The sequence below is a fragment of the Mesorhizobium captivum genome (assembly GCF_033977165.1).
Lineage (GTDB): Bacteria > Pseudomonadota > Alphaproteobacteria > Rhizobiales > Rhizobiaceae > Mesorhizobium > Mesorhizobium captivum.
This window is the reverse complement of record NZ_JAVIJB010000026.1, coordinates 57,672-105,325: the sequence shown is the minus strand read 5'-3', so window position 1 is coordinate 105,325 and position 47,654 is coordinate 57,672. Positions and strand designations below refer to the sequence as shown.

The following is a 47,654-nucleotide window of genomic DNA, read 5'->3' as shown; positions in this document are numbered from 1 at the left end:
GACATGCTTAAAATCAAGAACCTAAAGCAGGTCGCGTGAATCCTTTTTCACGCGACCTGCTTTAGGCTTTCTCGTCCACCTTCTTTATGAAGAGGCTGAATTCGTTCGGGTCCATATGCACGATATGCCTGTCTTCCGGATAGGCGCCGCTGTTGACGTCGGCGACGTACTCGGAAAACGCTGCAATGCGCTCCGCCTGCAGCCGGTCGTACTCGGCGGCGAAGTTGCGATAGACCTTCGAGTGGCGCGGCATGTGACCGCGATTGGTGCCGAGAATATCTTCGGCAAATAGGTATTGCGCGTCGCAGCCCGTGCCCGCTCCCATCGACAGCATGATCAGCGAGGTGCGCTCGGAGATCGCCTTCGCCACTTCGACCGGCACCACCTCGATCTCGGCGCCGATCGCGCCGGCGGCTTCCAACTGCTTCACCGCCTCGAACACCTGCATCGCGGTGTCGGCGGTCTTGCCAACGGCCTTGAAGCCGCCGGTCCAGGTCGCGCGGGAAGGAATGAGGCCAACATGGCCGATGACGGGAATAGCGTCGTCGGCCATGCGCTTGATGGTCGCGTAGCCGGCGCTGCAATAGACGGCATCGGCGCCGGCCTTGTAGAGCCTGAACGACCAACGCACAAAATCATCAGCGGTGCCGATCTCGTAGAAATTGTCGCCCGGCATGGTGAAGAGGCTGGGCGCCGCGTCGCGGTACTGCGGATTGAGCACCAGTTCCGGCGGCACCGAGACGATGTCGACACCGGCGCGCTCGGCGGCCTCCGCTTCTTCCAATGTCAGCACACGCAGCATGGTCAACTGCCGTTTGCCCTTCATGGCGCGCAGATCGGCAACGGTCGGTCTCTTTCGGCTCATCGATTTCTGTTCCTTCGTAGCTTGGCTGGTGCGGCCGATCAGTCGATTTCGATCAAGACTTTACCGGCCTCGACCTTGACCGGATAGGTCTTGAGGTTGACGCAGACCGGCGCGCCCTTGGCCTTGCCGGTCTTGTAGTTGAAGCGGCCGTTGTGCTTCGGGCATTCGATGATGTCGTCCATCACCAGCCCGTCGGCGAGATGCGTCTTCTCGTGCGTGCAGAAGCCGTCTGTAGCGAAGAACTCGTCGTCCGGCGAGCGGTAGATCGCAAAGCTGCGGCCGCCATGGTCGAAGCGGATCACGTCCTCCTCGTCCACGTCATCCACAGCGCAAGCTTCGACCCAGTCCGCCATCGTCTCTCTCCGGATTGATACGTGCCGCCTATTCGGCCGCGGCCGCCGTTATATCCAACTCGTGGAACTCGCTGCGATAAGGCTTGGCCGTCGGCGGCAGTTCGCGCTTGAGGTAGTAGTCCTCATATTTCAGCTGCCTGAGCAGCACCGGCCAGACCTCGCGATACGCGTGCCACATCGAGGGATTCGGCTCCGGCAGGTCGTGCTTGATCAGCTCGTGCAGCTTCGGCAGCGCGTGATAGGGCGCCATCGGGAACATGTGGTGCTCCACATGGTAGTTCATGTTCCAGTAGATGAACCGGCTGATCGGGTTCATGTAGACGGTGCGCGTGTTGAGCCGGTGATCGGTGACGTTGTCGGCTAGGCCGATATGCTGGAGCAAGCCGGTCATCACCATGTGCCAGGTGCCGTAGAGACGCGGCAGGCCGATCAGCACCAGCGGTATCCATGATTTAAGCGCGATCGCGGCAGCGATCGTCGCAACGTATACCGCAATGTGCCAGCGCGCGGCGATCACCGCCTTATACTGCTCCATCTCCGGGATGTAGCTCTTCTCGTCGTCCGACAATTTGCCGAAGGCCTGGCGCACCAGCGTCGGCAGCGAATAGCGGAAGTCGAGGATGCCGGTAAAGGCGAGCGCCGCCTTGATGAGGTCCGGCGGCCGCATGACGGCGATCTCGGCATCGCGGCCGACGATGATGGTGTCGGTATGGTGGCGGGCATGGCTCCAGCGCCACTGCACGGGATTGCGCACCAGCATGAAGGAGGCGATGTGGTAGACGACGTCATTCATCCAGCGCGTGCGGAAAGCGGTGCCGTGGCCGCATTCGTGCCAGCGCGAGTCGCTCGACGAACCATAGAGCACGCCGTAGACGAACAGGAACGGCACGACCCACCACGTGCCCCAGAACCAGATGATTCCGGCGGCCGAGCCCAGGATCGCGGCGATCCAGATGACGGTATCGCGGATCGCCGGCCCGTCCGAGCGCTGCATCAGCTCCTTCATCGTCTTGCGCGACACGTCAGTGTGGTACCACTCGGCCGAGGCGAGCCCGGTCTCGATCGCAAGCCGAGTACTTTCGCCGACAAGGCTGTAGTCGCGCTTCTTTGCCATCGTCGTCACATCGACCTCCAACCTTCTCGCACCGCTGGCGATCCGGTCCGCCGGCCGGAGGGCTTGCTATGGACAATTGTCGCGCTCATGCCCTGCCTGCCAATTTTAGGAAATTGCCGGAGGGCTGAGGATAGTCCTGCTCGGGCTGACGCGCGATGGCCGTGATCCTGCCTTCGGCGTCGGCGATCGCCTCCTTGCCGTCGAGGACGCGGAACACCGCGTCATAGGTACGGGTCTCGCCATGCTCCAGCCAGATCATCTCGCCGCGCTCGCGCGCGGCAAGGTTGCCCAGCACGTGATGCGTCGACGGCTCGATGCCGAGCGCGTACTGCCCAGCCTGGAAATTCTGCCACTGATAGCAGCAGGGCAACTGGTCCTTGCGGGTGACTACCTCGAAGCCGAGGCCGATGCGGTCGTTGACGACGGCCACCGGCACCCCGCCCTTGGCGTCGGCGCCGAGCTCGTGCTGCCAGACCTGCTCGCTGAAGCCGGTCTGCGGCGCCGGGACGCTGCGATAGCCGACCTCCTGCGCCTCGTAGCGCTCGCCGGCATGCGCCGCCCACACGACATCGCGGATCGGCGCCAGGTAGCGCGAGCCTTCGTCGAGCAGCGGATGGCCGACATTGACGTGATAGAAATACATATGCGGCGTGCGGTGGAAGCCGTGATTGACGACGCGGTCCGAAAGCCGGATCTCGTTGCCGCCGACATCGGCCTCGATCCGGCGGATCAGATGCAGGTCCTCGCCGAACACGGTTGCCTGCTGGACGATGCCCTCCGCCCAGAGCACACAGCGATCGCCGTCCCAGCGCTCGCCATATCCGGTGAGCCGCGCCGGAATGGTGCCGATGCGCCCATGCAGCGAATGGGTCACCCTCTTGCGGCCCGGATAGTTGTAATTCTCGGCCGGCACCTCGTTGCGGCCGAGTATGTGGTCGAGGCCGCAGGTGACGAGCAGGCCGGAGAACGACCGCCCCCAGGCAAAGCCGTCCTCGCCTTCATAGTCGTGCAAGGCGGGATGGCGGAAGCCGCTCGGCGAATGCCAGCTGATCGCCTGGCCCTTGTACTCGCAATCGGCGATGTCGAGCGCGCGGTCGACCAGCGCGGTGAAGCGCAGGCCCGAGCCGGTGCGGAACTCGAGCATGCGAATGCCGCGCTCGACGCCGTCGTCAAGCGTCATCAGCCGCACTCCGGCGAACTGCGACAGCATGCCGGAGCGTTCGGCGACCTGCCGGCGCGAGAGCGTCTGTCCGTAAAGCTTCACCATGCCGTCACTGCGCCCTTTTCATCAGCGCCGACATGTCGGCGCCGGTTATCAGGCTTTCCACGGTCAGAAGATCGGTGTCGGCGACCGTCTGCTCGGCGACGATCTCGCCGCGCCGCATGACGACGATGCGGTCGGCGGCCTCGAACACGTGGTGGATGTTGTGGGTGATCAAAAGCACCGAATGGCCGGCCTCGCGCATCTCCTTGACGAAGCGCAGCACGCCATGCGTCTCCTCGACGCCGAGATTGTTGGTCGGCTCGTCGAGGATGATCACTTTGGCGGCGAACTGCATGGCGCGAGAGATCGCGATCGACTGGCGCTCGCCGCCGGACAGCGTGCTGACCAGCGCATCGGCGTCGAGCTTCTTGGAGATGCCGACGCGCTTCAGCAGCGCCGACGCCGCATCGCGCAGCTTGGCAAGGTCGAGCGGCGCGAAGACACCGAGCCATTTCAGATTGACCGGCTCGCGACCTAGGAACAGGTTGCGCGCGATGCTGAGGTCGGGCGCCAGCGAGGTGTCCTGGTGGATGGTTTCGATGCCGAGATCCATCGCGTCGCGCGTCGTGCGGATCGAGACCTTCTGGCCGCGCACATAGATGTCGCCGCGATCGACCGGGAAGACGCCGGAGATCGCCTTGATCAGCGTCGACTTGCCGGCGCCGTTGTCGCCGAGCAGGGCCACCACCTCGCCTTCCCTCAGCGTCAGCGAGGCGCTCTTCAGCGCGCGCACGCTGCCGAAGGATTTTTGCAGATTCTGCAGCCGGAGCACTTCCTGCATCATGGTCAGCTCCTTGCGGCGTTTTTCTGCAGCAGAGCGTGCAGGATGAGCATGGCGAGGATGATGACCCCGACGAAGATGTTGTAGGCCAGCCCCGGCACGCCGACGAGCACGATGCCGTTGCGGATCGTGCGCAGCATCAGCGCGCCGACGATGGTGCCGAGGATCGTGCCTCGGCCGCCAGTCAGCGCCGTGCCGCCAACCACCACCATGGCGATCACTTCGAGCTCGTATCCCGTGCCCGCCACCGGCGAAGCCGCCGAGATGCGGAAGGCGCTGATCATGCCGGCAAGCCCGGCAAGCACCGAGGTGAGGATGAACAGCCAGATCTTGACGGCGTCGGCCGGCACGCCGCGTGCCACCGCGGCGTTGCGGTTGGAGCCGATGGCGCTGATCCAGTTGCCGAGCTTGGCGTAGCGCAGCACATAGACCGCAAGCAGCGACAGGCCGATGAACCACCAGAGCGAGGTGTAGAAACGGAATGAACCGACGTTGAAGCTGCCAGCGAGCAGCGTCACGAAGAACCCCGGCTCATTCCAGGATTTCAGCGGAAAACCCTGCGTGATGTAGAGCGCCGCACCCCGCACGATCAGCAGCATCGACAGCGTCACCAGAAAGGACGAGATGCCAATCTTGGTGACGATCACGCCGTTGATCGCGCCGATCGCGATGCAGAGCAAAAGCCCGGCAAGCAGCGCCACGCCGATATCGACACCGCCATTCTGCACCAGAAGCATCACCACGACCGGCGCCAGCGCGAACACCGCGCCCACCGACAGGTCGAATTCGCCGGCGGTCAAGAGCAGCGTCATGCCGAGCGCAATGATGCCGAGCTCCGGCAAGAACGCCATCATGTTGGAGATATTGAGCGGCGACAGGAAATTGCCGTCGGCGACCGCGAACACCGCGAGCAGGACGACGAGAATGACGAAGGAGGAGAATTGCGGCGAGCGCATAAGGCTCGACCTGCCTTTCCCGCTCCTTACGCCGTCTTCCGCGGTGATTGCCATGACTTGCTGAACCATGCTTGCTGCGTGGCGCCCGCCGCGCGCGCGGTGGACGCCGATTTCCTTACTTCTTGTCGTAGAGCTTCAGGATCGGCTCGACGCTGGAGGCGTCGTAGAGGCCGAAGGTGTGGATGTCGTAGCCGATCGGCTCGCCGGACGCCGCGAGACCGAGCAGCGCGACTGGCATGAAGCCTTGCGCCGACGGATACTGCCAGGCGGCGGCGTTGACGAACCCGTCCTTGACCGCCTCGGCCGTCTCCTTCGAATTGCCCCAGCCCACCACCGGGATCTTGCCGGCCGGAATACCGGCGCCGTCGAACACCCGCTTGACGCTGGCGGCCACGGAGTCGCCCAGCGCGATGATGGCGGGCGGATTGTTGGCGACCATATAGTCGGTCATCTTGGCGATGATGCCGGCCGGATCGGTGCCGCAGTCGACCACGTCATATTTGATGCCGAGCGGATCGAAGACGCCGGCGATGCCCTCGGTCTCGAGCTGCTGATAGCTGGCACCCGGAACCTCGACCGGCAGGAAGACCTTGTCGCCCTGCTTCACCATCTTGTGGTCGACGAGATACTTCGCCCAGATGGCGCCGGCTTCCTTGAGGTCAGCGCCGACATAGGCCTGGCGTCCGGTCGCCGGATCGTCCGTGTTGAAGAACACGATCGGGATGCCGGCCGCCTTCGCAGCCTTCACTTCCTCGGTCCACAGGCCGGGCTGCGCCGAGGTGGTGGCAATGCCGTCGGGCTTGGCGGCAAGCGCCGAATTGAAGGCTTCCTTCTGCGCCGCCATGTCGCCGCCGCTGAAGGAGATCTTGCAGGCCACCTTGAGCTGGTCGCAGGCCTTGGTGGCGCCGGCGTTCCAGTCGATCCAGAACGCGTCCGACGGACCGCCATGCGACAAAAGGAAAAATGTCTTCTGGCCATCCTGCGCCTGCCCGGCTGACCCGAAGGCAACACTGGCCAGCACAGTCGCTGCGGCCGCCAGCTTCAATCCAAACTTCAACATCTCGTTTCCTCCACTCTCATGTCTGGCAAAGGATACCGGCGCCGCCCAGAAAGGCGGGGCCGTGCAGCCTCACAGGCCGTTCTCGCGGAACCTCCCGTCGAGGAACTTCTTGGCGCGCGGCACGTCGTCCTCCGACAGATGCTCGATGATGACCGGGATGTTCGGGTGCTTCTCGGCGAGCCGCTTGAGGTAGAGATCGTAGTTCAGCGAGCCGAGGCCTGGCGCCGGCAGCTCGATCTCGCCGACGCCGCGGAAGGTGTGGCTTTCCATCGCATCGGCGTCGCCGATATCGGCATGCTTTTCCGACTTGTCGCTGCCCGAGCGCTTGACGTCCTTGGCGTGGGCTATTCTGATCTTGTCGGTCAGCGTGTCGAAGACCTGGTTCAGGATCTGGTCCATCCGGTCGATGTTGTGGGTCTCGAAATAGTTGGTCGGGTCCATCAGCAGGCCGAGGCCGGGATGGTCGACCTGCGCGAACATCTTCACCGTCTCTTCGACCGAACCGACGACGTTGTTGACATAGGTCTCGAGCAGAAAGACCGCGCCGTGGTCGTAGGCCGTCTGGGCAAGGTCCGCGATCACCTTGCGGCATTCCTCGAACCCTTCTTCGGTCTTGTTCTTCGGGTGATGTACCCAGTCGGACTCGGTGTTGTAGGTACCGGTCTCCGAGATCACGAAAGGCGAGCCGAAATGGCGGGCGTTGCGGATGATCTCCTTGAGATAGCCGACGCGCTTCTCGCGCTCCGCCTTGTCCGGATGGATGATGTTGGTATAGCCCGACACGCAGCAGACTGGCAGATTATGATCGCGGAAGGTGTCGCGCACCTTCTTCGCCTTGTCTTTGGTGATCTGGCCGGCCGAGAGGTCGATGTCCTTGAAATGCAGGTCGAGCTGCACCGTGTTGAAACCGAGGCCGCGGATCTTTTGCGCCGTCTCTTCGAGGCCGTATGGGAAATACCCCGTGAAAATGCCTGCCTGCATCATGGTGTGAATTCCTCCCTGTAAGCGATTCAGTTGATTCAGTTTGTGGAGATTTCGGAGAGCTTGACGGTGCGGCCCGACGCGATCGAGCGGTAGCCCGCCTCCACCAGCGCCATGGTCTTGACGTTGTCGGCGACGGAGAGCGCCGGCGGCGTGCCGGTCTTCACCGCGTGCTGCAGCTGTTCCATCACGCCGATGAAGGCATGCGGGAACCACATCGTCTCCCAGCTTGGGCTGACCCATTCGCCGCCGGTCGTCTCGGCCGAAGCGTAGGTCAGCGTCGAGGCAGAGCCCGTCGGCCAGCCGATCGTGCCCTTGGCGACGCCCTTGGTGCCGTCGACGCGCCAGTTGATGTGCTGGTCGTCCTTGTAACCTTCCTGGCGCGGACCGGACCACACATCCTCCAGCGAAACGGCAAGCACGCCGGACGGGAAGCGCAGCGTCGACACCGTGATGCCGTCGGAATGATCGAAGCGGGTGCGCGGGTCCTTGCGCGTCAGCGTGGTGATCTCGTCGGGATCGCCAAACAGGAAACGCAGCACGTCGAGATGGTGCACGCTCATGTTGGCGAGCGTCAGCCGGTCATAGTCCTCGAGGAAGGTCTGCCAGTGCGGGATCGCGTGCATGTCGATCTGCGCGAAGACGATGTCGCCGAGCTCGCCGTTGTCGATGATCTGCTTCAGGACGCGCATCGACTGGTCGTAGCGCATGTTCTGGTTGACCGAGAGGATCTTGCCGGCCCTGGCTGCCTCGTCGCGCAGCTTGACCGCCTCTTCCACCGTCAGCGCCAGCGGCTTCTGCGCCAGGATCGCCTTGATGTGCGTCTGCTTCAGCGCATGGCGGATGAGCGCCGGCTGCTGGTCTGGCGGGAAGGCGAGATCGATGATCTCGACTCGTTCGTCCTCGATCAGTTGCTCCGGCGTGTCGTGCACGGTCGGAATACCCCAGCGGGTGGCAACCTTCTCAGCATTCGCCTTGGTGCGCGAGGCGATCGCCACCACCGGAAAGCCTGCTTCCTTGTAAGCCGCCAGATGGCACTCGGCCATGATCATGCCGGCGCCGACGCAGCCGATTTTGTAGTCCTTGGTGCGAACCTTGACGTCCGGCTCGAAGCCTTTGCTTGCCATCTCTTCCTCCCGAAATTCTGTGCTTGCGGCCGCCGTCACAACGCGGCTCCGTCCTGGCCGAAATAATGCACTCTGGCCGGCTCGCAGGATATCGCCACCAGCGCGTCCGGCCTGATGTCGGGCTGGCCGCGCAGCAGTGCCCTCACCCGCGCCTGCCCGGCGGCAAGTGTCACCACGGTGTAGCCGCCGAGCGGCTCGACCTCGAACACTCGCGCCGGGCGGCCCTTGCCCCCGTCCGCCATCTCATTGTCTGCCCAGGGACGCACCTTGATGTCTTCGGGCCTGAGCCCGATCTCGATCGCCTCGGCCGGCGCCTCGGCGTCGGCAATGCGGATTGCACCTTCGGCCGCCTCGACCCCGCCGGCGCCGCGCACCGAGGGCAGGATGTTCATCATCGGCGAGCCGAGCATGCGCGCCACATAGGCGCTTGCCGGACGATCGTAGATCTCGGCCGGCGCGCCGATCTGCCTGATGCGGCCGTTCTCCAGGATGGCGATACGGTCGGCGACCGACATCGCCTCCTCCTGGTCGTGGGTAACGTAGATCAGCGTCTTGCCCAAATCGCGCTGGATGCGCTTCAGCTCGACGCGCGTCTCCTCGCGCAGCCGCGCATCGAGCGCCGAGATCGGATCGTCCATCAGATAGGCGGCCGGATCGCGCACCAAGGCGCGCGCGATCGCCACGCGCTGCCGCTCGCCGCCGGAGAGCTGCGCCGGCGGCTTGTGCAGGATATGGCCGATATGGAGCTTGGCCGCGACATCGGCGAGGCGCTTTTCGATCTCGGCTTCCGCGACCTTCCGCTCGACCAGCGGGAAGCGGACATTGTCGCGCGCGCTCATATGCGGGAACAGCGCCAGGTTCTGGAACACCATGGCGACATTGCGCTCGGCCGGCGAGACACTGTTGACCGGCTTGCCGCCGATCTGGATCTCGCCCTCGTCCGGCACCTCCAATCCGAGCACAAGGCGCAGGATCGTCGACTTGCCCGAGAGCGGCGGGCCGAAGAAGCAGAAGAACTCGTTGTCGTTGACGGTGAACGAGGCGTCGTCGACGGCAAGTGTTTTGCCGTAGCGCTTCGTGACATTGCGGAAAACGATGTCGGCCATGTCTCAGCCCGCCCTCACTGCGAGGCCGGTGGCGGCGTCGAAGACACGCACCGACGAAGCCGGCGGCGCCACGATCGCCAGCTGCCCGATCGACAGCCCGACATCGTTCTCGAAAACCGCCTTCACCGCACTGTCATCTTCGCCCAGATGAACGATGGTGCGCGCGCCGATCCGCTCGACGAATGTCACCGGCATCGACAGCCCGCGCTCGGCAAGCGTCACCTGCTCCGGCCGGAAGCCGTAGAGCACCTCTCCGCGCGCCGCGCGCACGGCCGGAGCGAGCTCGTCGGGCAAGGGTGGCGTGACGCCGAGCGGCCCGAGATCGATCACCAGCCCGCGATCGCTTTCGGCGGGCCTCCCCTTGAGCAAGTTCATGCCCGGCGCGCCGATGAAGCGGGCGACGAAGACGTTGGCCGGATTGTTGTAGACCTCGAGCGGCGTGCCGACCTGCTGCAGCCCGCCATGATCCATCACCGCGATACGGTCGGCCATGGTCATCGCTTCGAGCTGGTCGTGCGTGACATAGACCATGGTCTGCTTGAACTGGCGCTGCAGCTGCTTGAGTTCGGTGCGCATCACCGCGCGGAAGGCCGCGTCGACATTGGACAGCGGCTCGTCGAGCAGGAAGATCGCCGGCTCCATGATCGCCGAGCGGCCGATCGCGACGCGCTGCAGGATGTTGACCGAGAGCCGGTCCGCCTTGCGGTCGAGCAGCGGTGAAAGCTGCAGCATCTCGGCGATGGCGCCGACGCGGCGGTCGATCTCGACCTTGGCGGCGCCGCGCATCTTCGGCCCGTAGGTGAGGTTCTGCCGCACCGTCATATGGGTGAAAATCGCGTAGTTCTGGAAGACGAAGCCGACGCCGCGCCGCCCCATCGGCACACCGGCCATGTCGCGCTCGCCGAACAGGATTTTTCCGCTGGTCGGCTCTTCCATGCCGGCGATCATGTTCATCGTCGTCGACTTGCCGCAGCCGGAAGGCCCGAGCAGCGCCATGAACTCGCCGTCGGCGATCGCGAGGTCCATCGTCTTTAGCGCGGTGAAGTCGCCGAATTTTTTGACCAGGTTCTTGAGGTGGATCGCGCTCATGCCGCCAACTCCCGGGCCTTCGCCATGCGCTTCATGGCGTAGACCGCGACGATCGAGAGCACGATCAGCATGGCTAGAGCGATGGCCGCCACATAGCCCCAGATCAGGTCCTGGGTGGTGACCTTGTAGATGTAGACGGAGATCGTCTCGGTGGCGACGCCGGGGCCGCCGCCGGTCATGATGTAGAGCGTGTCGAAGATCTTGAAGTTCTCGATCACCCGGATCGCCAGCGCGATGAAGATGATCGTCTTCATCTTCGGCAGCACGATGGTGGTGAAGCGCTGCCACGCGTTGGCGCCGAGCAGCGTCGCCGCCTTCATTTGGTCCTCCGGCACGCCGACAAGGCCGGCAAGCAGGATGAGGAACATCAGCGGCGTCCACTGCCAGATGTCGGCGATCATCACGGCGATCAGCGCCAGCGTCGGATCGGAAAGCCAGGCGATGGTGACGGGCGTTCCGACGATATTCGACAGGATGTCGTTCACCGGTCCGCCCGATTGGAACAGCATGAAGAACATGTAGCCGGCGACCGCCGGCACCACCATCATCGGCATCAGCAGGATCGAATAGAAGATGCGCTTGCCGGGAAAGTCGTCGGCGAACAGCGTTGCAAGGGCCAAGCCCAGCAGGAACTCCGCTGGCACGCAGACGACCATGACGATCGCCGTGCGCTGCAAAGCGCTCCAGAAGCGCGCGTCGGCCATAAGATCGGTATAGTTGGCAAAGCTGTTCCACATCTCCCAGGCGTTCCACCAGCCGATGCCGGAAAGCGGCGACCAGTCGGTGACGCTGATGTAGAGCTGCATCAGGAGCGGGAAGGCCGAAATGAACAGCACCAGGATCTGCGCCGGCAGGGTAAGCCGGAAGCCAAGCCGCGCGCCCTCGTCCCGCAAGGCCGGCTTGCCGCACGCGGTGCCCATCTCGTCCTCCGGAATCGTGGCGGTCACCGCGCTCATTGCTTGAGCGCTCCGAAGGTCAGTCCGCGCACCAGATGGCGCTGGATAGCGATGCCCAAGATGACCGGCGGCACCGCCGCGATCAGGCCGAGCGCCGCCTTGGCGCCGTAGAGCTGTCCGGTCATCGAAGACGACAGCGACGCCATATAGACAGGGATCGTCACCCATTCGCGCGTCGTGAGCAGCAGCGCGATCAGATAGTCCGACCAGTTGAGGATGAAGACGAAGAGCGCAGCACTTGCCAGCGGCGCGCGCATCATCGGCAGCGTGATGCGGGTGAAGACGCGCAGCCGCGAGCAGCCCTCGACGAGCGCTGCCTCCTCGATCTCGCGCGGCATGTCGTCGAAGAAGGTCTTCATCAGCCAGAAGGCGAAGGGCAGCGTGACGATGCCGTAGATCAGTGCCAGCCCCCACCAACTGTCGGTGAAGTTGAGAAACGACCACATGATCATCACGGGAATCATGACGGCCATGGGCGGAAACAGCCTGAGCTGGATCAGCGCCAGCGGCAGGTTCTGGCCGGAGCCGAAACGCGACAGGCCGTAAGCGGCCGCGGTGCCCGCCGACATGGCGATCGCGGTTCCGAACACCGCCGAGAGCAGCGACGACAGGATCGGCTTCAGCGCCGTGCGGTCTAGCGCCACGATCAGGCTGTTGGTGGATTCGCCGAATACGAACTGGAAATTGCTGAGCGTCGGGTTCTTCGGCCACCAGGCCAGGTCGGCACCTGTGGCCGACCATTCGCCGATCGGCTTGAAGGCCATCGACGCCATCCACAGGATCGGCACCAGCGTCACCGCGATCGCCACGAAGATCGCGGCGTAGCGGAATATCTCGAAAGGAACGGAACGCTTCATCTGGCTGCTTTGCTGGTGGCGTTGTTTCGAAGGGGAGGAGCAGTGCCCCCTCCCCTCCTTTTCTGATCCAGGGAGGCGGATCAGGCGATCGAGTCGAGAACCGTCGGCCAGGCCTCCTTATTGGTCTTGATGGCTTCGAGGAGCTTATCCTCACCGGTGCGCCGCGCGATCTTCTTCCACTCGGCCTCGGTGTCGGCCATGGCCTGCTCGGGCGTCTTGGCCTTGGTCAGCGCGGCGACGAGGTTCTCGTCGAGCGCGTTGTGGAAAGCCGTAGCGCCGGGATAGTTGATGGTCGGCACGGTGCGCGCCACCGTCTCGCGCACCACGTCCATGTGGTAGGCGTGATAGGTTTGGCGGACCAGCGGATCGGAGAAGTCCGAGAGGCGGAACGGATCGAAATAGCCGCCCGGGTTGGCCGTCATCCAGGCATAGATGCGGCTCGATCCAAGCCACTGCAGGAAGAGATAGCAGGCTTCCGGATTCTCGGACTGCGCCGAGACCGAAGCCGACAGGTTGAGCCACAGCACCGAGCGGCTGACCAGCTTGCCGTCGATCTCGCGGCCGGGCGGCAGCATCGAGCCGATCTTGCCGGTGACCGCGGAATCCTTGTTGCCGGCATTGTCGAGGAATTTCGGCAGGTTGGAGAAGGCGCAGGTCATCGCCGCGCCGCCCTTGGCGAAGTTGCCATACTGCTCCGGCCAGCCCCACGAGATCGCGTCCGGCGAATGATGCGCCAGCGAATCGACATATTCCTTCGTCGCCGCGATGCCCTGCTCGGAATTGATCAGCGGCTTGCCTGCGTCGTCGAACAGGTATTGGTTGGGCGAAGCCATCGAGACGTAGCGCTGGTACCAGTTGGTGTAGCCCCAGCCCTGGTTGCGCAGGTCGGTCGAGCCGAACAGGCCCTTGTCCGGGCGATGGAAGAAGGCGGCGATGTCGCCATGCTGCTTCCAGGTCCTGGGCGGCGCGAGATCGTAGCCGTACTTGTCCTTGAAGGCCTTCTTCTCGGCCTCGTCGCCGAACAGGTCGGTACGGTAGACCCAGGTCTGGAAGTCGCCGTCGAGCGACACGCCATAGGTCGAGCCGCGATACTGGTTGAGCAGCGAAACGCCCTTGGCGCCGTTGACGTAACCGCGCTCCGGATCGTCCCATTCCGGCTTGTGCTGGGCGACGAAGTCGTCGAGCTTGATGATGCCGCCGGTCTCGGCGAGGTCGCCGAGGCGGTTCCATTCCACCGCATAGATGTCATACGCCCCACCCTTGGTGGAGATGTCCTGCATCGTCTTGGTGAATTCCTGGCCGTTCGGCACGCCGACGACTTCGAGCGGAATGCCGGTTTCCTTTTCCCACAGATCCTTGATCGACGGCGCTCCTGCGGGGAACGGCTGCGTCAGTTGGCCGATCGAGCCGTCCGAGAGGCCGAGCACGATCTTGGCCGGCGCCTTGCCGGCGCCCTTCATCGCCTTGATCGCCTCGATGGCGCGCCCTTCCGGCGTATCTGGCCCGTATTGGTAGCGCTCGGCACCGTCGAAGCCGGTCGGCCCGCCGATCATGCCGGGCGCCAGCGCGTCGGCAGCGAACGCGCGGCCCGGGCGAATGAATTGCGGGGCAATGCCAGTCGCAGCAACCAGCACCGCCGCCTTTCCTCCGGACGCCAGCAGGCGGCGCCGCGAGACGCGGATCAAATCAGTCATTGGAACTCCTCCCTCAAGGGCCTGTTCCTCCATGGCCCTTATGAGGGATATTGACGGAACCATATCGAGCCTGTCAACATCATAAATACTCAAAACACGTCATAAGATCGCAAACGAGGGAGAGAATGCAGTCCGCCGAGCCAATCACATCGCACCCATTGCGTGGTTTTGAGGAATTCTTGCGCCAATCCGGCCGGCTTTGCCGGGCCTTTGCTGTCTTGTGTAACGCGTCGGCTTGCGTGCGGGCCAAGGCCGGTTACATCATTTCACATCAGAATCGCGGCTGCGGCTGAGCGGTTTTCCGGAACGGATTGGCAGCTGCGTGATTTTGATGCTTGCGATGAGGTGCTCGACGTGCGGTCAACACTGACAGATATAGCCCGGGAAGCCGGCGTTTCTCCGGCCACGGTCGACCGTGTGCTCAACAACCGTCCCGGGGTCAGGGCGCGCACGCGCGAGATCGTCATCGAGATGGCGCAGCGCCTTGGCTACATTGCCGAGACCCCGAACGGGGCGCCGCAACGAACCGTGCCGGGTCAGACAATCAGGCTCGACTTCGCGCTGCCCGCCGGCACCAACTCCTTCATCAAGCTGCTGCATCGCCACATCGAGGCGCAGGCCCAGACGCGGCCCGATCTCGACGTGCGCGTGACGACGATCGAAGGTTTCAATCCCGACCGGCTCGCCCGCCTGCTGCAGGACCTGCACGGCCAGACGCAAGGCATCGGCGTCATCGCGCTCGACCATCCGACGGTGCGCGAGGCGATCCGCTCGCTGTCGGCGAGCGACGTCAAGGTCGTCACCATCGCTTCCGACATCCTGCATGTGCCGAGGGTCGCCTATATCGGCATCGACAACCGCGCCGCCGGGCGGCTGGCCGGCTACCTGCTCAACCGCTTCATGGGCGCGGGGCGTCCGGGCAAGGTCGCGCTGTTCGCGGGCTCGCTTGCCTATCGCGGCCACGAGGAGCGCGAGATGGGTTTTCGCCATATCCTCGCGGAGGAATCCCCTAACCTCGAAATCGTCGAGATGCGCGAAATGCTGGACGACCGCGAGAAGGCCTATTCGGAGGCGTCGGCCCTGCTCGAGCGCCATCCCGACCTCGCCGCCATCTACAATGTCGGCGCCGGCAACACCGGCATTGCCCGCGCGCTCAAGGAACGCGGACGCGCGAAAGACATCCTCTTCCTCGGCCACGAGGTGACCGACGGCACCAAGGAGCTGCTGCTCGACGGCACGCTCGATGCGGTGATCGACCAGAATCCGCGCGTCGAAGCGCGCGAGGCGCTCAACATCCTGTCCCACGCCGTCAGGGGATTGCCCTACGAGCTGCACCAGCCGCGGCTTCAGGTGATTTTCCGAGAGAGCATCCCGGAGATCTGAGCGATCTCAAGCCGCAATCAGCACCGTGCTCTCCGGCGACCAGCTGAGCACCACTGGCTCGCCCTCGGCGAGACGATCGGCGCCGGTGTTCTGGACGATTACCTTGAGCGTCTGGCCATCGTAATCGACGAAATAAGTGCTGTTGTTGCCGGCGAAGATACGTTTCGACACCTGGCCCCTGAGCGTGTTGGCATTGCCTGCGTCAGACCTCTCCGCGCCGGTCGAAATCTGGATTCGCTCCGGCCGCACCGCGCAGCTTGCTTTTGCGCCCGCCGCGACAGGCGCACCCGAAGCGGCGGCGATCGCCGTGCCATCTGGCAGCTTTATGCCCTTGCCGGTCGCATCGCCGCGAAAGATGTTGGCGTCGCCGAGGAAGGTCGCGGCGAATTCGCTTTGCGGCCGGTCGTAGATCTCCTCCGGCGGGCCCTCCTGCACCAGCCTGCCGTCGCGCAGGATGCCGATGCGGTCGCTCATCGTCAGCGCCTCTTCCTGGTCGTGCGTGACGAAGATGGTGGTGATGCCGATCTCGCGCTGGATGCGCTTCAGCTCGATCTGCATGTCGACGCGAAGCGCCTTGTCGAGCGCGCCGAGCGGCTCGTCGAGCAACAGCACACGCGGCTTGGTGACGATGGCCCGCGCCAGTGCCACGCGCTGGCGCTGGCCGCCGGAAAGCTGGTGCGGCCTGCGGCCGCCCAGCTTGCCGAGCTGCACGAGGTCGAGCGCGCGCTGCACCTCGGCCGTGATCGTCGCCTTCGGCTCGCCGCGCACCGACAGGCCGAAGGCGATATTGTCGGCCACGCTCATATTGGGAAACAGCGCATAGTTCTGGAACACCATGCCGATGCGCCGTTTCTCCACCGGCACGCGCTCGACGCTTTCGCCGCCGATGGCGATGCGGCCGGAGTCGGGAAAGTCGAAGCCGGCGATCTGGCGCAGCAGTGTGGTCTTGCCGCTGCCCGACGGCCCGAGCAGCGCATAGAAGCCGCCGTCCGGAAAATCGATCGAGACGTCGTCGAGCGCCTTGTGCGCGCCAAAACTGCGGGAGACGTTCGCCACCTGGACGCCTGCCATTATTTTTCTCCGCCGAATTTGAAGAAGCGCGCCGTGAGCAGCATGAGGGCCATCGACACGACGATAATGATCGTCGATACCGCGTTGATCTCTGGGGTGAAGCCCTTGCGGATCGCGGCGTAGATTTCGACCGGCAGCGTCGTCTGGCCGGGCGTCGACAAGAAGTACGAGACCACGAACTGGTCGAACGACACGGCGAAGGCAAACAGTCCGCCGGCAATCACGCCGGGCATGGTCCAGGGCAGGGTGACGCGATTGGTTACCTGCCACTGATTGGCGCCGAGCGAGCGCGCCGCCTCCTCCAGCTCCGGCGCGAAGGTCTGAAGCCGGGCCGACACGACGACGATGACGTAGGGCAGCGCCAGCGCGACATGGCCGAGCAGGATTGCGACTAGCCCGCGGCCGATGCCGATGCCGAAGAAGAAGATCAGCATCGCCGTACCGGTGATCAGCCACGGAATGGCGATCGGCGGGAAGAGCAACGCCTGCAGGAATTTTTTGCCGCGGAACTGGTAGCGGTAGAGCGCCAGCGATGCCATCGAGCCCAGTACCGTTGAGATGATTGTGGTGATGACGGCGATCTCGATGCTGTTCCAGGTCGCCGAGATCAGCTGGTCGTTCTGCCAGAGCGAGGCATACCAGTCCGTCGTCCATTCAAGCGGCAATTGATAGAAGGGCGAGGCGTTGAACGACATCAGCGCCATGATGATGATCGGCAGATAGAGGAAGCCGAGCAGCAGGACGATGTAGAAGCGCCCGAGCCATTCGAGGATGCGCGTCGTCGCCATCAGGCGGCCCTCCGCAGCACCGGTGCCGCCAGCGCCAGGATAACCAGCACAACGGCGAGCAGTATGAAGGAGAGCGCCGCGCCCAGTGGCCAGTTGAAGACGGCGACGAACTGGTCCTCGATGACGGTGCCGTAGAAAGTGCCGGTGCGGCCGCCCAGGATGCGCGGCTCCATGAAGGAGCCGACGACCGGAACGAAAATCAGCGCCGCGCCTGCGATCAGACCGGGCATCGACAGCGGGATGATCACCCGCTTGAGCACCTGCAGCCGCGATGCGCCGAGCGAGCGTCCAGCCTCAATCAGCGAGTCGTCGATGGCCTGCAGCGTGAGGTAGCAGGTAAGCACCATATAGGGCACATAGGAGTGCACCAGGCCGATGATGACGGCCGGATAGGAATACATGAGATCAATGTTGATCTTGAACGGCAGCACGGCGTTGAGCGCCGTGTCGAGGATGCCGCCTTCGCGCAGCACCATCGCCCAGGAGAAGATACGCACCAGCCCGTTCGACCAGAACGGCAGGATGACGAGCAGGAAGATCGCCTCGCGGCTGCGTCCCTTGAGGACCTTGGCGAGCACATAGGCCGCAGGATAGCCGATGACGACGCACCACAGCGTCACCTCGAGCCCGAGCCGCAGCGAAGCGAGCAGCAGTGTGGAATAGAGGCTCTGCGAGAGGAAGGCCGCGTAGTTGCCGAGCGTGAAAGCCCATTCCTTCCCGGCCAACGGCAGGTCGGTCATGAAGGAGAAGAAGACCATGGCCGACAGCGGCAGGAAGATCGCCACCGTCAGCCACAAATAGGCGGGAAGGAGAAGCGGCAGGGCCGGCCGCAGTCCGCGGCGCGAACCGGTCGCGAGCTGGTCAGCCATCATACCGCTCCTCCCCGAAAGACGCCGATTACTTCACGTTGACCTTCAGCTCCTGCCACAGCGCCAGATACTTCTCACGCTGCTCATCGGTGACCGGCGCCTGGAACTGAATGCGCTTGGCGACTTCGGGGCTGCCCATGACCTTACGGTTGAAGGCGTCCTCGGGAAGTGCTGCGACCGCCTTTGTGTTGGCCGAGACCGGCGCGCCGACCTTGGTGACCCATTCGACGTAGAACTTCGGGTCGATCATGTAGTTGATGAAGGCCTCGGCGCCGGCGACGTTCTTGGAGCCGGCGGGAATTGAGAAGGCATCGAGCCAGGCGACGGCGCCTTCCTGCGGAATGACCAGCGAGACCGGCAGCTTGAAATGCGTCTTGGCGCGGTCGGCCGAGCCGCTCCAATAGGTGCCGATGTCGATCTGGTTGGAGGCGACCATCTGGTTCCAGTCGTTCTCCGAGCTCCAGAAGGTCTTGATTTGCGGCATCAGCGAGGTGAGCTTGGCCTTGACCGCTTCCATATCCTTGATATCGTTGATGTTCTGGCCGCTGGCAATCGCCCCGAATTGCACCGCCTCGACGGCGTCGTCGCGGATGATGACGCGGCCTTTATGGGCCGGATCCCACATCTCGGCGATGCTGGTCGGCGGCTTGTCGAAGGACCTCTCGTTGATGGCAAGAGCGGTCAGGCCCCAGACCCACGGCACGCCATAGACCTTACCGTCATGGTTGAGCATCGGCGAGCCGGCCTTGTCCTTGGCGATATCGGCATAGTTGGAGAGCTTCGATGTGTCGATCGGCTGGATCAGCTTGCCGGCCATCGCCTGGTCGTTGAAGGCGGCGTTGATCATGACGACGTCGTAGAGGCCCGGGTTGGTCCTCAGCTTCGTCAACATCTCCTGCTCGGAGTTGAAGAAGTCATTGACCACCTTGAAGCCGGTCGCCTTCTCGAAATTGGCGACAGCCCACGGCTCGTCGGCGCCGTAACCCTTCCAGTTGAGCACATGCACTTCTTCGGCAGCTTGGGCGGCAAGCGTGAATGCTGAAACAAAGACGGCGGTCGCCGTCAGAAAAGCGGTCAGTCTGGGCATGCGCATGTTGTTTTCCTCTCATTGTTTTGCCCGGTTGACGGGCTTGTTAAGTTGCAGTCGCGTCCTCCCGGCCATGCGCGGTCGTCTCTTGATCGCGATGGCTCAGGAATTCCTGGATGTCAGTGTCTGTCGGCGCCGAAGACCCGCCATGGCGCGTGACGGAAAGGGCTGCCGCGGCGTTCGCGTAGCGGGCCGCCTCGCAAGGCGACAGGCCGCGCGACAATGCGCTGACGAAGGCGCCGATATGCGCATCGCCGGCCCCGTTGGTGTCGACGGCTGAGACCTCGAAACCGGGGATCGCCCGCGTGCCGCCGTCGGCCATCCGCACCAGGCAGCCATGCGCGCCGGCGCGGATGACGACGCCTTTAGCCTTGGGACAATGCTCGGCAAGCAGTCGGATCGCGACGGTCTGGGCATCGCCCGCGCCGGCTATCTCGGCGGCCTCATTCGTGTTGCAGCTCAGCCAGGTCGTGCGCGCGAGCACCCTGCCCAGGATCGTCCGGGGGATGTCCGCAATCACCGGCGTCGGATCGAAGACGAGAGGAGCGTCGGCAGGCAGCGCCTCGATCCAGTCGGTGAGCGCGTCGCGACTGCCGGGGTAACTCAGCGTATAGCCGGAGGAGAAAACCCAATCACCCGGAACGACTTGCACGGGAGCCATCATGTCGAGCGTGAGCACGCTTTCCGCACCTGGCCAGGAAACGAATGTGCGCTCGGCGTCGCCGCTGATCATGGCGACGCAATTGCCGCTGTCCATCAAAGGCGATGGCGGTGTCAGCGTCTCGATGCCTTCGGCTTCGAAAGCGTCCCTCAGGAAGTCGCCGTCCGCACCAGTGCCCAACTGACCGCCGAACGCGACCTTCATGCCAGTGCGGCTCGCCGCTACCATCATGTTGAAGCCGCCGCCGGCGACCCGAGCATAGCTTGTCGCAGTCTTCTCGGTGCCGGACGCAGGCAGGGCATCGATGCGGTAGACGTAATCGACCACAGCGCTGCCGACATGGACCAGCCGTCCGCTCATGCGGCCGCCTCCTTGCCTGAGCCTGCCTTGCCGGTTCGCGCCGAGACCAGATCGCCGGCCAGCGCGCGGACCTCGGCAAGGTCGATGCCTTTCAGACTGGCGATACGATCTTGCGGCAGCTGCGACAGGCCGGCCCAGGCGCCCGCCATGCCGGCGGCGATGGCGCCGATCGTGTCGGTGTCGCCGCCGAGATTGGCGCTGATGACGGCCGCCCGCCACGCATCGCCTTCTGCGACCTCCAGCACGGCGAATGCCGCCGGAACCGATTCCTGGCTGGCGACGCCGGTGCCGATCAGATCGACGATCAGCCTGATCGCCTCTCTCTCCGACTTGCCGCGCACGAGTTCCTGCGCCCAGGCGATCCGGGCGGCAATGTCGCCGCCGGTGACCCAATGTCCGATCATCGCCCCCAACCGCGCCGCCGCAATCGCGCGCTCGGAAGCTACTCGCCAGTCACTGCCGCCAACGCCGCTGCTGACGGCTGCGGCGACCGCGGCAGCGGAGGCAATGGCAATCGACGTGTTGTGCGTGGCCCGGCAGGTTTCCGCGACTTTTGCAACCAGTGCGCCGAGCGGCTCGGGCGGTATCATGATGCCGACGGGCGCGATGCGCATCGCCGCGCCATTGGTGTCGCCGGTTCGCCCCGCCTCTTCCGCCGGCACGCCGCTGTTGATCGCGTCGATGGCGCGCTTGGTTGACGGCCCAAGCAGGTCGTAGCTGCCGCGCGCCTTTACATCCCGCTCCCATCCGAGCAGCGCGTTGACCCAGCGCGCATGGTCGAAGCGCTCGCCGGAGCTGATCAGAATGCGGCCGAGCAGCAGCGCCTGTTCGGTGTCGTCGGTAATGGCGCCGGCCGGCAGGCCTTTCGAGACCGGATGGTCGGCAACTGGCGCGACGAAGTCCTCGACATGGCCGTAGAGCTCGGCGATGCGGGCGGGCGACAGAAGCTGTGTCGGCATGCCCAGCGCGTCGCCAAGCGCACCGCCGATCAGCGCACCCATCGCCCGGTCAAGCGCGTCGGCGGCCATGCTCAAAACTCCAGATGCAGCGCGAAATGCGCCGGATTGAGCAGGCTGGTGACGAATTCGATGGCGCGGCCATCGGCGGCGCGCGTCAGGCGCCGCGTCCTGAGGAACGGCGTGCCCGGCGCGCAATCGAGGATCGCCGCATCGGCCGCACTCAGCATCTCGATGTCGACCCACTCCTCGCCATGGTCGGGCACCAGCCCTGCCCCGCGCAGCGTCTGGTGCAGCGAGCCCTCGCGCAGTCCGCGCAGCGGTACGTCTTCGAGCTCGGGCGACAGCGGCAGGCGGCTGCGCTCGATCGAAATCGCATGGCCATCATGGGCATTGGTGCGGGCGCGATCGACGGCGATGAAGGACGGGTTCTTGACACCGAGTTTTGCCGCGAGCTCGGCGTCCTCGATGATCTCGAGCCTCAACGTGCGGGTCTCTGCATTGGCGCCCGCATTGGCAAGCGCACGCGACCAGCCGATCGCGTCATCGACCGGCATGCCGTCGAAAGTGACGAAGGAGCCGATGCCGACTTTCGTGGTGATGAGCCCGCGATTCGACAGTTCTTCGAGCCCTTTGCGGACCGTATTGCGGCTGACGGAAAAGCGCTGGACGAGCTCGTTCTCGCTTTGCAGACGATCGCCGAAGCCGAGCATGCCGGAGCGGATTTCACGCTCCAGAACCGTCGCGATCTGCTCGGGCTTGCCCGTGCCGGGAGTGAGTTGCATCGCGCGACGAGCCATATCAATACCTGTTCAATGAACCTGTATAATCCTGTTCAATAACGCGCCGGAAAAGAAGCGTCAACGGGGACGAGTCCGAAAATGCCTTGGCGAATTGTTTCGGGCGCGTGCGCTGCCCGTCACCTGCCTGCCGGGATCCGCCGAAACCTGCGACGATGCGGCAGCCACGTCCGCCCGCCTTGTCGATGGCCTTGCCCAGCGCGGCACGACTGGCGATAAGACTACGTTCGCAATGCGAGCTTTCTTCAATCTCCGGAGCCGCCACGATGGTCAAGTTCCTGCCGCTGAAAGAGGCCGTCGCGGAGAATTTGCACGATGGCGATATGGTCGCCTTCGAAGGCTTCACCCATCTGATCCCGACCGCTGCCGCGCATGAAGCAATCCGCCAGGGCTTTCGCGACCTGACGCTGATCCGCATGACGCCCGACCTGATCTACGATCAGATGGTCGGCATGGGCATGGCGAGGAAGATCGTCTTCTCCTATGTCGGCAATCCGGGTGTCGGCCTGCTCAGGCGCGTTCGCGACGCCGTCGAGAACGGTTTTCCGCGCGCGATCGAGGTCGAGGAGCACAGCCATGCCGGCATGGCCAACGCCTATGAGGCGGGTGCCGCCGGCCTGCCCTGCGCGGTGTTTCGTGGTTATCGCGGCGCCGGCCTCGCGTCGGTCAATCCGAACATCAAATCCGTCACCTGCCCGTTTACCGGCGAGGTGCTGGCCGCCGTTCCGGCGATCCGGCCCGACGTCACCTTCATCCACGCGCAAAAGGCCGACCGGAAAGGCAATGTGCTGGTCGAAGGCATCATCGGCATCCAGAAGGAAGCGGTGCTCGCAGCAAAGCGCGCCGTGGTCACGGTCGAGGAAGTGGTCGACAATTTCGACGATCTCCACCCCAACCTCACCGTGCTGCCGGGCTGGACCATCGCGGCGATCGCGATCGTGCCAGGGGGCTCCCATCCCTCCTACACGCACGGCTACTACGAGCGCGACAACGCCGCCTATCTCGAATGGGACGAGATCGCCGCAGACCGCGACAGGTTCCAGGCCTGGATGCAGCAGAACGTCATCGAAAGCACGGCGGACGATTTTGCCGCCCGCGTCGAGCATCTGAGGAAGGCCGCATGAGCGACACGCCAAGCCTGGGCTTCACCCCCAACGAGATGATGACGATTGCCGCCAGCCGCGCGCTGAAAAGCGAGGACGTCTGCTTCGTCGGCATCGGCGCGCCGTCCGCCGCCTGCAACGTCGCGCGGCTGACGCATGCGCCCGATATCACGCTGATCTACGAGAGCGGCACCATCGGCACCGCGCCGGACGTGCTGCCGTTGTCGATCGGCGACGGCGAATTGTGCGAGACGGCGGTCACCACGGTCGCGGTGCCGGAGATGTTCCGCTACTGGCTGCAGGGCGGCCGCATCTCGATCGGCTTCCTCGGTGCCGCCCAGCTCGACAAGTTCGGCAACATCAACACCACCGTCATCGGCGACTATGCGCACCCGAAGACGCGCCTGCCCGGCGGCGGCGGCGCGCCGGAGATCGCCACCTCGTCGAGACAGGTCTACATCACCATGGCCCAATCGAAGCGCGGCATGGTCGAAAAGATCGACTTCTTCACCTCCTTCGGCCACGGCGAAGGCGGAGACCACCGCAAGCGCCTCGGCATCGACACCGCCGGCCCGACGCTTTTGATCACCGACCTTGCCATCTGGAAGCCGGACCCTATCACCAAGGAATTCACCGTCGTGTCGCTGCATCCCGGCGTCACGCGCGAGCAGGTGCAGGAGACTTGTGGCTGGGTCGTAAAATTCGCCGAGGCCCTTGACGAGACGCCGGCGCCGACGGAACTCGAGCTGAAGACATTGCGCGACCTGCAGGCCCGCACCAAGGCCGCGCATCAAGGGACCGCCAAAGGGAAAGCTGCATAAATGGCTGAGGCCTTCATCTGCGATTACATCCGTACGCCGATCGGCCGCTTCGGCGGCGCGTTGTCCTCGGTGCGCGCCGACGATCTTGCTGCCATCCCGCTCAAAGCGTTGGTCGAGCGCAACTCGGGCGTCGACTGGGCGGCTGTCGACGACGTCGTTTATGGCTGTGCCAACCAGGCCGGCGAGGACAACCGCAACGTGGCGCGCATGGCGCTGCTGCTTGCCGGCCTCCCGCAGGACATTCCGGGCTCGACCGTCAACCGGCTGTGCGGCTCGGGCATGGATGCCGTCACCATCGCCGCGCGCGCCATCAAGGCCGGCGAGGCCGAGCTGATGATTGCCGGCGGCGCGGAATCGATGAGCCGCGCGCCCTTCGTCATGCCCAAGGCCGACACCGCCTTCTCGCGCAATGCCGAAATCTACGACACCACCATCGGCTGGCGCTTCGTCAACCCGTTGATGAAGAAACAGTATGGCGTCGATTCCATGCCGGAGACCGGCGAGAACGTCGCCGAGGATTTTTCCGTCTCACGCGCCGACCAGGATGCCTTCGCCGTGCGCAGCCAGGATAAGGCGGTTGCCGCGCAAGCCAATGGCCGACTGGCGAAGGAGATCACGCCGGTGACCATCCCGCAAAAGAAAGGCGATGCAATCATTGTCTCGAAGGACGAGCATCCCCGCGCCGGCACGACAATCGAGGCGCTGGCCAAACTGCCGACGCCGTTCCGCCAGGGTGGCACGGTGACCGCCGGCAACGCTTCCGGCGTCAATGACGGCGCGGCGGCCCTCATCGTCGCTTCGGAAGCAGCGGCGAAGAAGCACGGCCTGACGCCGATCGCTCGCATCCTCGGAGGTGCTGTCGCCGGCGTCGCACCGCGCATCATGGGCATCGGACCGGCGCCGGCGACGAAGAAACTCTGCGCCCGCCTCGGCCTGACACCCGATCAGTTCGATGTGGTTGAACTCAACGAGGCCTTCGCCTCACAGGGCATTGCCGTGCTGCGCCAGCTCGGCATCGCCGAGGATGCCGCCCACGTCAATCCGAATGGCGGTGCGATCGCGCTTGGTCATCCGCTCGGCATGTCGGGCGCGCGCATCACCGGCACGGCGGGGCTCGAGCTGCGCGAACACGGCGGGCGCTATGCGCTCGCCACCATGTGCATCGGCGTCGGCCAGGGCATTGCCATCGCGCTGGAGCGAGTGTGACGGCTTCCCTCAATCAATATGGAAGGCCGACGTAGTTTTCGGCCAATGCCGTCGAGGCCGCCTTTGAATGCACGAGATAGTCGAGCTCGGCTTCCTGGATGCGCTGGCCGAATTCGCCGGTCTCCGGAAAGCGGTGCAGGATCGTCGTCATCCACCAGGAGAAGCGCACCGCTTTCCAGACTCGCGCCAGCGCTTTTGCCGAGTAGGCGTCGAGCCCGGCTTCGCATTTGTCGGAAAAGAATTCGCGAAGCCCGGCAAAGAGATAGCGCACGTCGCTGGCAGCGAGGTTGAGGCCCTTGGCGCCGGTCGGCGGCACGATATGGGCGGCGTCGCCAACCAGGAACAGCCTGCCGAAGCGCATCGGCTCGGCGACGAAGGAGCGTAGCGGCGCGATCGACTTCTCGAATGACGGACCGCTGGTGACAGCGTCCGCAGTCGGCGCCGGCAGACGCCGGCGCAACTCGTCCCAGAAGCGGTCGTCGGACCATGCCTCGATGCGCTCATCGGCGGGGACCTGCACGTAGTAGCGGCTGCGGCGCGGCGAGCGCATCGAGCACAGCGCAAATCCGCGCTCGTGATTGGCGTAGATCAGCTCATGATCGGCCGGCGGCACCTCCGCCAGCACGCCCAGCCAGCCAAACGGATATTGCCGCTCGAAGGTCTTCAGCGCGCCTTCCGGCACCGATCGGCGGCTGACGCCGTGATAGCCGTCGCAGCCGGCGATGAAATCGCAGTCTATGCGATGGCTGACGCCGTCCTTGTCGTAGGTGACGAAGGGCGCTCGCCCGTCAAAATCATGCGGCGCGACGTTCGCCGCTTCGTAAACGGTGATGAGCCCCGCCGCCTCCCGCTTGTCCATCAGATCATGCGTCACCTCGGTTTGCCCGTAGACGGTGACGTGCTTGCCGCCGGTCAGCGCCGTGAGGTCGATGCGGTGCAGGCGTCCGTCGAAGGCGAGCGAAATGCCGGAATGCGGCAGGCCTTCAGCATGAAGCCTGTCAGCGGCGCCTGCCTCGCCGAGCAGGTCGACTGTGCCCTGCTCCAACACGCCGGCGCGCACCCGGCCAAGCACATGCTCGCGGCTCGACCGATCGAGGATGACGGTCTCGACGCCGATCCCAGCGAGCAACTGGCCAAGCAGCAGGCCGGACGGTCCCGAGCCTACGATGACGACTTGCGTGCGCATCAGTGCCCGAGGCTCTCGATCTGCACCGCAAGCTCGGCCGCAAGCCTGAGCGCTGCCGCCGTCGCCACCACCATCGGCGGCAGGATCAGCCACTCCAGCGTCCAGGCTGCGCCCGAGCGCTCCTGTTCATGCACCAACGCCTGGTGCATGCCGGCGAGTTGCGTAGCGTTGAAGCGAGCGAGCGCGACCAGCGCTTCCGCCTTCACCGGGTTTTGCTTGTGCGCCATGGCGGACGAGCCCCCGCCGCCCGAAAGCCTGATGTCGGTTCCGGCCTGCGCCATCAGCGCGATATCCTGGCCGAACTTGCCGAGGCTGCCGGTAGTAAGCGAGAGCCAACCGGCGAACTCTGCGAGCGCGGCGCGCTGGCTCTGCCATTGCGGCGCATCGCCGAGGCCAAGCTTGGCAGCAAGCGATGCGCGCACGACCGCGGCTTTGTCGCCAAGCTTTTCCAGCGTGCCGGCTGCGCCGCCGAACTGCACCACGAACAGCCTGCCGGACTGTTCGTTCAGGCGCTGCTGGTGGTGCTCGAGCGGAGCTCGCCAGGAAGCGATCCGGTCCCCTGCCCTGATCGGGATCGCCGGCTGCATGCGCGTCATCGCCATCAGCGCCCTGCCCCCGAATTCCTGTTCGAGGTTGGCAAGACGCACGATGTCTTCGCTGAGCAGCAAGCCGATATGCTCGACAGCCTGGCGCTGGCGCAGCACCAGCGAGGTGTCGATGACATCCTGGCTGGTCGCGCCGAAATGAACGAATTCGCCATGCGGTTCGCCGACGGCCGCCGTGAGTTGGCGGACCAGTTCCGGCACCACGACGCCATCCTTGGCGACACCGGCGCGCAGCTTTGCGGTGTCCGGCCGGAACGAGACCAGCGCTTTGACGATGGCCGCCTCGGCCTCGCGCGAAATCACGCCGCATTCAGCTTCCGCCTCGACCAGCGCGCGTTCGAAGTCGAGCATCGCGGCGATGTCCGATTCCACGGAAAAATGTCTCGCCGCCTCTTCGTCGCCGAGCAGGCTGGAAAGCAGCGGATGGTCGAAGGGCGATACGGTCATGTAGCGGCCCGGTCAGCTGTCAAAGAAGACCGTCTCCTTCTCGCCTTGCAGGCGGACGTCGAAGACGTAAACGTCGCCCTGGCGTTCGGCGATCAGCGTCGGCACCCGAACGCGATGCTCGATGCGGGCCAGGATCGGATCCTCGGAGTTCGCCTTGTCCTCGTCGGCAAAATAGAGCCGCGTGTTGAGGCCGATATTGATGCCGCGCGCCACGATCCACAGGCTGATATGCGGCGCCATCAGCCGGCCGTCGCGGAACGGCACACGTCCTGGCTTGATCGTCCGGAACAGGCAGATGCCGGTTTCCGTATCGGTCGGCTGTCGACCCCAGCCCTGGAAATTCGGATCGGCCGCACCGCGCAATTCGCTGGGCGAGCTGTAAAGCCCGTCGGCATCCGCCTGCCAGATCTCGACCAGCGCATCCTTGAGCGGCGTGCCGGTGCCGTCGAGCACACGGATGCGCAGCTCGATGCGCTCGCCCTTGGTCTGCTCGTTGACCATGGTCGAGCCGAGATCGCTCTGATAGACGCCGCCGATGCCGCAGAAATTGGGCGTCAGTCCGATATGCACATAGGGCCCGGCGGTTTGCGAAGGGCTTTCCTTCAGCCGGTCGAGCGACTGTGCCATCATTTGCCCTCCGGCCTGTTCTCGAACAATGTCGAGCGCCGCCCGCGCAGCACGATGTCGAACTTGTAGGCGAGCGCATCCATCGGAATCGCCGACTGCATGTCGAGCGCGGCAATCAGCGCTTCGATGGCGGTCTTGTTGGAAATACCGCCGACGATCGGGCACCGCCATATCAGCGGATCGCCCTCGAAATACATCTGCGTGATCAGCCGCTGCGCGAAGCCGTGGCCGAACACCGAAAAGTGGATATGCGCCGGCCGCCAGTCGTTCGGGCCGTTCGGCCATGGATAAGGGCCGGGCCTGACAGTGCGAAAGGCATAGCCGCCATCCTCGCTGGTAATGGCGCGGCCGCAGCCGCCGAAATTCGGGTCGAGCGGCGCGAGATAGCCGTCCTTCTTGTGACGGTAGCGGCCGCCGGCATTGGCCTGCCAGAATTCGAGCAGCACGCCGGGCACGCCCTTGCCCCGCTCGTCGAGCACTCTTCCATGGACGATGATGCGCTCGCCGATCGCGCTCTCGCCAGGCCTGGCGAAATTGTGGATCAGGTCGTTGTCGAGCTCGCCCAGCATCGCGTTGCCTAACACCGGGCCCGTGAGTTCTGACAGCGTGTTGTCGAAGGCGATCGGCGCCTTTTGCGGCGAGCGCAGCACCGAGCTCTTATAGCCCGGCGTGAACGCAGGCGGATGCCATTGGCGGTCGCGCTGGAAGAAGGCGCCGGTTTCCGGCGTCCGGTTGGAGCCGGGCTCAGGCATGAGCATCGTCCATTTGCGCGAACACCTCCTTGGCGATCTTGAAGGCACGGTTGGCCGCCGGCACGCCGGCATAGATAGCGACATGCAGGAAGGCTTCGCAGATATCCTCACGCGAGGCACCGGTGTTGGCGGTGGCGCGCACATGCATGGCCAGCTCTTCGTCATGGCCGAGCGCCGCCAGCAGCGCCAGCGTTATGATCGAGCGCTCGCGCTTCGACAGGCCGGGGCGCGCCCACACCGTTCCCCAGGCGGCCTCGGTGATCAGCTGCTGGAACGGGCGGTCGAAATCGGTCGCCGCATCCTCGGCGCGGTCGACATGCGCTTCGCCGAGTACGGAGCGGCGCATTTCGAGCCCGGTCCGGTATCGGCTTTCCTTCTTTGAGCCGTCATCCATGGAGTTGCTTTCCCTCAGGCAACGAGGCGACGAAGTCGCGGATCAGGGTGGTGAGCGCGTCGGGCTGCTCGATGCAGGGAATGTGCCCGGCACCGCGGATCACTTCGAAGCGTGCGCCGGGGATCAGGTCGGCAAGCGCGCGGACAAGATCGGGCGGCGTCGAGCCGTCCTGGTCGCCGACGATGCAGAGCGTCGGCACTGCGATGCGGCGCGCGCTGTCGGTGAAATCGGCGTCGCGCACCGCCATGCAGGTGCCGATATAGCCGGGCAGCGCCTGCCTGGTCAGCATGTTGCGGCAGCCGGCAAGCTCGGCTGTACGATTGGCATGGAAATCCGGCGTGAACCACACTTTGAGCACACCGTCGGCAATCGCCTCGATGCCGTCGCGCTCGATAGTCGCGATGCGGCTATTCCAGCTTTCGGCGGTGCCGATTTTGTGCGCGGTGTCGCCGAGAATCAACGCCTCGACAATGTCGGGCCGGCGGGCATAGAGCCCCTGTGCCACCATGCCGCCGACGGACAGGCCGTAGAGCACCACCTTGTCGAAACCGAAGTGATCGATAAGCGCGCTCAGATCATCGACATGATCGTCGATCGAACGCACGCCGTCGCCATTGTCGGAAAGCCCGTGACCACGCTTGTCGTAGACCAGCATCGGCATTTCGCCGGCAAGCCCCGCGACAACGTCGTCCCAGATCCGGAAGTCGGTGCCGAGCGAATTGATGAAGACGATCGGACGCGCGGTGCCCGTCGCTTCGAAAGTGCGGTAGTGAAGCGCGACGCCGCCTATGCTGACGAATGGCACGATTGCAATCCTCCACGGTGACATTGCACCAGTTGGCGGTTCAAGAAAATGATGTTTGGCCGCGTTTCATTCACTTCGCCGTTCTGGCATTACCGTTCGTCCGAGATCTACGGATAGCAATGACTTCAAAACGCAACGTCCTTTTCATCATGTGCGACCAGTTGCGGTTCGATTATCTGAGCTGCGCCGGACACAAGAGCCTGCAGACGCCGAACATCGACCGGCTCGCCGGCCGCGGCGTGCGCTTCACCAACGCCTATGTGCAGTCGACGGTGTGCGGTCCCTCGCGCATGAGCGCCTATACCGGCCGCTACGTCCGCTCGCACGGCTCGACCCATAACGGCGTGCCGCTGAGGGTCGGCGAGCCGACCTTGGGCGATCACTTGCGCGAGGTCGGCGTGCGCTGCGCGCTCATCGGCAAGACGCATATGATAGCCGACGAGGAAGGCATGGAGCGCCTTGGCATCGCCCGGGATTCGATTATCGGCGTGCGCGTCGCCGAATGCGGCTTCGAGCCGTTCGAGCGCGACGACGGCCTGCATCCTTCGACCAGCTACGATCCTGATCCTGCCTACGACACCTATCTGCGCGAGCATGGCTTCGACGCGGCCAACCCATGGGAGCATTGGGCGAATTCCGGCGAAGGCGACAACGGCGAGAACTTCAACGGCTGGCTGCTCGTCCATGCCGACAAGCCGGCGCGCATCCCCGAGGAGCATTCCGAAACGCCTTACATGACGCGCCGCGCCATGCGCTTCATCGAGGAGGCCGAAGCCGAAGGCGAGGCCTGGTGCGCGCATCTCTCCTACATCAAACCGCACTGGCCCTATATCGTGCCGGCACCCTATCACGATCTATACGGCAAGGCGGACATCCAGCCGCCGATCCGCAGCGAGGCCGAGCGCGTCTCGCCCAATCCGATTTTCGAGGCTTTCCAGCAGGAGCGCTACTCGAAGAACTTCTCGCGCGACGAAGTCCGCGAGACGGTCATCCCATGCTACATGGGCCTGATCAAGCAGATCGACGACCAGCTCGGCCACCTATTCGACTTCATGGAAGAGCGCGGCTTGTTCGAGAGCACGCTGGTCGTGTTCACCTCAGATCACGGCGACTATCTCGGCGACCATTGGCTCGGCGAAAAATACCTGTTCCACGACGTCGCGGTTAAGGTGCCGATGATCGTCTACGATCCGCGCTCCGAGGCCGATGCCATGCGCGGAACGACCTCGGACGCGTTGGTCGAGATGATCGATCTCGCGCCGACCTTCCTCGATTATTTCGGCGGCAAGGCCAAGCCACATATCCTCGAAGGTCGCTCGCTGCTGCCGCTCACTTCCGGCGAACGGCAAAGCCTGCGCAACTATGCGATCAGCGAATACGATTACAGCGGCGATGCGGCGCGGCTGAAGCTCGCCATGCCGGTGTCGGACTGCAAGCTCTACATGGTGACCGACGGCCGCTTCAAACTCGTCCATGGCGATGGCGTGCCGCCGATGCTCTTCGATCTGCGCGACGATCCCGGCGAGTTGTGCGACCTCGGCCGCGAGCCGTCGGCCGCCGCCGACATCGAGAGGCTGCGGAAGGTGCTGATGCGCTGGCTGGCGCTGCCCAGCAACCGCATCACCGTAGCAGACGAGTGGTTGACCGAGATCGACGACAAGGTTGGGCATTTCGACCCGATCGTCGGCTCAGGCGTGCTCATTGGCTACTGGGACGAGGCTGAGCTTGCCGAACAGCAGGAGGCGCGCCGCCGCTGGCTGGCGCGCCAGGCCGGCAAGTAGACCTCACCTATCCGAGCGTCAACCCAGCCTTGCGCGCTTCCTCGCGCAGGAAGGGCAAGCCCACCTCTATGACGTCGCGCGGGTCTTCCGCCACCGGACGCCACACGGCGAGCCCGCCGGCGATGTCGATATCGACATGGTTCATGCTTTCCAGTGTGATCGCGCCCTCGTAGCCGATGTCGGCAATCGCCTTCATGCAGGCCGCCCAATTGAGCATGCCGCGCCCCGGCACGCCGCGATTGGCCTCCGACACATGCACATAGCCGAGGAAGGGGGCCGCAGCCTCGAAACCGGAAGCAAAGCTCTCTTCCTCGATATGCATATGGTAGGTGTCGAGGTGGATGAAGATGTTGTCGGCGCCGACGCGCTCGATGATCCGCGCCGCGTCGACGCCGCGGTTGATGAGATGCGTCTCGTAGCGATTGCAAGGCTCGATGCCGAGCTTGAGGCTGCGCGACTTGGCGGATTTCGCTGCACGCTCGAGGAAACGGCACATGCCGTCGATCTCCCTTTGCGTCGGCGCCCGCCCGGTGGTCTTGCCGATCGTGCCGTAGGTGACGCCGCCGAGCGCCTCGGCACCCACTTCGTTGCAGACCTTGAAGGCCGCCTGCAGGAAGTCGAGCGCTTCCTCCGGCCGCTCGACGACATCGAGCGCGCGCGGCAGGCCGAGGGACGGGATGAGCTGCACGCCGTAATGGTTGGCAAAGCCGCGCGTGCGCTTGGTGTCGATCTCCTCGGGGCGCAGCAGCGGGATCTCCATCAGGCCGATGCCGAGTTCCTTCAGCCGGTCCATCTGCGGTTCGATGCGGGCAAGGTCCCAGCCCGGGGCGATGGCGAAAGTGTGCAGTCCAAAGGTATTCATAAGCTCAGCCTCGTTGTTCATGCGCCGCCGCGGCGGCCGTATCGCCGCCGCCGACGATGCGGCTGACGACTTCGTTCATATTGGTTTTGACCGTGACGAGATCGGCATCCGCCCTGCCATGCCTCAGCACGACGATGCGGTCGGTGACCGACAGCACGTCGTTCAGCCGGTGCGAGATCAGGATCACGGCAATGCCTTCCGACTTCAGCCGCCGGATCAGGTCGAGCACGCTCTGCACCTCGCGCACGGCAAGTGCTGCCGTCGGCTCATCCATGATGACGAGCTTCGGATTGAAGGTGAGCGCACGCGCGATCGCCACCGTCTGCTGCTGGCCGCCGGAGAAGGAGCCGACGGAGCGGCTGATCGACGGCAGGTGCGCGCCGAGCCGGTCGATCATCCGCGCCGCCTGGCGATCCATTTCAGCCTTGTCGACGAAGCCGGGGAACAGGCCGAGCAACCTTTTCGTCGGCTCACGGCCAAGGAAGATGTTCGACGCCACGTCCTGTTGCTTGGCTAAAGAAAGATCCTGGTAGATCATCTCGATGCCGAGGCGGCGCCGCTGGCCGGGGTCGAGCGCCAGGATGTCCTTGCCGTCGAATTCGATCGAGCCGGTGTCGGCCCGGTAGATGCCGGTGATGGTCTTCATCAGCGTCGACTTGCCGGCGCCGTTGTCACCGACCAGCCCGACCACCTCGCCGGCCGCCACCGACAGGTCGACACCGTGCAGCACGTCGACCGCGCCGAAGCTTTTTCGGATGCCATGGAGCGAGAGCAGTGTCATACCCGCGACTCCTTCCGCACCTGGTACTGGTCGATGAAGACCGCCAGGATCAGCACCGCGCCGATCGCCATCTGCTGGTAGTAGGATTGCACCGCAAGCAGCGTCAGCCCGTTCTGCAGCACGCCCATGATCAGCGCGCCGATCATCGTGCCGAGGATCGAGGCGCGGCCGCCGAACAGATTGGTGCCGCCGATGATCGCCGCTGTGATGGCGGTGAGCTCGTAGTTGATGCCGGCGGTCGGATCGCCGGCGTTGACGCGGGCGGTGAAGAGCAGACCTGCGAGGCCGGCGAGCGCGCCGGAGAGCGTGTAGATGATGCGGCGGTGATGCTCGACGCGGATGCCGGCGGCGCGCGCAGCACCCTCGCTGTCGCCGAGCGCCAGCGTGTGGCGGCCGAAGCGCGTGTAGGCAAGCACGCAATGCGCGACGATCGCGGTGAGCACGAAGATGATGACCGGCATCGGAATGCCAAGCGGCCTCCCTTGCCCGATATAAACGATCTCGGGCGGCAGGCCATAGATCGCCCTGCCCTGCGAGATGACGAGCGCCAGGCCGCGCGCCAGGCCCAGCATGCCGAGCGTGACGATGAACGCCGGCACGAAGGCACGGGTGACGAGTTGTCCGTTGATGTAGCCGGCAATGGCGCCGGCGAGGATGCAGGCAATCACCGCGAGGACCGACGGCCAACCGAGATTGACGGCGACAAAGGCGCCCGCCACGCCGGCAAGGCCCATGACGGAGCCCAGCGAAAGGTCGAGCCCACCCGAGCCGATGACGAAGGTGGCGGCGATCGCCAGCACGCCGATCGTGGATGTCGCGAGCAGGATGTTGAGGAAGTTGCTGAGCGACAGGAAGAAGGGCGACAGCATCGCCATTGCCGCGCTCAACAAGACCAGCACCAGCAGCGACTCCAGCCTGATGTGGAGCCGCTCGACGGATGCGCGCTGCACCCGAGCCCAGAAACCGGGCTGCGCCGTTTTGGAAGCCATTTTCTTCACCCTTCGGGTAGGGAGTAGGGAGTAAGGCAGTAGGGAAGTGAGAGCGGGGGAGCAACCGGTCTGAGAAGCGCAAACCGGTTGCTCCCCCCTACTGCCCTACTGCCCTACTGCCTTCCCTTTCCTACTTCACATATTGCAGCATCGGCTCCTTGCCGGCGTCGAGCACGTCCTTGGTCAGCACCAGGGTGGGCACGGCGATGCTTTCCTCGACCTTCTCGCCGGCCAGCGCCTTCTTGACATTCTCGACCGCCTGCTTGCCGACCAGATAAGGCAGTTGCGCGACGGAAGCGTTGAGGCGGCCTTCCTTGATCGACTTCACCGCATCGACATTGCCGTCGACGCCGATCATCGTCACCTGCTCACCCTTGCCAGCCGCGTAGACCGCTTCCACGGCGCCCAGCGCCATGCCGTCATTGGCGCAGAAGATGGCGACGAGATCGGGATGCGCGGTCAGAGTGTCGGTGGCGATCGAGGCCGCCTTGCCGCGATCCCAGTCGCCCGGCAGCGAAGCGACGATCTGCAGCCCAGGCGCCAATTCCTTCAGCTTGTCGGCAAAGCCCTTGGCGCGCTTTTCGCCGGTGATGTTGCCGGAGAGACCCTCTATCACCAGCACCGGACCCTTGGCGTCCTTGCCGAGCTTGGAGACAAGGTATTCGGCACCCTGCGCGCCCGCCGCGACATTGTCGGAACCAATGTGGAAGGTGACCTTCACGCCTTCCTTGTCGAGGACCGCCTGGTCGAGATTGTTGTCGAGGTCGACGATCTTCATGCCGGCGGCCTGCGCCGACTTCAGGCAGGGTAGCAGATTGGTCGAGTTGATCGCGGCGGTGATCATCGCCACGGGCTTGCGTTCCAGCATCGTGTTGCAGAGGTTGAGCTGCGGCTCGGCCGCCTGGTCGCTTTCGGCCGCCTGCTGGAAATATTTCACCCCGGCTTCCTTGGCGCCGTCCGCCACGCCTTGGGCCATAGCGCCCCAGAACGGATTGGCCAGCGTCTTCATCAGCACGCCATATTCGCCGTCCTCGGCCTTGGCGACGCCAATGGCTGAAAATGCCAGCGCCACGCCCAACGCCAGCGTAAATCGATTTATTCTGGTGAAAAACGATGTCATTGCTTCCTCCATTGATCTTATGCGCCGGATGCCTCGGCCAGGGCCGGCGCTTTTCTTCCCGTTGTCGACAATGGGGGCTATTGTCGGTCTCCTCCCCCGGAATGCGGGACGCTGCCTGGCGAGCCAACGGATTCCCGCATCAGCACCTTGCAAGGTTCGAGCCGCGCCGTTGGCGGGCCGCCCTCGCCTTCGATCCGTCGAAACAGAACCTCCATCGCATTGCTTGCGATCTCGCGCACCGGCTGCACCACGGCGGCGATCGCCGGCCAGGTCACCTGCATCCATTCGGCGTCGTCGAAGCCGACCAGCGAGATGTCATTCGGACAATGCCAGCCACGCCGCCGGAATTCCGACAGCGCCACCAGCGTGCCCTTGAGGAATAGCGAATAGACCGCCGTCGGCCGGTCGTTCCCAGCTTCCCGCTTGCTGAAATAGTCGCGAAGCAGCGTCCGCAAAGGCTCGACGTCGCTTTCGCAAAGCACGACGTCGATGCGCATGTCGGGCGCAAGTTCTAGCGCGGTGTTGCGAAACCCTTCGAGGCGGGCGCGTACCGTCGCCGCCTGCTGGCCGAGGCCGACGACGAGGATGTGGCGATGGCCCTCGCCGACCAGCGCGCGCGCCACTTCAGCACTTGCGGCCGCGCTGTCGGCCGAAACCGTGTCGAAGGCATCGTCGGCAAGCACCCGGTCGATCAGCACGCCGGTCATGCCGTTCGCCTTCATGAAACCGGCCGCCGGCCCGTGCTCGTTGCGCACCGGCGCCAGCACCACGCCGGCGACGCGCCAGTCGTGCATGCGGGCAAGGATCTCCTTCTCGCGCGCTTCCGATTCACGGCTGGAGGCGGCGACCAGCGTATAGCCGCGCTGCTCGGCCAGCCCTTCGAGCTCGCTGACCATCTGGCCGAAGAACTCGCTTTCAAACTCAGGCATGATGGCGCCGATGATGCGGCGCTTGGCCCTGCGCATGTCGGAGGCGAGCGGGTCGACACGGTAGCCCAGAAGCTCGACGGCGTCGAGGACGCGCTGCGCGTTTTCCGGCTTCACCGTGGTGACGCCGGACAGTACCTTGGAGACGGTGGCCGCGGACACGCCGGCGTGGCTTGCCACGTCGTGGATCGACGGTCGCCGCTGGTGGGATTCCTGCTGCGCCATTAATCTTCTCCCACGGGCAGGTGGCCGCCTGCTCTCTCACCAATGTAACCGATAAATCGATTTTTCGCTGTTGTAAATCGTTTCATCGGGAGTAAAAAACGCATATGTGATTGACGCGATCCAATCGCGTCGGGAGGAACATCATGCCCAACAAAGCCTCGCCGCTGGTGATCAGCGCACCCGAGCCGCGCACGCTCGACCTGATTTTCACGCCGTCGCAACTGGCGATGTTTCGCAGGAAATATCGCATCGTCGAGACAACGCCCGAAGGCGTGGCGAAGTTGCCACCGGATGTGCTGTCCGAGGCGCGCTACATCGTCGGCCAGCCGCCGATCGCGCCGGAAACACTGGAGAAATTGAAGGCGCTGCGCTGCGTCTTCAATGTCGAGACCAACCTCATCAACAACATGCCGTATGAGACGCTGTTTGCCCGCGGCATCCACGTCGTCACCACCGGCCTGGTCTTTGCCGAACCGGTCGCCGAGCTTGGCCTTGCCATGGCGCTCAATCTGGCACGCAACATCGTCGATGCCGACCTCGCCTTCCGGCAGGGAAAGGAGCTTTGGGGCGGCGACGGCAACCAGGCCGCACGACTACTCTCAGGCGCCGATATCGGCATCATCGGCTTCGGCGATCTCGGCCGCGCGCTCAATCGCCTGCTGACGGGCTTCCGCACCCGCACCAGGGTGTTCGATCCCTGGCTGCCGCCTTCCGTGCTCATCGAGCACGGCGTCGAGCCGGCTGCGCTCGACAAGGTGCTGTCGGAAAGCGATTTCGTTTTCGTCGTCGCTTCGGTGACCAGCGAGAACCAGGGTTTTCTCGGTGCGGACGCCTTTGCCAAAATGCGAAAAGGCGCTGCTTTCATCCTGCTCAGCCGCGCCGGCGTCGTCGATTTTGCGGCCTTGATGGCGGCGGTGAAGAGCGGCCATATCGTTGCCGCCAGCGACGTCTTCCCGGAAGAACCGCTGGCCAAGGATCATCCCGTCCGTTCCCTGCCCGGCTTCCTGCGCTCGGCCCACCGCGCCGGCGCGCTCGACGTCGCCTTCAAACGCATGGGCGACATGGTGCTGGAGGACATGGACCTCATCGATCGCGGACTGCCGCCGATGCGCTCCAAACGCGCCGAGCGCGAGACCGTTTCCCGGATGCGCTCGAAGCCGGTCGACAGGAATTGAGAGATTTGGGGCTCTGGCAGCGAATCCCGACAATTCAGCCAGTAACACTGCGGTTGCTGGAAAATATGCCCAATCTTCCGGTCTTTGCCGGCAATATTTTGCCCTGATGACCCCAAATCCGGAACCTTCATCCCGACCTGTCGTTTGCCTTTCGATCGTTGCTTTTACGATCCAAGCAACAGGAGGATGATACCGTGAACATCAAGATGATCTGCTTCGGCGCCATGGCGCTTTCGATGGTCACCGGCTCGGCTCTCGCCGCCGGGCAGACCGGCACGTCGGCGCTCGACGACCCGGCCAAGATGCAGCCTTTCTACACCGACTCCAGCATGAAGACGATGGTCAGTAAGGACGCCTTCGTGAAGGCTTGGAAGGCCATGTCGCCGGAGGATCAAACGGCGATGATGACCGCATGCGCCGACGAGGCCAAGAACGCCAATGCAGCCAACTCCCATCCGGAGTTCTGCAGTAGCGTCAAGGAAAACGGCGGCAGCAAGTAACCATCGGCGCAGCCAGAGCAATTCCAGGAAAAGTGTGTAATGGTTTTCCGCTGGAATTGCGAAAAAACAAAGAGATAGAGCGGTTCGGCATTCCGTGAAACGGTGAACCGCTCTAGACATTAAACGGCCTCGTTGGCGGGGCCGTTTATATGCAAATCAGGCACGAAGACCGCCACGCACTTTCCGAATCGATCTAAGTGACGAGATCGCCGCGGTCCGCCTGTTCAGCGTCGCTGAAATTCGCCTCGAGCCAGGCGATCGCGCTGGCGACGTCGGCAATGGCGAAGCGTGCCGCGGTCTCGCCCTGCGGCTTCACGCGGATCGAAATCCCGCCCGCGGCATTGACGGTCTCAAAACCGCTTTCGTCGGACGTGTCGTCGCCGAGGAATACCGGACGCCGGCCGGTGAACGGATCGAGTTGCATGAAGCGACGGATCGCGGCGCCCTTGGCCGCCTCCAGCGGCATCAGCTCGACGCCTGCGTTGCCGGCAATCACGCGGTAGCCTTTCGGCAGCCGGGCAAGCGCTGCCTCGACCAGTTCCCTCGCACGGACCAGCAAATGCGGCGCCGCCCTTGTATGAATGGCCAGCACCGGGCCCTTGCGCTCGACATAGACGGCCTTGCTTGCCAGCTCCAGCTCGATTTCGTCGGCAAGTGCCGCCATGTCCGCTGGCTCATCGGCTGCCTCGATCTGCCCGTCCGGCGTCAGCCTGTGCTCCAACCCGTAGAGGCCGGCGATCCGCGGCTTCAAGGGGTCAAACAGGTGATCGACGGCGGCGATCGAGCGGCCGGTGATGAAGGCGAGCGCTCCATCCAGCCGGTGTTCGATCGTCTCCACGAGGAGGCGCAGCTCCTCGCTGACCGAAACACTGTCCGGGTGGGCGGCATGCTCCAGCAAGGTGCCGTCAATGTCGAGGAAGAGCGCCCACCGGCCGTCGGGAAGGCGCGGCGTCAGATCTGCTTGTAGGTTCATCGGAAACCGACCGCCTGTTTGCGTTCGAACATGGAGACGACATTGTCGCCATTCACCGAGCGGTCGGATAACGCCGTGACCCGGTCGAGCTCGTCGCGCTTCCTTAGCCGCGCCGCGTCGAGCAGCATGCTGCCGGCCCAGCGATAGACATTGTTGTCGCGGACGATATCGCGCATGCGCCGCATGCGCCCGCGCTGCTCTTCCGGCCCCATGGTGAGTGCCTGCAGCATGGTCTCGCTCATCATCGCCGCATCGTAAGGATTTACGATCAACGCCTCCAACAGCTCGCGCGAGGCGCCGGCGAAGGTGCTGAGCAGGAGCACGCCCTGCTCGTCGTCGCGAGAGGCAACAAATTCCTTGGCGACGAGGTTCATGCCGTCATGCAGGCTTGTGACCAGGCAGATGTCCGCCGCCCGGTAGATCTCGTAGACGTCCTTCTGCGAGTGGTGCTGAGCCACCAGCACGACGGGGCGGTAGGTCTCGTTGCCGTAGCGCTCGTTGAGCTCCTCGGCAAAGCGCAGGCATTCTTCATGCAGTTGCTTGTAGGCCGGCAGCGTGCCCCGGCTGGGCGCCGCGATCTGCAGGAACACCACCTTGCCGATCGTTTCGGGATGGCGGATGAACAGCTCCTCCAGCGCGTGGAATCGGTCGAGGATGCCTTTGGTGTAGTCGAGGCGCTCGACGCCGACGCAGAGCTTGGCATCGGCCGGAATGCCGAACCGCTCGCGGATGTGTTGCTGGGATTGCTCGACCGAAGGCAGGGCCTTCAACATTTCGGCAGGCCACTCGATCGAGATCGGATAGGCATGCACCAGCGTGGTCTGGCCGCCATAGGACACGGCTGCATCCGCGCGCTCGATCCGGCTCTCCATGAAGCGGTCGACGCTTTCGGTGAAATTGTTGGCGTGGAATTGCGTGTGGAAGCCGATGATGGAGCTGCCGAGCAGCCCGTCGAGGATGCGCTCGCGCCATGGGCAGATGCTGAACACCTCCGAATTCGGCCATGGGATGTGCCAGAAGGTGATGACGATCGCCTCCGGCAGGCGCTCCCGGATCATGCGCGGCAGAAGCGCGAAGTGGTAATCCTGGACCAGAACGATCGGCCGCTCGTTGCGAGCCTCGGCGACCACCGTATCGGCGAATTTTCGGTTGGCGGCCTCGTAGGCCTCCCAGTCGGAATCGCGGAAGATCGGACGGGTGAAGGCGATATGGCAGAGCGGCCATAGGCCTTCATTGGCGAAGCCGAGATAGTAGCCCTGATATTCCTCCTCCGTCAGCCAGACCCGGCGCAGAGTGTAAGAGGGATTGCCGGGCGGCACCTGCACCCGGTCGTTGCTGTCGACCACCTCGCGGTCGGCGGTGCCGCCGCCATAGGCGATCCATGTGCCGGCGCAGGCGCGCGTGATCGGCTCGAGCGCCGCGACCAGTCCGCTCGCCGGCACGACCAGTTCGACCTCGCCATTCTTGTCCTCGTTGTGGATGTAGGGCTCGCGGTTGGAGACGACGATGACCTGCGCGTCCGGCAGATCCTCGGTAAGGATCTTGCGCAGCGTCTCCGGCGACCAGGTGACGAGCGCCGCGTCGACCGACTGCCCGTTCTTCTCGAATTCGCGCATCACCTGGCGCGCGGCTTCGGAGGTGACGTCGTCACCCGCGGCAGGCATGCTCGCTGCCCTCGAATGCCGACGGCGGTGCTGGAATATTGAAACGAAGATCGCGAGAGCGGAAAGTCCGAGACTTATGAGGATGAGAACCCACAAAAAGTCGACGTCATATTGTATCATTGATGCCAGGTTGCCTCCGGCTGCCCGCTATTTTGTTTTGATTCTTGCCGGCTGCGGAACGGTATGCCGGTACAGGTCTGCAAACGCGTAAACCGGTCATCGGTTCCGACATTTTTCGATTATCCGACGCGCACTTGCGGAATTCCGCTTAGGTGCGCACGATAAGCGGCACCATGCCCTCGTGCCGATCGGCGAGGAAGGCAACGACGCGGTCGCCGACACGCTGGAAGGTAAGGTCTACGGATTTATCGCCGACCGACAGATGCCGGAGCGTGAGCGTGTCGATGCCGGCCGGCAGCCTTGGGCGCGTAATGTGCAATTCACCTTCCCAGCCATCGATCTCCAGGCCGAGACAGGCCTGCATCAGCATGAAGGTTGAGCCTGCCGACCAGGCCTGCGGCAGGCAGGCAACCGGATAGGCGATCGGCGCCTCGCCTGGCGCTCGGGTGAAACCGCAGAACAGTTCCGGCAGCCGCATGTTGAAATGCACGGCCGACTCGAAGGTGCCGCTCATCAGCCGCACCACGCTCTCGCGCTCGCCATAACGCGCCAGACCGACGCCGCAGAGCGCCGTATCGTGCGGCCAGATCGAGCCATTGTGATAGGACATCGGGTTGAAGAAGATCGCGTCGTCGGCGAGCGTCCTCACCCCCCAGCCGGAATGGAAGGGGGCCGACAGCAATTGGTCGGCGACCATCTTGGCGCGCTCCGGCTGCGGCAGCCCGACAAAGAGCAGATGCCCGGCGTTCGACGTTCGCACCTTGCAGGGTTGGCCCTCGCCATCGATGGCAAGCGCGTAGAAGTTGAGATCCTCTATCCAGAAGTCGCGCTCTACGGCCAGCCGCATTTCCTCGGCACGGTTTTCCCAGTGCTCGGCATCGGCGAACTCGCCGCGGCGGCGCGCGAGCGCGGCAAGGCCGCGGTAGGCGGCAAAGACATAGCCCTGCACCTCGACCAGAGCGATCGGCCCCTTGGGTATGCGTCCGTCGGCATGGAAGACCGAATCGATGCTGTCCTTCCAGCCCTGATTGGCAAGACCGGACTCGGCCGCGCGCTGATAGGTGACGAAACCCGTCGCCCGGCTTGCCTCTTCCATCCATTCGGCGGCCGCCTTGAGCGATGGCCAGAGCGTGTCGATGAAGCCCACATCGCCGGTGCGGTCGGCATAGGCGCAGGCGAGATGAATGTAGAGCGGGGTCGTGTCGACGCCGCCGTAGTAGCGGCCGAAGGGAAGCTCGCGCAGCGCCGCCATCTCGCCCTTGCGGGTCTCATGCATGATCTTGCCCGGCTGGGAATCGATGAAGGGCGACGTCTCCGTCGCCTGATGCTCGGCAAGAAACGCAAGCACGCCGCGCGCCAAGCCGGGATTGAGCCACAGCATCTGCAGCCCCGAAATCACGCCGTCGCGGCCGAAAGCCGTCGAGAACCACGGGATGCCCGCGTAAGGATAGGGCCCGGTCGAGAGCTCGGTGGTGAGCAGCGCGACATCGGCGCGTGCGCGCTCGACCCAGTCATTGAAGACTCGTCCCGAACTGTGCACCGTGGCGCCATGCCGGCGCTTGGCGCGCATGCCGAAACGGGCGCGGGCCGCGGCAGCGCGGAAGCGGTCACGCCCGGGTATGTCGGCGACCTCCGGCCCGACTTCGACATAAAGCACCTTGCTGCTGCGCTTGGTGACCGCGATCAGGAAATCGGCGCGATTGTCGCTCAACCGGTCGGGGGCCTGCGAAAAGGAAATCACCGACAGGCGCGGCAGCCCGTCGAGACCGTCATAGCCGAGCAGCACCGACGCCTTGTCGGTCTTGGCGACATGGACCGTTCCGCGCTTCGGCCGCGTCGATCCGCGCACCTCGAACATGTCCCGGAAGTCGGCGGCGAAATGCAACGAGACGGCGATGGTCGAGTGCTCGCGGCTATAGTTGGAAAGCGTGATGCGATCGAACAGCCGGTCCTGCCAGATCAGCCTGACGCGCTCGATGTGGATCGCGCCCTGCGGAATGTCGCGGCCGGCGGCGCTCTGGATCGGCAAGTTGGTCAGGTTGCTGGTGAACAGCACATTGTCCTGACTGAGCGAGGCGCCAAGCAGCGACATCGGCCTGCCGCCGACCGTCAGGCGGAACTCGGAAAGCACGCGCGTATCGTCGCGAAAGAAACCGTCGCCGGCGCCCCGGATGTCGCCATAGGCGTCCGTGACGGCAAAGCAGTCGCCCTGCTTGAGGGCAAACAGCCGGTGCGGCTCCCGCGGCGCCGTTTCGTCCAGCGAGGCAAGGGCCACGGCGGGATCGAGCTTGCGCTCGTCGAGTTCCATCATTCGTAACCTCTTCGTTGCTTGCGCCCCCCAAGGCAATAGCGTTTAGGAAGCCTTCACCGCATAGGCACCGATCAGGTGCATATAGGCGGCGAGATAGTCGCGCGCCATCCTGGTGACCGAAAACCGCTTTTCGAAGACCGCTCTCACCTGTCGCCGGTCAAGTTGGAGAAGGGCAGGCAGCACAGCGACCGCCTCATCGACGGAGTCCGCGACAAAGCCGGTCACGCCCTTGTCGATGATCTCCGGCAAGGCGCCACAGTTCCAGGCGATCACCGGCGTGCCGCAGGCCATGGCTTCGATCGGGGCAAGGCCGAACGGCTCCGGCCAGTCGATGGGAAACAGGAGGCCTGCGGCGTTACCAAGAAATTCCGCCTTCTCGTCTTCCGCGATCTCGCCGACATAGTCGACGCGGTCGCCGTCGATGAGCGCCTCGATCTCGTCGCGAAAATAGGCGCGGTCGTCGTCGCCGATCTTGGCCGCCAGCTTCAGCTTCAATCCCGAACGGCGGGCAATCTCGATCGCCCGATCCGGCCGCTTGTCGCGAGACAGTCGCCCGAGGAAGGCTAGGTACGGCTCTTCGGTCGATGGGTCATAGGTAGGCGGATAGGCGTCGACCGGAATCCCGTGATGGATCGTCGCCAGCCAGTTGGCGTCGGGCAACCCCCGCTTTTGGCTATGCGAGATGGAGATCATCGGAAAGCGCGGGAAGCGCTTGTAGGCCGGCGCCAGGTCGACATAGTCGAGCCTGCCATGCGGCGTCGTCACCGTTCGTTCCGCCATGTGCTCGAAGAACGGAAAATGCACGAAATGGCTGAGATGGAAATGGATGACGTCGAACTCGCCGGCCCGCTCGCGCACATCGCAGAGCATCGCCATATGCGCCGCGATCTCCGATTTCTTCGGCCGCGGATCGAGACGGATCGCCTGGTCGCGGCCGGGCACCAGCCGCGCCGAGGTCTCGCTGTCGCCGCTCGCGAACAGCGTCACATCATGCCCCAGTTCCACCAGCGCTTCGGTGAGATAGGAGACGATGCGCTCGGTGCCGCCATAAAATCTCGGGGGGACGGATTCATAGAGCGGCGCGACATGGGCAATGCGCATGGATTCCCTCAAAACTATTGACGGAAACCAAATGCGTCAGCCGCGAGATCGTTCCTCGCAATCGGCCACGGCCGGCCCCTCCAGCTTCTGCCGATCAGCTCATCCAGTTGCCGCCGTCGACATTGAGCGTCTGCGCCACGACATAGTCGGCATCGCTCGACGCCAGGAAGACGGCCGCGCCCCGGTAGTCGTCGGGATCGCCCATGCGTCCGGCCGGCACTGCCAGCCCGACCTGCCGCTTCTTCTCGCCGACCGGCAGGTTCTCGTAGCGCGCGAACAGCGCGTCGACCTGGTCCCACATCGGCGTGTCGACCACGCCCGGCGCGATGCCATTGACGTTGATGCCGTGTTTGATCAGCGCAAGGCCGGCCGATTGCGTGATGCTGATCACCGCGGCCTTGGTCGCGCAGTAGACCGCGACCAGCGCCTCGCCGCGCCGTCCGGCCTGCGAGGCCATGTTGATGATCTTGCCGCGCCGCCCTTGCGCGACCATGCGCTTGGCCACCGCCTGCAGCGTGAACAACAGGCCCTTCACGTTGACCGAGAATTGCAGGTCGAAACTCTTCTCCGATATTTCCAGCAGCGGCCCCATGTCGAAGATGGCGGCGTTGTTGACCAGGATGTCGATGCCGCCATGCGTCCGTGTCACCGAATCGACCATCGCTTCGATCGAGGCGAGATCGCGCACGTCGAGCCGGACGGCAGTCGCCTTGCCGCCGAGTTCGCGCGCCAGCGCTTCCGCCTTGTCTACGACCAGGTCGGCGATGACGACGTGGGCGCCTTCATCGACGAAGCCGCGCACGATGGCCGCCCCGATGCCTTGAGCGCCGCCGGTGACGACGGCGACCTTGTCCTTGAGTTTCATGCCGGTTCTCCTGTCTCAGCGCCCTGTCTTAACGCGTGGTATAGCCGCCATCGATGACCAGCACTTCGCCGGTCACATAGCTTGATGCTGGAGAGCACAGGAAAAGTGCGGCCGCCGCAACCTCCTCGGGCTGGCCGACGCGGCCCATCGGCGTCATGTCGCGCCAGATTGGGAACCATTCCGGATTTTCGATGCCGCCGCGCGAAAGATCGGTTTCGATATAGCCGGGCGCGACGGCATTGACGCGGATGTTCTCCGCGGCGACCTCGCTGGCGAGGCTCCTGGTCATCATGTGCATGGCCGCCTTGGAGCTGTTGTAGGCGACCTGGTTCTGCGGAACGTTGGAGACGATGCCCGAGATCGAGCCGACATTGAGGATCGCACCGCCGCCCTGGCGCCGCATCGGCGCTAACGTCGCCCGGCAACACCGGAAGACGGCATCGACATTGATCGCCATCGTCTGCCGCCAGATGTCCTCGGGATAGTCGCCACTGTCGCCGTGGACTGCGATCCCGGCACTGTTGACCAGGATGTCGAGCCGGCCCGCCTTGGCGAGCGTATCGGCGACAAGCCGGTCCGGCGCCTTCTCGTCCAGCATTTCGGCGGCGAGGAAATCGAAGGCAAAGCCCGCAAGCTCCTGCCGTGCGTCATCCTTCATGGTCCGGCCCGCAACGACGACGCGCGCTCCCGCTTCCCCGAGCGCCTTGGCTATGGCAAGGCCGATGCCGCGCGTGCCGCCGCTCACGAGCGCGACCTTGCCGTCCAGTCGGAAGCGGTCGAGGATCATGATTGTCGTTCCATCGTCCGGAGTTGGAGGGACGGCTCAGATGTCCACGCTCTGCGGCAGGATGACGAGGTCGCGGATGGTGACGTTGCGCGGCCGCGTCAGCATGAAGAGCACGGCGTCGGCCACTTCCTTCGGCTCCATCAGGCTGCCGGCGGCCAGCGCTTCTTCCATCTTGGCCTTCGGCCAGTCGCTGAGCAGCGCCGTCACCACGGGACCGGGCGCGACGGCGCCGACGCGGATGCCGTGCTTCAGCACCTGGCGGCGGACCGTGTGGACGAAGGCCTGCACGGCGAATTTCGATGCGGTGTAGATCGGCTCCCAGACCACGGGAACGAAACCGGCGACTGAGCTGGTGACGATGATGTCGCCGCTTTTCTTCTCGATCATGTGCGGCAGCACGGCGTGCACCGTGCGGAACACGGCGTTGATATTGAGGTTGAGCATCCTGTCCCACTGGTCGGGATCGCCGGTCGCCACCTCGCCGCCGACATAGGCGCCGGCATTCGCATGGAAGATGTCGAGCCGGCCGGCCCTTTCCAGGATCTGCGGCATCATGCGCTCGACGCTCGCCGGGTCGAGCAGGTCGGTGACCACCGCTGAAGCAGCGTCGCCGAGCTCCGCGACGAGCGCCTTCAGCCGATCCTCGGCCCGATCGACCAGGACGACCTTCGCGCCGGCGGCGAGCATGGCGCGGGCGCATTCCAGCCCGATGCCCGAGGCAGCACCAGTGATTGCGGCAACCTTGCCGGAGAGACTTTCAGACATTGCGATCCTCTTCGATGAGCCGTCAGGCGCGGCCGTGTGAGACGCGCGAGCGGCGGGCGAGAGAATCGACGATGACCGCGATCGCCAGCACGCAGCCGGTGATCATGTACCGGAGCGAGGATGACAGATCGAGCAGCGTCAGGCCGCTTGCGATGGACTGGATGACGATGATGCCGAGCAGCGCCGAATAGGCGCTGCCGCGGCCGCCGAACAGACTGGTGCCGCCGATGACGGCCGCCGCGATGGCGTTGAGGTTGACGTCGCCTGTGCCGGCCTGCTGGCTGGCGGTGGCGAGACGTGCGGCGGACAGCAGGCCGCCGGTCGCCGCCAGCGTGGCGCAGAGCGCGAAGGCGCTGGCGTAGATCAGCCGCACATTGATGCCGGCGCGGCGCGCCGCCTCGCGGTTGCCACCCACGGCGGTCATCGAGCGGCCCCACTGGGTCCGCTTCAGCGCATAGTTCATCGCCACGACCAGGCCGACGAACAAGGCGAACATCCAGGGCACGCCGCGCGACTGGTTGAGGTAATAAGTCACCAGCTCGAGCGCGACGGTGATCACAACGGCCTGGAGCAGAAGCCCCCCGA

At 64.4% G+C, this 47,654-nt stretch carries 48 protein-coding genes (1 of these 48 only partly in view); 7 read left to right on the top strand and 41 right to left on the bottom strand.

The genetic code is table 11. The features are described from left to right. Positions 1-61 precede the first annotated feature (61 nt). From RFM40_RS21635 to RFM40_RS21570, 14 genes are all read right to left on the bottom strand, one after another. Complete coding sequence (locus tag RFM40_RS21635) at positions 62-865, bottom strand: 3-methyl-2-oxobutanoate hydroxymethyltransferase (protein ID WP_320225346.1); 804 nt, start codon at positions 863-865, stop codon at positions 62-64. A gap of 38 nt (positions 866-903) precedes the next feature. Further along, positions 904-1,218, bottom strand: coding sequence for a MocE family 2Fe-2S type ferredoxin (locus tag RFM40_RS21630; protein WP_320278171.1), 315 nt, complete (start codon positions 1,216-1,218; stop codon positions 904-906). Between the two features lie 28 nt (positions 1,219-1,246). Then, complete coding sequence (locus RFM40_RS21625) at positions 1,247-2,332, bottom strand: fatty acid desaturase family protein (RefSeq protein WP_320225468.1); 1,086 nt, start codon at positions 2,330-2,332, stop codon at positions 1,247-1,249. 85 nt (positions 2,333-2,417) lie between these two features. Beyond that, positions 2,418-3,599: an aldose 1-epimerase family protein gene (locus RFM40_RS21620; protein WP_320278170.1), complete on the bottom strand. Its 1,182-nt coding sequence runs from the start codon at positions 3,597-3,599 to the stop codon at positions 2,418-2,420. 4 nt (positions 3,600-3,603) lie between these two features. Then, positions 3,604-4,380 carry an ATP-binding cassette domain-containing protein gene (locus RFM40_RS21615; RefSeq protein WP_320225343.1) on the bottom strand — a complete coding sequence of 259 codons (777 nt, stop codon included), beginning with the start codon at positions 4,378-4,380 and terminating at the stop codon, positions 3,604-3,606. Between the two features lie 2 nt (positions 4,381-4,382). Continuing rightward, positions 4,383-5,402 (bottom strand): ABC transporter permease, encoded by a 1,020-nt coding sequence (locus RFM40_RS21610; RefSeq protein ID WP_320225342.1) that lies wholly within the window; start codon positions 5,400-5,402, stop codon positions 4,383-4,385. Between the two features lie 46 nt (positions 5,403-5,448). Beyond that, positions 5,449-6,393: a sugar ABC transporter substrate-binding protein gene (locus RFM40_RS21605; RefSeq protein WP_320225341.1), complete on the bottom strand. Its 945-nt coding sequence runs from the start codon at positions 6,391-6,393 to the stop codon at positions 5,449-5,451. Positions 6,394-6,462: 69 nt separating this feature from the next. Further along, complete coding sequence (locus RFM40_RS21600; RefSeq protein ID WP_320278169.1) at positions 6,463-7,377, bottom strand: sugar phosphate isomerase/epimerase family protein; 915 nt, start codon at positions 7,375-7,377, stop codon at positions 6,463-6,465. Positions 7,378-7,412: 35 nt separating this feature from the next. Next, entirely contained in the window at positions 7,413-8,501 is a 1,089-nt protein-coding gene (locus tag RFM40_RS21595; protein WP_320225339.1) for a Gfo/Idh/MocA family protein, read from the bottom strand. A 35-nt stretch (positions 8,502-8,536) separates the two neighbouring features. Then, a complete protein-coding gene (locus tag RFM40_RS21590; protein WP_320278168.1) occupies positions 8,537-9,607 on the bottom strand; it encodes an ABC transporter ATP-binding protein in 1,071 nt (356 codons plus the stop codon). Positions 9,608-9,610: 3 nt separating this feature from the next. Then, positions 9,611-10,696: an ABC transporter ATP-binding protein gene (locus RFM40_RS21585; RefSeq protein WP_320278167.1), complete on the bottom strand. Its 1,086-nt coding sequence runs from the start codon at positions 10,694-10,696 to the stop codon at positions 9,611-9,613. After that, entirely contained in the window at positions 10,693-11,652 is a 960-nt protein-coding gene (locus RFM40_RS21580; RefSeq protein ID WP_320278166.1) for a carbohydrate ABC transporter permease, read from the bottom strand. Before RFM40_RS21580 ends, RFM40_RS21585 begins: the two co-directional genes overlap by 4 nt. Beyond that, complete coding sequence (locus RFM40_RS21575; protein WP_320278165.1) at positions 11,649-12,509, bottom strand: carbohydrate ABC transporter permease; 861 nt, start codon at positions 12,507-12,509, stop codon at positions 11,649-11,651. The genes RFM40_RS21580 and RFM40_RS21575 overlap by 4 nt, the downstream gene beginning before the upstream one ends. Before the next feature lie 80 nt (positions 12,510-12,589). After that, on the bottom strand, positions 12,590-14,203 hold the full coding sequence (locus RFM40_RS21570; RefSeq protein ID WP_320225334.1) for an extracellular solute-binding protein: 1,614 nt from the start codon (positions 14,201-14,203) through the stop codon (positions 12,590-12,592). Between the two features lie 354 nt (positions 14,204-14,557). Here RFM40_RS21570 and RFM40_RS21565 point away from each other — a divergent pair, with 354 nt between their 5' ends. After that, complete coding sequence (locus RFM40_RS21565) at positions 14,558-15,586, top strand: LacI family DNA-binding transcriptional regulator (RefSeq protein ID WP_320278164.1); 1,029 nt, start codon at positions 14,558-14,560, stop codon at positions 15,584-15,586. A 6-nt stretch (positions 15,587-15,592) separates the two neighbouring features. Here the strand turns inward: RFM40_RS21565 and RFM40_RS21560 are convergent, their stop codons facing one another. From RFM40_RS21560 to RFM40_RS21525, 8 genes are read right to left on the bottom strand one after another with little or no spacing between them, the layout of a single operon-like run. Beyond that, positions 15,593-16,657, bottom strand: coding sequence for an ABC transporter ATP-binding protein (locus tag RFM40_RS21560; RefSeq protein WP_320278163.1), 1,065 nt, complete (start codon positions 16,655-16,657; stop codon positions 15,593-15,595). Further along, positions 16,657-17,445, bottom strand: a complete 789-nt coding sequence (locus RFM40_RS21555) for an ABC transporter permease (protein ID WP_320225331.1) — start codon at positions 17,443-17,445, stop codon at positions 16,657-16,659. The genes RFM40_RS21560 and RFM40_RS21555 overlap by 1 nt, the downstream gene beginning before the upstream one ends. After that, the gene (locus RFM40_RS21550) at positions 17,445-18,314 is read right to left on the bottom strand and encodes an ABC transporter permease (RefSeq protein ID WP_320225330.1); all 870 of its coding nucleotides are present in this window, start codon (positions 18,312-18,314) and stop codon (positions 17,445-17,447) included. The genes RFM40_RS21555 and RFM40_RS21550 overlap by 1 nt, the downstream gene beginning before the upstream one ends. A 28-nt stretch (positions 18,315-18,342) precedes the next feature. Further along, positions 18,343-19,407, bottom strand: a complete 1,065-nt coding sequence (locus tag RFM40_RS21545) for an ABC transporter substrate-binding protein (protein ID WP_320278162.1) — start codon at positions 19,405-19,407, stop codon at positions 18,343-18,345. A gap of 40 nt (positions 19,408-19,447) precedes the next feature. After that, complete coding sequence (locus RFM40_RS21540; RefSeq protein ID WP_320278161.1) at positions 19,448-20,422, bottom strand: PfkB family carbohydrate kinase; 975 nt, start codon at positions 20,420-20,422, stop codon at positions 19,448-19,450. Continuing rightward, positions 20,419-21,450, bottom strand: a complete 1,032-nt coding sequence (locus tag RFM40_RS21535; RefSeq protein WP_320225327.1) for an ADP-ribosylglycohydrolase family protein — start codon at positions 21,448-21,450, stop codon at positions 20,419-20,421. Before RFM40_RS21535 ends, RFM40_RS21540 begins: the two co-directional genes overlap by 4 nt. Before the next feature lie 2 nt (positions 21,451-21,452). After that, on the bottom strand, positions 21,453-22,178 hold the full coding sequence (locus tag RFM40_RS21530) for a GntR family transcriptional regulator (protein ID WP_320225326.1): 726 nt from the start codon (positions 22,176-22,178) through the stop codon (positions 21,453-21,455). 1 nt (position 22,179) lies between these two features. Continuing rightward, positions 22,180-22,452, bottom strand: coding sequence for a hypothetical protein (locus RFM40_RS21525; RefSeq protein WP_320225325.1), 273 nt, complete (start codon positions 22,450-22,452; stop codon positions 22,180-22,182). Between RFM40_RS21525 and RFM40_RS21520 the strand changes: the two genes are divergently transcribed. The 3 genes from RFM40_RS21520 to pcaF are packed head-to-tail and all read left to right on the top strand — an operon-like array spanning position 22,445 to position 25,308. Then, positions 22,445-23,302, top strand: a complete 858-nt coding sequence (locus RFM40_RS21520) for a CoA transferase subunit A (RefSeq protein ID WP_320225324.1) — start codon at positions 22,445-22,447, stop codon at positions 23,300-23,302. The genes RFM40_RS21525 and RFM40_RS21520 overlap by 8 nt on opposite strands. Next, complete coding sequence (locus RFM40_RS21515; RefSeq protein WP_320278160.1) at positions 23,299-24,102, top strand: CoA-transferase subunit beta; 804 nt, start codon at positions 23,299-23,301, stop codon at positions 24,100-24,102. Before RFM40_RS21520 ends, RFM40_RS21515 begins: the two co-directional genes overlap by 4 nt. Continuing rightward, positions 24,103-25,308 carry a 3-oxoadipyl-CoA thiolase gene (gene pcaF / locus RFM40_RS21510; RefSeq protein WP_320278159.1) on the top strand — a complete coding sequence of 402 codons (1,206 nt, stop codon included), beginning with the start codon at positions 24,103-24,105 and terminating at the stop codon, positions 25,306-25,308. Positions 25,309-25,321: 13 nt separating this feature from the next. On the opposite strand, the gene pobA is transcribed toward pcaF, so the two are convergent. The 6 genes from pobA to pcaD are packed head-to-tail and all read right to left on the bottom strand — an operon-like array spanning position 25,322 to position 30,124. Beyond that, positions 25,322-26,494 carry a 4-hydroxybenzoate 3-monooxygenase gene (gene pobA / locus RFM40_RS21505; RefSeq protein ID WP_320278158.1) on the bottom strand — a complete coding sequence of 391 codons (1,173 nt, stop codon included), beginning with the start codon at positions 26,492-26,494 and terminating at the stop codon, positions 25,322-25,324. Further along, positions 26,494-27,546: a 3-carboxy-cis,cis-muconate cycloisomerase gene (locus RFM40_RS21500; RefSeq protein WP_320278157.1), complete on the bottom strand. Its 1,053-nt coding sequence runs from the start codon at positions 27,544-27,546 to the stop codon at positions 26,494-26,496. The genes pobA and RFM40_RS21500 overlap by 1 nt, the downstream gene beginning before the upstream one ends. A gap of 12 nt (positions 27,547-27,558) precedes the next feature. Then, on the bottom strand, positions 27,559-28,173 hold the full coding sequence (gene pcaG, locus RFM40_RS21495) for a protocatechuate 3,4-dioxygenase subunit alpha (protein ID WP_320278156.1): 615 nt from the start codon (positions 28,171-28,173) through the stop codon (positions 27,559-27,561). Then, on the bottom strand, positions 28,173-28,925 hold the full coding sequence (pcaH, locus tag RFM40_RS21490; protein ID WP_320278155.1) for a protocatechuate 3,4-dioxygenase subunit beta: 753 nt from the start codon (positions 28,923-28,925) through the stop codon (positions 28,173-28,175). The genes pcaG and pcaH overlap by 1 nt, the downstream gene beginning before the upstream one ends. Beyond that, on the bottom strand, positions 28,918-29,319 hold the full coding sequence (pcaC, locus tag RFM40_RS21485; protein ID WP_320278154.1) for a 4-carboxymuconolactone decarboxylase: 402 nt from the start codon (positions 29,317-29,319) through the stop codon (positions 28,918-28,920). Before pcaC ends, pcaH begins: the two co-directional genes overlap by 8 nt. Further along, positions 29,312-30,124: a 3-oxoadipate enol-lactonase gene (gene pcaD, locus RFM40_RS21480; RefSeq protein WP_320278153.1), complete on the bottom strand. Its 813-nt coding sequence runs from the start codon at positions 30,122-30,124 to the stop codon at positions 29,312-29,314. Before pcaD ends, pcaC begins: the two co-directional genes overlap by 8 nt. Before the next feature lie 119 nt (positions 30,125-30,243). Here pcaD and RFM40_RS21475 point away from each other — a divergent pair, with 119 nt between their 5' ends. Next, positions 30,244-31,905: a sulfatase-like hydrolase/transferase gene (locus RFM40_RS21475; protein ID WP_320278152.1), complete on the top strand. Its 1,662-nt coding sequence runs from the start codon at positions 30,244-30,246 to the stop codon at positions 31,903-31,905. A gap of 7 nt (positions 31,906-31,912) precedes the next feature. On the opposite strand, the gene RFM40_RS21470 is transcribed toward RFM40_RS21475, so the two are convergent. The 5 genes from RFM40_RS21470 to RFM40_RS21450 form a co-directional block, all read right to left on the bottom strand. Beyond that, positions 31,913-32,767, bottom strand: coding sequence for a sugar phosphate isomerase/epimerase family protein (locus RFM40_RS21470; RefSeq protein ID WP_320225314.1), 855 nt, complete (start codon positions 32,765-32,767; stop codon positions 31,913-31,915). 4 nt (positions 32,768-32,771) lie between these two features. Next, positions 32,772-33,548, bottom strand: coding sequence for an ATP-binding cassette domain-containing protein (locus RFM40_RS21465; protein WP_320225313.1), 777 nt, complete (start codon positions 33,546-33,548; stop codon positions 32,772-32,774). Further along, positions 33,545-34,537 carry an ABC transporter permease gene (locus RFM40_RS21460; RefSeq protein ID WP_320278151.1) on the bottom strand — a complete coding sequence of 331 codons (993 nt, stop codon included), beginning with the start codon at positions 34,535-34,537 and terminating at the stop codon, positions 33,545-33,547. The genes RFM40_RS21465 and RFM40_RS21460 overlap by 4 nt, the downstream gene beginning before the upstream one ends. 130 nt (positions 34,538-34,667) lie before the next feature. Continuing rightward, complete coding sequence (locus RFM40_RS21455) at positions 34,668-35,657, bottom strand: sugar ABC transporter substrate-binding protein (protein ID WP_320278150.1); 990 nt, start codon at positions 35,655-35,657, stop codon at positions 34,668-34,670. A 77-nt stretch (positions 35,658-35,734) separates the two neighbouring features. Next, positions 35,735-36,808 carry a LacI family DNA-binding transcriptional regulator gene (locus tag RFM40_RS21450; RefSeq protein ID WP_320225310.1) on the bottom strand — a complete coding sequence of 358 codons (1,074 nt, stop codon included), beginning with the start codon at positions 36,806-36,808 and terminating at the stop codon, positions 35,735-35,737. A 143-nt stretch (positions 36,809-36,951) separates the two neighbouring features. Between RFM40_RS21450 and RFM40_RS21445 the strand changes: the two genes are divergently transcribed. Further along, positions 36,952-37,983 carry a hydroxyacid dehydrogenase gene (locus RFM40_RS21445; protein WP_320278149.1) on the top strand — a complete coding sequence of 344 codons (1,032 nt, stop codon included), beginning with the start codon at positions 36,952-36,954 and terminating at the stop codon, positions 37,981-37,983. 194 nt (positions 37,984-38,177) lie between these two features. Continuing rightward, the gene (locus RFM40_RS21440; RefSeq protein WP_320220742.1) at positions 38,178-38,483 is read left to right on the top strand and encodes a hypothetical protein; all 306 of its coding nucleotides are present in this window, start codon (positions 38,178-38,180) and stop codon (positions 38,481-38,483) included. A gap of 193 nt (positions 38,484-38,676) precedes the next feature. Here RFM40_RS21440 and otsB read toward each other — a convergent pair whose 3' ends face one another. The 8 genes from otsB to RFM40_RS21400 all read right to left on the bottom strand — a co-directional run. Next, positions 38,677-39,456, bottom strand: coding sequence for a trehalose-phosphatase (otsB, locus tag RFM40_RS21435; RefSeq protein ID WP_320278148.1), 780 nt, complete (start codon positions 39,454-39,456; stop codon positions 38,677-38,679). Next, a complete protein-coding gene (locus tag RFM40_RS21430; RefSeq protein WP_320278147.1) occupies positions 39,453-41,240 on the bottom strand; it encodes an alpha,alpha-trehalose-phosphate synthase (UDP-forming) in 1,788 nt (595 codons plus the stop codon). The genes otsB and RFM40_RS21430 overlap by 4 nt, the downstream gene beginning before the upstream one ends. Before the next feature lie 148 nt (positions 41,241-41,388). Further along, entirely contained in the window at positions 41,389-43,551 is a 2,163-nt protein-coding gene (locus RFM40_RS21425; protein WP_320278146.1) for an amylo-alpha-1,6-glucosidase, read from the bottom strand. 42 nt (positions 43,552-43,593) lie between these two features. Then, positions 43,594-44,652: a glycosyltransferase family 4 protein gene (locus tag RFM40_RS21420; RefSeq protein WP_320225305.1), complete on the bottom strand. Its 1,059-nt coding sequence runs from the start codon at positions 44,650-44,652 to the stop codon at positions 43,594-43,596. A gap of 94 nt (positions 44,653-44,746) precedes the next feature. After that, positions 44,747-45,517: an L-iditol 2-dehydrogenase gene (locus RFM40_RS21415; protein WP_320220747.1), complete on the bottom strand. Its 771-nt coding sequence runs from the start codon at positions 45,515-45,517 to the stop codon at positions 44,747-44,749. A gap of 28 nt (positions 45,518-45,545) precedes the next feature. Continuing rightward, positions 45,546-46,304 carry an SDR family NAD(P)-dependent oxidoreductase gene (locus RFM40_RS21410; protein ID WP_320278145.1) on the bottom strand — a complete coding sequence of 253 codons (759 nt, stop codon included), beginning with the start codon at positions 46,302-46,304 and terminating at the stop codon, positions 45,546-45,548. 36 nt (positions 46,305-46,340) lie between these two features. Then, entirely contained in the window at positions 46,341-47,069 is a 729-nt protein-coding gene (locus tag RFM40_RS21405) for an SDR family oxidoreductase (protein WP_320278144.1), read from the bottom strand. Positions 47,070-47,091: 22 nt separating this feature from the next. After that, positions 47,092-47,654, bottom strand: the final stretch of a protein-coding gene (locus RFM40_RS21400) for a sugar ABC transporter permease (protein ID WP_292298341.1). Its footprint extends 691 nt past the window's final position; the window shows 563 of its 1,254 coding nt (coding positions 692-1,254); its start codon lies beyond the right edge, outside the window — the gene reads right to left on this strand; the stop codon is at positions 47,092-47,094.

Coding starts and splice junctions, on each gene's coding strand:
- RFM40_RS21635 (WP_320225346.1), bottom strand. CDS start 865: ATGAGCCGAAAGAGACCGACCGTTGCCGATCTGCGCGCCATGAAGGGC.
- RFM40_RS21630 (WP_320278171.1), bottom strand. CDS start 1,218: ATGGCGGACTGGGTCGAAGCTTGCGCTGTGGATGACGTGGACGAGGAG.
- RFM40_RS21625 (WP_320225468.1), bottom strand. CDS start 2,332: ATGGCAAAGAAGCGCGACTACAGCCTTGTCGGCGAAAGTACTCGGCTT.
- RFM40_RS21620 (WP_320278170.1), bottom strand. CDS start 3,599: ATGGTGAAGCTTTACGGACAGACGCTCTCGCGCCGGCAGGTCGCCGAA.
- RFM40_RS21615 (WP_320225343.1), bottom strand. CDS start 4,380: ATGATGCAGGAAGTGCTCCGGCTGCAGAATCTGCAAAAATCCTTCGGC.
- RFM40_RS21610 (WP_320225342.1), bottom strand. CDS start 5,402: ATGGTTCAGCAAGTCATGGCAATCACCGCGGAAGACGGCGTAAGGAGC.
- RFM40_RS21605 (WP_320225341.1), bottom strand. CDS start 6,393: ATGTTGAAGTTTGGATTGAAGCTGGCGGCCGCAGCGACTGTGCTGGCC.
- RFM40_RS21600 (WP_320278169.1), bottom strand. CDS start 7,377: ATGATGCAGGCAGGCATTTTCACGGGGTATTTCCCATACGGCCTCGAA.
- RFM40_RS21595 (WP_320225339.1), bottom strand. CDS start 8,501: ATGGCAAGCAAAGGCTTCGAGCCGGACGTCAAGGTTCGCACCAAGGAC.
- RFM40_RS21590 (WP_320278168.1), bottom strand. CDS start 9,607: ATGGCCGACATCGTTTTCCGCAATGTCACGAAGCGCTACGGCAAAACA.
- RFM40_RS21585 (WP_320278167.1), bottom strand. CDS start 10,696: ATGAGCGCGATCCACCTCAAGAACCTGGTCAAAAAATTCGGCGACTTC.
- RFM40_RS21580 (WP_320278166.1), bottom strand. CDS start 11,652: ATGAGCGCGGTGACCGCCACGATTCCGGAGGACGAGATGGGCACCGCG.
- RFM40_RS21575 (WP_320278165.1), bottom strand. CDS start 12,509: ATGAAGCGTTCCGTTCCTTTCGAGATATTCCGCTACGCCGCGATCTTC.
- RFM40_RS21570 (WP_320225334.1), bottom strand. CDS start 14,203: ATGACTGATTTGATCCGCGTCTCGCGGCGCCGCCTGCTGGCGTCCGGA.
- RFM40_RS21560 (WP_320278163.1), bottom strand. CDS start 16,657: ATGGCAGGCGTCCAGGTGGCGAACGTCTCCCGCAGTTTTGGCGCGCAC.
- RFM40_RS21555 (WP_320225331.1), bottom strand. CDS start 17,445: ATGGCGACGACGCGCATCCTCGAATGGCTCGGGCGCTTCTACATCGTC.
- RFM40_RS21550 (WP_320225330.1), bottom strand. CDS start 18,314: ATGGCTGACCAGCTCGCGACCGGTTCGCGCCGCGGACTGCGGCCGGCC.
- RFM40_RS21545 (WP_320278162.1), bottom strand. CDS start 19,407: ATGCGCATGCCCAGACTGACCGCTTTTCTGACGGCGACCGCCGTCTTT.
- RFM40_RS21540 (WP_320278161.1), bottom strand. CDS start 20,422: ATGAGCGGACGGCTGGTCCATGTCGGCAGCGCTGTGGTCGATTACGTC.
- RFM40_RS21535 (WP_320225327.1), bottom strand. CDS start 21,450: ATGGCCGCCGACGCGCTTGACCGGGCGATGGGTGCGCTGATCGGCGGT.
- RFM40_RS21530 (WP_320225326.1), bottom strand. CDS start 22,178: ATGGCTCGTCGCGCGATGCAACTCACTCCCGGCACGGGCAAGCCCGAG.
- RFM40_RS21520 (WP_320225324.1), top strand. CDS start 22,445: ATGGTCAAGTTCCTGCCGCTGAAAGAGGCCGTCGCGGAGAATTTGCAC.
- RFM40_RS21515 (WP_320278160.1), top strand. CDS start 23,299: ATGAGCGACACGCCAAGCCTGGGCTTCACCCCCAACGAGATGATGACG.
- pcaF (WP_320278159.1), top strand. CDS start 24,103: ATGGCTGAGGCCTTCATCTGCGATTACATCCGTACGCCGATCGGCCGC.
- pobA (WP_320278158.1), bottom strand. CDS start 26,494: ATGCGCACGCAAGTCGTCATCGTAGGCTCGGGACCGTCCGGCCTGCTG.
- RFM40_RS21500 (WP_320278157.1), bottom strand. CDS start 27,546: ATGACCGTATCGCCCTTCGACCATCCGCTGCTTTCCAGCCTGCTCGGC.
- pcaG (WP_320278156.1), bottom strand. CDS start 28,173: ATGGCACAGTCGCTCGACCGGCTGAAGGAAAGCCCTTCGCAAACCGCC.
- pcaH (WP_320278155.1), bottom strand. CDS start 28,925: ATGCCTGAGCCCGGCTCCAACCGGACGCCGGAAACCGGCGCCTTCTTC.
- pcaC (WP_320278154.1), bottom strand. CDS start 29,319: ATGGATGACGGCTCAAAGAAGGAAAGCCGATACCGGACCGGGCTCGAA.
- RFM40_RS21475 (WP_320278152.1), top strand. CDS start 30,244: ATGACTTCAAAACGCAACGTCCTTTTCATCATGTGCGACCAGTTGCGG.
- RFM40_RS21470 (WP_320225314.1), bottom strand. CDS start 32,767: ATGAATACCTTTGGACTGCACACTTTCGCCATCGCCCCGGGCTGGGAC.
- RFM40_RS21465 (WP_320225313.1), bottom strand. CDS start 33,548: ATGACACTGCTCTCGCTCCATGGCATCCGAAAAAGCTTCGGCGCGGTC.
- RFM40_RS21460 (WP_320278151.1), bottom strand. CDS start 34,537: ATGGCTTCCAAAACGGCGCAGCCCGGTTTCTGGGCTCGGGTGCAGCGC.
- RFM40_RS21455 (WP_320278150.1), bottom strand. CDS start 35,657: ATGACATCGTTTTTCACCAGAATAAATCGATTTACGCTGGCGTTGGGC.
- RFM40_RS21450 (WP_320225310.1), bottom strand. CDS start 36,808: ATGGCGCAGCAGGAATCCCACCAGCGGCGACCGTCGATCCACGACGTG.
- RFM40_RS21445 (WP_320278149.1), top strand. CDS start 36,952: ATGCCCAACAAAGCCTCGCCGCTGGTGATCAGCGCACCCGAGCCGCGC.
- otsB (WP_320278148.1), bottom strand. CDS start 39,456: ATGAACCTACAAGCAGATCTGACGCCGCGCCTTCCCGACGGCCGGTGG.
- RFM40_RS21430 (WP_320278147.1), bottom strand. CDS start 41,240: ATGATACAATATGACGTCGACTTTTTGTGGGTTCTCATCCTCATAAGT.
- RFM40_RS21425 (WP_320278146.1), bottom strand. CDS start 43,551: ATGATGGAACTCGACGAGCGCAAGCTCGATCCCGCCGTGGCCCTTGCC.
- RFM40_RS21420 (WP_320225305.1), bottom strand. CDS start 44,652: ATGCGCATTGCCCATGTCGCGCCGCTCTATGAATCCGTCCCCCCGAGA.
- RFM40_RS21415 (WP_320220747.1), bottom strand. CDS start 45,517: ATGAAACTCAAGGACAAGGTCGCCGTCGTCACCGGCGGCGCTCAAGGC.
- RFM40_RS21410 (WP_320278145.1), bottom strand. CDS start 46,304: ATGATCCTCGACCGCTTCCGACTGGACGGCAAGGTCGCGCTCGTGAGC.
- RFM40_RS21405 (WP_320278144.1), bottom strand. CDS start 47,069: ATGTCTGAAAGTCTCTCCGGCAAGGTTGCCGCAATCACTGGTGCTGCC.